Annotated in this window: 54 protein-coding genes and 1 pseudogene; 12 read left to right on the forward strand and 43 right to left on the reverse strand. The window is 57.8% G+C overall.

What is annotated here, in order from left to right; translation table 11 throughout:
• Positions 1 to 125 precede the first annotated feature (125 nt).
• On the forward strand, positions 126 to 1658 hold the full coding sequence (locus AC2LD7_RS18260; RefSeq protein ID WP_484599132.1) for a hypothetical protein: 1533 nt from the start codon (positions 126 to 128) through the stop codon (positions 1656 to 1658).
• 278 nt (positions 1659 to 1936) lie between these two features.
• On the opposite strand, the gene AC2LD7_RS18265 is transcribed toward AC2LD7_RS18260, so the two are convergent.
• Positions 1937 to 3736 carry a hypothetical protein gene (locus AC2LD7_RS18265; protein WP_484599133.1) on the reverse strand — a complete coding sequence of 600 codons (1800 nt, stop codon included), beginning with the start codon at positions 3734 to 3736 and terminating at the stop codon, positions 1937 to 1939.
• 401 nt (positions 3737 to 4137) lie between these two features.
• Here AC2LD7_RS18265 and AC2LD7_RS18270 point away from each other — a divergent pair, with 401 nt between their 5' ends.
• The 3 genes from AC2LD7_RS18270 to AC2LD7_RS18280 are packed head-to-tail and all read left to right on the forward strand — an operon-like array spanning position 4138 to position 6174.
• A complete protein-coding gene (locus AC2LD7_RS18270) occupies positions 4138 to 4926 on the forward strand; it encodes a hypothetical protein (RefSeq protein ID WP_484599134.1) in 789 nt (262 codons plus the stop codon).
• Positions 4923 to 5846, forward strand: coding sequence for a hypothetical protein (locus AC2LD7_RS18275; RefSeq protein ID WP_484599135.1), 924 nt, complete (start codon positions 4923 to 4925; stop codon positions 5844 to 5846). The genes AC2LD7_RS18270 and AC2LD7_RS18275 overlap by 4 nt, the downstream gene beginning before the upstream one ends.
• 28 nt (positions 5847 to 5874) lie before the next feature.
• On the forward strand, positions 5875 to 6174 hold the full coding sequence (locus AC2LD7_RS18280) for a hypothetical protein (protein ID WP_484599136.1): 300 nt from the start codon (positions 5875 to 5877) through the stop codon (positions 6172 to 6174).
• A gap of 715 nt (positions 6175 to 6889) precedes the next feature.
• Here the strand turns inward: AC2LD7_RS18280 and rhlE1 are convergent.
• Positions 6890 to 8218, reverse strand: a complete 1329-nt coding sequence (rhlE1, locus tag AC2LD7_RS18285; protein WP_484599137.1) for an RNA helicase RhlE1 — start codon at positions 8216 to 8218, stop codon at positions 6890 to 6892.
• A 425-nt stretch (positions 8219 to 8643) separates the two neighbouring features.
• Positions 8644 to 9120, reverse strand: a complete 477-nt coding sequence (locus tag AC2LD7_RS18290; protein ID WP_484599138.1) for an NYN domain-containing protein — start codon at positions 9118 to 9120, stop codon at positions 8644 to 8646.
• A 312-nt stretch (positions 9121 to 9432) separates the two neighbouring features.
• Between AC2LD7_RS18290 and AC2LD7_RS18295 the strand changes: the two genes are divergently transcribed.
• Together AC2LD7_RS18295 and AC2LD7_RS18300 are read left to right on the forward strand one after the other, a co-directional pair.
• On the forward strand, positions 9433 to 10113 hold the full coding sequence (locus tag AC2LD7_RS18295) for a YciC family protein (RefSeq protein WP_484599139.1): 681 nt from the start codon (positions 9433 to 9435) through the stop codon (positions 10111 to 10113).
• Between the two features lie 123 nt (positions 10114 to 10236).
• Positions 10237 to 10634 (forward strand): annotated as a pseudogene (locus AC2LD7_RS18300) (neutral zinc metallopeptidase); the annotation flags it as partial.
• 6 nt (positions 10635 to 10640) lie between these two features.
• Here the strand turns inward: AC2LD7_RS18300 and AC2LD7_RS18305 are convergent.
• Complete coding sequence (locus AC2LD7_RS18305; protein WP_484599140.1) at positions 10641 to 10988, reverse strand: hypothetical protein; 348 nt, start codon at positions 10986 to 10988, stop codon at positions 10641 to 10643.
• A 107-nt stretch (positions 10989 to 11095) separates the two neighbouring features.
• Here AC2LD7_RS18305 and AC2LD7_RS18310 point away from each other — a divergent pair, with 107 nt between their 5' ends.
• The 4 genes from AC2LD7_RS18310 (at position 11096) to AC2LD7_RS18325 (ending at position 14242) form a co-directional block, all read left to right on the forward strand.
• Positions 11096 to 11674, forward strand: a complete 579-nt coding sequence (locus AC2LD7_RS18310) for a DUF2796 domain-containing protein (protein WP_484599141.1) — start codon at positions 11096 to 11098, stop codon at positions 11672 to 11674.
• A gap of 70 nt (positions 11675 to 11744) precedes the next feature.
• Entirely contained in the window at positions 11745 to 12452 is a 708-nt protein-coding gene (locus AC2LD7_RS18315) for an ABC transporter ATP-binding protein (RefSeq protein ID WP_484599142.1), read from the forward strand.
• A gap of 3 nt (positions 12453 to 12455) precedes the next feature.
• Positions 12456 to 13721 (forward strand): ABC transporter permease, encoded by a 1266-nt coding sequence (locus tag AC2LD7_RS18320; protein ID WP_484599143.1) that lies wholly within the window; start codon positions 12456 to 12458, stop codon positions 13719 to 13721.
• Positions 13722 to 13729: 8 nt separating this feature from the next.
• Entirely contained in the window at positions 13730 to 14242 is a 513-nt protein-coding gene (locus AC2LD7_RS18325; RefSeq protein WP_484599144.1) for a DUF3299 domain-containing protein, read from the forward strand.
• An 87-nt stretch (positions 14243 to 14329) separates the two neighbouring features.
• On the opposite strand, the gene AC2LD7_RS18330 is transcribed toward AC2LD7_RS18325, so the two are convergent.
• From AC2LD7_RS18330 to AC2LD7_RS18355, 6 genes are read right to left on the reverse strand one after another with little or no spacing between them, the layout of a single operon-like run.
• The gene (locus tag AC2LD7_RS18330; RefSeq protein WP_484599145.1) at positions 14330 to 15421 is read right to left on the reverse strand and encodes a tetratricopeptide repeat protein; all 1092 of its coding nucleotides are present in this window, start codon (positions 15419 to 15421) and stop codon (positions 14330 to 14332) included.
• 1 nt (position 15422) lies between these two features.
• Positions 15423 to 16130 (reverse strand): energy transducer TonB, encoded by a 708-nt coding sequence (locus tag AC2LD7_RS18335; RefSeq protein WP_484599146.1) that lies wholly within the window; start codon positions 16128 to 16130, stop codon positions 15423 to 15425.
• Positions 16130 to 16543 carry an ExbD/TolR family protein gene (locus AC2LD7_RS18340; protein ID WP_222910674.1) on the reverse strand — a complete coding sequence of 138 codons (414 nt, stop codon included), beginning with the start codon at positions 16541 to 16543 and terminating at the stop codon, positions 16130 to 16132. The genes AC2LD7_RS18335 and AC2LD7_RS18340 overlap by 1 nt, the downstream gene beginning before the upstream one ends.
• 10 nt (positions 16544 to 16553) lie before the next feature.
• Complete coding sequence (locus AC2LD7_RS18345; protein ID WP_484599147.1) at positions 16554 to 17099, reverse strand: MotA/TolQ/ExbB proton channel family protein; 546 nt, start codon at positions 17097 to 17099, stop codon at positions 16554 to 16556.
• Complete coding sequence (locus AC2LD7_RS18350) at positions 17092 to 18438, reverse strand: MotA/TolQ/ExbB proton channel family protein (RefSeq protein ID WP_484599148.1); 1347 nt, start codon at positions 18436 to 18438, stop codon at positions 17092 to 17094. The genes AC2LD7_RS18345 and AC2LD7_RS18350 overlap by 8 nt, the downstream gene beginning before the upstream one ends.
• Positions 18435 to 19205, reverse strand: a complete 771-nt coding sequence (locus AC2LD7_RS18355) for a DUF3450 domain-containing protein (protein ID WP_484599149.1) — start codon at positions 19203 to 19205, stop codon at positions 18435 to 18437. Before AC2LD7_RS18355 ends, AC2LD7_RS18350 begins: the two co-directional genes overlap by 4 nt.
• Positions 19206 to 19316: 111 nt before the next feature.
• Here AC2LD7_RS18355 and AC2LD7_RS18360 point away from each other — a divergent pair, with 111 nt between their 5' ends.
• Positions 19317 to 19571: an OmpW family outer membrane protein gene (locus AC2LD7_RS18360; RefSeq protein ID WP_484599150.1), complete on the forward strand. Its 255-nt coding sequence runs from the start codon at positions 19317 to 19319 to the stop codon at positions 19569 to 19571.
• A gap of 74 nt (positions 19572 to 19645) precedes the next feature.
• Here the strand turns inward: AC2LD7_RS18360 and AC2LD7_RS18365 are convergent, their stop codons facing one another.
• The 4 genes from AC2LD7_RS18365 to AC2LD7_RS18380 all read right to left on the reverse strand — a co-directional run bounded on the left by AC2LD7_RS18365 (position 19646) and on the right by AC2LD7_RS18380 (position 23507).
• Positions 19646 to 20575, reverse strand: a complete 930-nt coding sequence (locus AC2LD7_RS18365; protein WP_484599151.1) for an NAD-dependent epimerase/dehydratase family protein — start codon at positions 20573 to 20575, stop codon at positions 19646 to 19648.
• A complete protein-coding gene (locus AC2LD7_RS18370; protein ID WP_484599152.1) occupies positions 20568 to 21452 on the reverse strand; it encodes a sugar nucleotide-binding protein in 885 nt (294 codons plus the stop codon). The genes AC2LD7_RS18365 and AC2LD7_RS18370 overlap by 8 nt, the downstream gene beginning before the upstream one ends.
• 10 nt (positions 21453 to 21462) lie before the next feature.
• Entirely contained in the window at positions 21463 to 21957 is a 495-nt protein-coding gene (locus AC2LD7_RS18375) for a single-stranded DNA-binding protein (RefSeq protein WP_484599153.1), read from the reverse strand.
• A 182-nt stretch (positions 21958 to 22139) separates the two neighbouring features.
• The gene (locus AC2LD7_RS18380) at positions 22140 to 23507 is read right to left on the reverse strand and encodes an MFS transporter (RefSeq protein ID WP_484599154.1); all 1368 of its coding nucleotides are present in this window, start codon (positions 23505 to 23507) and stop codon (positions 22140 to 22142) included.
• Positions 23508 to 23637: 130 nt separating this feature from the next.
• On the opposite strand from AC2LD7_RS18380, the gene uvrA reads away from it, so the two are divergent.
• On the forward strand, positions 23638 to 26475 hold the full coding sequence (gene uvrA, locus AC2LD7_RS18385) for an excinuclease ABC subunit UvrA (RefSeq protein WP_484599155.1): 2838 nt from the start codon (positions 23638 to 23640) through the stop codon (positions 26473 to 26475).
• A gap of 175 nt (positions 26476 to 26650) precedes the next feature.
• On the opposite strand, the gene AC2LD7_RS18390 is transcribed toward uvrA, so the two are convergent.
• From AC2LD7_RS18390 to rpsJ, 29 genes are all read right to left on the reverse strand, one after another.
• A complete protein-coding gene (locus tag AC2LD7_RS18390; protein ID WP_484599156.1) occupies positions 26651 to 28111 on the reverse strand; it encodes a catalase in 1461 nt (486 codons plus the stop codon).
• A 184-nt stretch (positions 28112 to 28295) separates the two neighbouring features.
• Positions 28296 to 28682 (reverse strand): 50S ribosomal protein L17, encoded by a 387-nt coding sequence (gene rplQ, locus AC2LD7_RS18395; RefSeq protein WP_014854204.1) that lies wholly within the window; start codon positions 28680 to 28682, stop codon positions 28296 to 28298.
• 45 nt (positions 28683 to 28727) lie between these two features.
• Positions 28728 to 29729, reverse strand: coding sequence for a DNA-directed RNA polymerase subunit alpha (locus AC2LD7_RS18400; RefSeq protein ID WP_003289187.1), 1002 nt, complete (start codon positions 29727 to 29729; stop codon positions 28728 to 28730).
• A 22-nt stretch (positions 29730 to 29751) separates the two neighbouring features.
• Positions 29752 to 30372, reverse strand: coding sequence for a 30S ribosomal protein S4 (gene rpsD / locus AC2LD7_RS18405; protein ID WP_484599157.1), 621 nt, complete (start codon positions 30370 to 30372; stop codon positions 29752 to 29754).
• 17 nt (positions 30373 to 30389) lie between these two features.
• On the reverse strand, positions 30390 to 30779 hold the full coding sequence (rpsK, locus tag AC2LD7_RS18410) for a 30S ribosomal protein S11 (RefSeq protein WP_014854207.1): 390 nt from the start codon (positions 30777 to 30779) through the stop codon (positions 30390 to 30392).
• A 30-nt stretch (positions 30780 to 30809) separates the two neighbouring features.
• The gene (rpsM, locus tag AC2LD7_RS18415) at positions 30810 to 31166 is read right to left on the reverse strand and encodes a 30S ribosomal protein S13 (protein ID WP_484599158.1); all 357 of its coding nucleotides are present in this window, start codon (positions 31164 to 31166) and stop codon (positions 30810 to 30812) included.
• Between the two features lie 132 nt (positions 31167 to 31298).
• On the reverse strand, positions 31299 to 31415 hold the full coding sequence (gene rpmJ, locus AC2LD7_RS18420) for a 50S ribosomal protein L36 (RefSeq protein ID WP_014854209.1): 117 nt from the start codon (positions 31413 to 31415) through the stop codon (positions 31299 to 31301).
• 29 nt (positions 31416 to 31444) lie between these two features.
• Entirely contained in the window at positions 31445 to 32773 is a 1329-nt protein-coding gene (secY, locus tag AC2LD7_RS18425) for a preprotein translocase subunit SecY (protein WP_484599159.1), read from the reverse strand.
• Complete coding sequence (rplO, locus tag AC2LD7_RS18430; protein ID WP_484599160.1) at positions 32774 to 33208, reverse strand: 50S ribosomal protein L15; 435 nt, start codon at positions 33206 to 33208, stop codon at positions 32774 to 32776.
• Between the two features lie 3 nt (positions 33209 to 33211).
• Positions 33212 to 33391 carry a 50S ribosomal protein L30 gene (rpmD, locus tag AC2LD7_RS18435; RefSeq protein ID WP_003281818.1) on the reverse strand — a complete coding sequence of 60 codons (180 nt, stop codon included), beginning with the start codon at positions 33389 to 33391 and terminating at the stop codon, positions 33212 to 33214.
• Positions 33392 to 33393: 2 nt separating this feature from the next.
• Positions 33394 to 33894 (reverse strand): 30S ribosomal protein S5, encoded by a 501-nt coding sequence (rpsE, locus tag AC2LD7_RS18440; protein WP_019339966.1) that lies wholly within the window; start codon positions 33892 to 33894, stop codon positions 33394 to 33396.
• 3 nt (positions 33895 to 33897) lie between these two features.
• Positions 33898 to 34248 carry a 50S ribosomal protein L18 gene (rplR, locus tag AC2LD7_RS18445; RefSeq protein WP_025240351.1) on the reverse strand — a complete coding sequence of 117 codons (351 nt, stop codon included), beginning with the start codon at positions 34246 to 34248 and terminating at the stop codon, positions 33898 to 33900.
• A gap of 10 nt (positions 34249 to 34258) precedes the next feature.
• Positions 34259 to 34792 (reverse strand): 50S ribosomal protein L6, encoded by a 534-nt coding sequence (gene rplF, locus AC2LD7_RS18450; RefSeq protein ID WP_025240350.1) that lies wholly within the window; start codon positions 34790 to 34792, stop codon positions 34259 to 34261.
• Positions 34793 to 34804: 12 nt separating this feature from the next.
• Complete coding sequence (gene rpsH, locus AC2LD7_RS18455) at positions 34805 to 35197, reverse strand: 30S ribosomal protein S8 (RefSeq protein WP_003281824.1); 393 nt, start codon at positions 35195 to 35197, stop codon at positions 34805 to 34807.
• A gap of 187 nt (positions 35198 to 35384) precedes the next feature.
• Positions 35385 to 35690 carry a 30S ribosomal protein S14 gene (gene rpsN, locus AC2LD7_RS18460; RefSeq protein ID WP_484599161.1) on the reverse strand — a complete coding sequence of 102 codons (306 nt, stop codon included), beginning with the start codon at positions 35688 to 35690 and terminating at the stop codon, positions 35385 to 35387.
• 12 nt (positions 35691 to 35702) lie between these two features.
• Complete coding sequence (gene rplE / locus AC2LD7_RS18465) at positions 35703 to 36242, reverse strand: 50S ribosomal protein L5 (RefSeq protein ID WP_019339970.1); 540 nt, start codon at positions 36240 to 36242, stop codon at positions 35703 to 35705.
• A gap of 19 nt (positions 36243 to 36261) precedes the next feature.
• Positions 36262 to 36576, reverse strand: a complete 315-nt coding sequence (rplX, locus tag AC2LD7_RS18470; RefSeq protein WP_484599162.1) for a 50S ribosomal protein L24 — start codon at positions 36574 to 36576, stop codon at positions 36262 to 36264.
• 11 nt (positions 36577 to 36587) lie between these two features.
• Positions 36588 to 36956, reverse strand: coding sequence for a 50S ribosomal protein L14 (gene rplN / locus AC2LD7_RS18475; RefSeq protein ID WP_003289207.1), 369 nt, complete (start codon positions 36954 to 36956; stop codon positions 36588 to 36590).
• Positions 36957 to 36979: 23 nt separating this feature from the next.
• Complete coding sequence (gene rpsQ / locus AC2LD7_RS18480; protein WP_484599163.1) at positions 36980 to 37246, reverse strand: 30S ribosomal protein S17; 267 nt, start codon at positions 37244 to 37246, stop codon at positions 36980 to 36982.
• Positions 37247 to 37248: 2 nt separating this feature from the next.
• Complete coding sequence (gene rpmC / locus AC2LD7_RS18485; protein WP_003289209.1) at positions 37249 to 37440, reverse strand: 50S ribosomal protein L29; 192 nt, start codon at positions 37438 to 37440, stop codon at positions 37249 to 37251.
• On the reverse strand, positions 37440 to 37853 hold the full coding sequence (gene rplP / locus AC2LD7_RS18490; RefSeq protein WP_021209374.1) for a 50S ribosomal protein L16: 414 nt from the start codon (positions 37851 to 37853) through the stop codon (positions 37440 to 37442). Before rplP ends, rpmC begins: the two co-directional genes overlap by 1 nt.
• A 12-nt stretch (positions 37854 to 37865) precedes the next feature.
• On the reverse strand, positions 37866 to 38552 hold the full coding sequence (gene rpsC, locus AC2LD7_RS18495; RefSeq protein ID WP_021209375.1) for a 30S ribosomal protein S3: 687 nt from the start codon (positions 38550 to 38552) through the stop codon (positions 37866 to 37868).
• A 13-nt stretch (positions 38553 to 38565) separates the two neighbouring features.
• Entirely contained in the window at positions 38566 to 38898 is a 333-nt protein-coding gene (gene rplV / locus AC2LD7_RS18500) for a 50S ribosomal protein L22 (protein ID WP_007924194.1), read from the reverse strand.
• A gap of 13 nt (positions 38899 to 38911) precedes the next feature.
• Positions 38912 to 39187, reverse strand: coding sequence for a 30S ribosomal protein S19 (gene rpsS, locus AC2LD7_RS18505; RefSeq protein WP_021209376.1), 276 nt, complete (start codon positions 39185 to 39187; stop codon positions 38912 to 38914).
• A 16-nt stretch (positions 39188 to 39203) separates the two neighbouring features.
• Positions 39204 to 40025, reverse strand: coding sequence for a 50S ribosomal protein L2 (rplB, locus tag AC2LD7_RS18510; protein ID WP_484599164.1), 822 nt, complete (start codon positions 40023 to 40025; stop codon positions 39204 to 39206).
• Positions 40026 to 40039: 14 nt separating this feature from the next.
• Positions 40040 to 40339: a 50S ribosomal protein L23 gene (rplW, locus tag AC2LD7_RS18515; protein ID WP_021209378.1), complete on the reverse strand. Its 300-nt coding sequence runs from the start codon at positions 40337 to 40339 to the stop codon at positions 40040 to 40042.
• The gene (rplD, locus tag AC2LD7_RS18520) at positions 40336 to 40938 is read right to left on the reverse strand and encodes a 50S ribosomal protein L4 (protein ID WP_255982612.1); all 603 of its coding nucleotides are present in this window, start codon (positions 40936 to 40938) and stop codon (positions 40336 to 40338) included. The genes rplW and rplD overlap by 4 nt, the downstream gene beginning before the upstream one ends.
• Positions 40939 to 40950: 12 nt before the next feature.
• Positions 40951 to 41586, reverse strand: coding sequence for a 50S ribosomal protein L3 (gene rplC, locus AC2LD7_RS18525; RefSeq protein WP_255982614.1), 636 nt, complete (start codon positions 41584 to 41586; stop codon positions 40951 to 40953).
• An 81-nt stretch (positions 41587 to 41667) separates the two neighbouring features.
• Entirely contained in the window at positions 41668 to 41979 is a 312-nt protein-coding gene (rpsJ, locus tag AC2LD7_RS18530) for a 30S ribosomal protein S10 (RefSeq protein WP_003186070.1), read from the reverse strand.
• Positions 41980 to 42182: the final 203 nt, after the last annotated feature.

A 42182-nucleotide genomic window follows, 5' to 3' on the forward strand; every position in this document is an offset into this window, starting at 1 on the left:
GAGCAATGGGCTGAAGCACGCAAGATAAGAAAGTGTTTTTACACACTCTGGGCCAGGAGCGGACCTCTAATGCCTGTGAGAGAATCCGGACCAGACTACCTAAGCTAGAACGGACTCTCCCTTTCATGGAATTGAATCGCCCTTCACTCTATGACATCGCATGTCACTTCTGCGTCAGTCGCATTATCGGCGCGGCAATTCCCTACACTCGCCTGAGTAACATCCTCGAAAGCATGTTTCACGGGCGACCGCTCACTGCATTGTCGCTGAGCTACCTGAAGCAGCAAAAACTCAACGAATTGCATCAGCTGGCGATCGGCCAGATCACATATGAAGCCTTCATCGCAGCTTTAGACCCCGCATTAGTAGCGCGCGAGCAGGCTGCCAGAATTGAGCACCAAGCTAAGGAAGCAGAGCTCCTGGCCCAACAGGCCGAACGGGCGGTAAAGCGCAAACGCGAGGGCGAAGCAGCAGAAGCTGCCCGTATTGCTCGCACGGCGCAGTCCAATCGTGAGCGCGAAGCTGCTGAGGCAGCTCGCATCGTCCGCGAAGCCGAGTGGGCGGCGCAGTGCAAGCGTAATTGTGAGGCTGCTGAAGCCATGTACAACGCTCGCATGAGTGAACCCGGTTACATCGCTCCGACTCCATACGACATTGCCCGGCACTACCGGGTGAGCCACCTTCAAGGTGCGGTTACCTCGCCACTGAGCAATATCCTGGGGGCTCTCTATCAAGGCCGTCCGCTTTCAGCAGCCTATCTTAACTACCTCAAGATCAAGGGGTTCCCCGGACTGTATGCACTGGCTATTGGTCATGTTACCTACGAGTCGTATATTTCAGACCTCAACGCAGCCGAGGTCGCACGGACAACGACCAAAGTAGCTCGCCTCGAACTGGCCGAAGCACAAAGACGCCGGCGTGAGGCTGCCGAGGCCGCCCTCATTGCCCGCGAAAGCGATCCCGCATACATCCTGCGCAAGAAATACGGAATTCTCACCACCGCTCAGCCTTTGTTGCCGCGGTTGATGTGTATCCTTCAGAACATCGGCGTCGGCAACCGACTGGCCGATGACGATTTCGTTTGGCTCAATACTGAGGGTCTCGAGCATTTCACTGAGAAGCTGCGGAAGACCCACCACCTACGCGAAGCCGAATTCTGCGGCAACGAGTACCGTCGCACCCAGGATCCGTGGAACGCAATCAACGCCAGTGGCCACTATCGAAAGTGCGATCAGCCAGAGTCGGCACTTGAACTACTCGCGGGTGTACCGACCAATAAACTCAAAAATCCCAAGATCCACTCAGCCATGTGCACCACCCACGGTGGTGTCATGCGCGATCTGGGGCGGCGTAAAGAAGCTCTTCAGCTCGGCAAGCAGGGCCATGAGTTACAGCCGAGGAACTTCCGTCCGTGCACTCTGCTAGGTGCTGTGTGCATGGAGCTAGGCGACTATGTGGAGGGGCATGACTGGTACGCCAAGGCTGAGGAGCGCGGTGCCAGCAAACAGAGCATCGACACCGAACTGCGGGGCATCTTCGTCCGGGCGGACAACTCCCAGCGTGAAACAATGCGAGCGTCCTTGTTGACAAAAGATCCGGACCGTTACCACTGGGTGAATGACAAGAAATATCGCAGCGAATCGACGCCAATTTTGTAGACGAAGCCAAGCGTCCGTTGAGGCTTTGCAGCAGCCCATGAATGGGCCGGAAGCCTTGCGCTGACAGTGTCGTCTAGCGGTCCAGAGTGTGTAAAAACGCTTCGTCAAAATTGAAGTGTGCGCGTCTACGTGAAATCTGAAATTTATCGGTACGTCAGCAGATGCGGATTTCGCCCAGATGCGCGATTTTCAGTTCGGTTTTGAGTACTTGTCGCACTCGAAAACGTTTTTACACAGCCTCGGCCAGAAGCGGACTTCAGCCCCAAACAAATCAATCTTTATCCACGTTTTCGCATGCGGCTAATAAATACCGCTTCACTATTGGTAAAGGTGTTCTTCGCGTTCAGCCAGTCGGTGACCGGATTTCCCTCTCTATCTTCATTGCCAATTATTCTTTGTGCGACATAGGCTCCGAATGGAATCCAGGCAGCGATAGCCCCAAGACCACCAGTGCTTCCTGCAAGTGCGGCGGGAATTATTGCCCCGGCCAAGCCCAGCAAATCCCGCTTCTTTGCTCCTTTCTGGATGCGTTCAAATTGATTAACCCTCTCATTGATGTCAGATATGTATTTATTGATTGCATTGGAGTCAAAATTACAATCTCTTAATATCTTATTAAGCCTTGCTATATCTTCAGATTGAAATGCATCGAGCACGTCGATAATCGGCGCAGCGTTATCCAAGACCAGTAGGTCGTTGATTATGGTGTCTAGCTTTGTAATTGGGTCTATGAATTTTTTGTTTGGAATTCCAGTTACAAAGCTGGCTGCAGCAGTTGCCATTGCCTCCATGTTCACGCCACCGGTATCTGTAGGGCAAAAATTAGAATTCAACGCTGCTGCCCACTCAACAGAGAGCGTGCTGTACATCAACAGTGGATTAAGATCATGGCCAGTTGCGGCAGATACGATTTCCGCAAGAAGCCTTGCTGATCCGTGCTGCAGACCTGCAATCGCTCCCTGCGTTGAATAGTCTTCCTCTAGGGAGGACCAGCTAGCACCCAAATGGTCACGGGTGATCCTGAAGATTTTTCGATCAAGATCTTCAGCGTTACCAATTATTAGGCCCAATAGTTTTCTTCTGGACTCATTGTCAACTGGTGGATACAGTAAGGGGTTTCTTCTCCTCGACTCCTGTATTGTTGCTATCGCGAGTTGCCTATGCATCACGGAATTACTGGAACTTGGCTCTAAGTGCTCTGCCAGTCCTTTTGGGGAATATTTATGTAGATCATACGGGAGTACAAACTTTACTCGTCGCCTTTCGATTAAAGTTTTCAAATCACTGCCGGTGATTTTGAGATGCATTAAAAATGTCTCAAAGTCCCCTAGCGGTGGAGCAATGTATATTTCGCTATAGGTTGTTATGTAGTTACGAATATTGCCCGGTGTCCCTAGCGAGCAGTCTATGAAGCATGCAGACCCAGAGTCTCTACGGATGTCAGCTTCAGTAGGGGTGTCGGTAAAAAGTGATATACGGGAATCAAACCACTCCTGCTCACTTTCATCATGCATATCTAGTACTGCAGTTGGCCAAGCTGTTTGCTTGCGATGTGTAGAGAATTGAGCGGCGTTGACCAAGGGAGGTATTTCGGCAGTCTTAAATTCGGTATCAATGTTAAGTCCGAGATTGGCAACCGCTATTTCTACATCCGTAATCTGGTCAGGATTTAAACGTTTGAGTGACGTAAAAATTAGCTTGCCAGGAAAATCTTGAATACTGAATTCCGGAAAATTCTTCGGTAGTTGCCGTTTAATCTCTAGGTGGAATTGAAAAATATTAAGTGGGGCACCGTGCAGCTGCGACAACTGTTCTACTGTGCGGGCGGGTAGTCGAGTTGCATTCGGCGGCGGCGTCGTTACCAGATCTACTTGATAGGCAATTACTCTACAGCACTCATCAAACCATTTTTTTAGAGGCGTTCCACCTGAGGTTATAGCGGTCTCGATATCGCTACAGGCTATATAGTATCTTCCATCTTTCTCCCATAATCCTTGAAATTCAAAGTCAGGCTGAGTGAGTAAAAGTCTTTCATACGAAACTTGGGCATATCCTTTTGCAAATCCGAATTTCGTCACGTGATTCTCCACACCTGAAGCTAAGAAAAAGAGGCTGACTTATTTTTACCACTGACCGCTCATGGCCGTTCTCTGCCTATCGTGACTGGCAGAGGTCGACCTAGGCTGTGTGAATGGTATAGCGATAAAGTCAATTTGACATTGCCACTTTTATTTGCCATACCCAGATGGCAGCGCGCTCTAGGTGTGGAGGGCTAGGAAGGATTCAGCCAGCAATTGGTTGGACACCTGCTGTTCAAGCGCAATCACCTTACAGAATAACTGCCGGTGGCCCTGCTTATCACGCTGGGAAGCTTATACAGAAGGTGACTATGAGAGGACTATGCACTTGGCTCTATGTTGGTGCCATGGTGAGTCTGGGGCTGACAGGGTGCGGCGACACTGCTGACCAGATTTCTGTCATGGATCAAGACCTCGCTCAACGCCGAACCGAAGCGGCGGCCGTACTGGCCGATCGACTGATCAAAGATCCCAATCTGCAACAGGCAGGCGACGTGCAGCTGTACCTCTCTTCGAACTTGGTTTCACAGGCGCTTACCCTGTTCGATAAACTTTCAGTCACCGATCCGGACATGCCTAACGTCACCTTCACCGTGAACTCAATACGGCCAGCGTTCACTGAAGGCATCGCCAGTCTTGAGTTAGACCTTAGCGCCAAAAAAGGGGACCTCACCATCCAGGTGAAAGGCACTGCGACCCTGCTACCCGAGTCATTACCAGACGCGAAGGTGGAAAAGCGGATAGTTGCTAAGGTATCGCCGATTCCCGACGAGATTAGTAGATTCTTGGGCATAAATCCCATTCAAATATCAGTACCGCTGTATTCACAAGTCTATAAACAAAGGCAGCCCCTTCGATTTAGAATTGTGGTTGATCAACTTATTCCGAGAGCGTCGTGGGGGCCATTCTCCAGCGATATAAAAGGGTTTGTTGCTGACTTGGCCAGGTTGAAGTTAAACGCTTTAATCACCGCTAAATTGCCTGCAATCGAAGTGCCATTACAGAACGTCATTTCTATTAAGCAGGATCGAGAGGTCAAGCCAGTCGACTTAATGGATGGAAAGCTAAAGGCGGAACTAATCACCCCTCCCGCGGCATGGTCTACGAGCTTTTCGCTGACTGAGGTTGTTGTTTTAAAGCGCGGTATCCATTTGATTGGAGCCCTTAGCAAGCCAGGAGCCGTCGAATGAAGATTGCAATAGCAATGTCAGCTATCACAATTGGAATTCTCTGTGGCTGCGACAAAGAATCAAAGGAGACCACCTCTGATTTGAGCAAACTAAGCCCTGAGCAGCACGCTGCGTTGATAACGGCCAATGACGACTCACTGTTCGCCGAGACTGATATGGGAATTTGGGTACGTGGCCAGTCCATTTCCAATATCATCAATTCGATAAACACCATCCCCGCAGCTAATCGAGCAGTCTCTGTTCAGGTTACGCAGCAGTTGGATAAGCTGACCGACGAAACTGATTACTACGTTGAGTTGTACGATCTACCTAGCAATAACGCGGTTGGCTTAATTGAAAGTATTGAATCCGCATGGCAAGAAGATGGGCGACTTACGTTTAATGCTGATCTAAAAGTACACGGCGATGCGCGTATCCATGCGCATTCCAATTCCTTAAATGTTGGTGGTCATATGGGGTTTGGCTTGGATGCCATGACCAAAGTTAGCGGGCAGGTGATATTTGTACAAAGCGCCGACACAAAGCGATTATTTGAGGCGAATTTCGAATTGTTCCCAGCATTATTGCGGCTGGATCTTCATACAGCCATATCTGACAAGAAGGAATGGTGCTGGCAAATCGATCTTCCATTTGGAGGCGAAGCCAAAGACTGTAAAATTCTCTGGCAATACGAAATCCCAATAAACATAAGTTATGCCCACAACATAAAGACTGACAAAGTAATATCACTGCCGATTGAGATCAACCTCCCTAAAGTGATCCGTCTGCAACGTGACGTCGACGGTATCAGTTTCGATAAATCCATTGCCGTGGCCATCGAGCCAAAGGGCTTTAAAACCGATGCCGTTGGACTACTGATGCGAGTAGGAGTGGAGGTTACGGAGACGCAAGCGCCAGTCACTACTGCGGCAGAACAATAACGGTTAGGGGCTTCTCAGGAGGTGATCTATGAGTCAGATTACGTACATTCAGGTCCTGGGTAGTGATTGGACCTTTGGCGAGCGATACATCTATGCATACGCCACGTACCTGGTTGCGTGCCCTCCCGACCGCACCTGCCAAGTTGGTATGGGACCAAACTGGTTCGGCGGACCGCTCGGCGAGAAGATTAGATTCTCTGGTGAGAAAGAGATATTTGTGCTCGGTGCCGGCGAGCTTCATTTCCGAGTCGATGATGGCCAAGGTGGGTGCAAAGTTGGGTTTATCCAGAAATCACAGGGGTTGATCAAAGCCTCTTGGGATTTTTGATTCCGTAGGAATTGACTTGGCACTAATCTCCTAAACCTTGAATGACTGCTTTTGGTCCAGAGTGTGTAAAAACGCTTCGTCAAAATTGAAGTGTGCGCGTCTACGTGAAATCTGAAATTTATCGGTACGTCAGCAGATGCGGATTTCGCCCAGATGCGCGATTTTCAGTTCGGTTTTGAGTACTTGTCGCACTCGAAAACGTTTTTACACAACCTGGGCCGGTAGCAGCCGGCCGGGGGCCGCCTTTGGGCCAATCCACGCTCGTCGCTCCTGTCTGCTTTCAACCCGGCGCTACAGCGAACAGGCGGCTTTTGCACCAGGCTCACGGTAGCAACTTCAACAGCGCCCCGATTACACCCCAGCGGCGCGATACATAGGCATCCCTGGATCGGTTCCGCATTGTTCTATTGATGATGTTTGCCGCTTTGGCCGGCAATGAAACCCGGAACGGTTTCTCGGCTTTCATCATGGCGGTATCCACCAAACCAGCGCATATCCCGGTTACGCTGATGTGGGCTCGACGAGTGCGGGCGAGAACTCTCAGACCGTCCAGGTATGAGGATACAAGCGCCTTGGATGCGCAGTGTGACGCCGCCCCTCCGCTGGCGCGCAGCATCAATATGCTCGCGATGAAGGAGCATCCTGGTTGTCGGGGCGAGCTTCGTCGTAGTGGGTCAATGGCGCGCAGGGCATGTTGTCGACGCAGCGGAGGCGCTTACTGCTTTTTCTTGCCCGGCTTCGCCCCGCCCAGACTCGGCACCTTGCGGATCGCTTTGGCGTTGGGCTTCTCGCTTTCATCGAACCAATTGCCCAGATGGATACGGCCTTTGCCAGCGGCTTCCTTGGGCTTCTTCGGTTTTTTTGGCTTCTTGACGATATGACCGCCGGGCTGTGTCGTGGGTACTCGATGATCCGGAACGAAGCCCAGTTCGTCGTGACGCGGCAGAATCTGCTGGATCAAAGTCTCGATGGCTGCGAGCTGATCGACTTCGTCAGCGGCGACCAGCGACACCGCTTCACCTGTAGCGCCGGCACGGCCGGTGCGGCCAATCCGGTGTACGTAATCCTCAGCGACGATGGGCAGGTCGAAGTTGACTACGTGCGGCAGGTCATGAATGTCCAGGCCACGCGCGGCCACATCGGTCGCGACCAATACCTGAACCTCACCTGCCTTGAAACGCTCCAGCGCGCGCAGCCGTGAAGCCTGCGGTTTGTCGCCGTGGATCGCGTCGCTGGAGATGCCCTGCGCCTGCAGCTCGTTCACCAGTTGATCGACGCCCTTGCGCGTTTTGACGAAGACCAGCACCTGCCCCCAGCGGCGCTCTGCCAGCAAATGCAGGAACAATTCCGACTTGCGCTTCTTGTCCACCGTTACCAGCCATTGCTTGACCGTCTTTGCGGCGGCATTGCGTGGGCTGACCTCAATCGATAACGGGTCGCGCAACAGCTCACCGGCCATCTGCCGGATGGCATCGGAGAAGGTCGCGGAGAACAGCAATGTCTGGCGCTTTTTCGGCAGCGCGCTAAACAGCTCGTCCAGTTCTTGTGAGAAGCCGAGATCGAGCATGCGGTCGGCCTCGTCCAGCACCAAGGCTTGCACCTGAGCAAGCTTAACGGCGTTCTGCCGATACAGATCCAACAACCGGCCGGGCGTCGCCACCAGCACGTCGATGCCCTTGCGCAGCGCCATCATCTGCGGGTTGATGCTGACACCGCCATACACGGCATAGGTGCGCAGCGGCAGGTTCTGGCCGTAAATGCGGAAGCTCTCGTGTACCTGTTCGGCGAGCTCGCGGGTCGGCACCAATACCAGGGCGCGGATCGAGTTGCTGGTCACTTGCGCGCCTTGTTGCGTCAGCCGCTGCAACAGCGGCAGGGCAAAACCGGCAGTCTTGCCGGTACCGGTCTGCGCGGCGGCCATCAGGTCGCGGCCTTTGAGCACGGCCGGGATCGCCTTGGCCTGAACCGGCGTCGGCTGGGTGTAATCGAGGGATTCGAGGGTGCGCAGCAGCGGATCGATCAGGCCCAGGGAGGCGAAGGTCATGGCAAGAACCGGACGATAAAAACGAGGTGGGCAGTTTACTCGGAAAGCAGGCTGGAGACTGCTTCCCCTCACCCCAACCCTCTCCCCGCTCCGCAGCGTATTTCATCTGGAACATGGCGCCGGGGAGAGGGAGTTGCTCCAGTGCGGAACCGAACGAAAGCTATAACTTCACGCCGAAAGCCCGCCAAGCTTTTCTTCTGCTTCCGATCCGCTCGTCGGGTCGGTAAAGCGTGGCCGACTGCAAATCTGAACAGCACCCGGCCCATCACCGTGCCGGCCACGCTTTTTCTTCAAGCTTCAAGCTTCAAGCTTCAAGCTTCAAGCTTCAAGCTGAGGCTTCAGGCTTCAGGCTTCAGGCTTCAGGCTTCAGGCTGAGAACCGCTCTTCGCATCAAGCTTTCCAGCCTTCAGCGCTTTCGGCGGCTTCTACTGCTTTAACAACAGCTTGCCTTCAATCGGCACATAACGCGTGGCGGCGCGAATCAGCGATTGCGCGGTCAGGCCCGGCACGCCATAGGCGGTGGCCTCGGCGCCACCGGCGCGCACGCGGTCGAGCAGCAGATCGAAGTCACCATCGCCCGAAGCCAGTACCACTTCGTCGACACGCCCGGCGGCATCCAGCACATCGATGGTTATACCGACGTCCCAGTCGCCCTTGGCCGAGCCATCGCTGCGCTGGATGTAGGGTTTTAGCTTTACCGTGAAGCCGAGGTTGCGCAGGATTTGCTGAAATTGCTGCTGCTTGGCGTCGCCGCGATCGATGGCGTAGGCATAGGCCTCGACAATCTCACCGTGCGCGCTGACCTCGGCCCACAACGCGGCGTAGTTGAAATGGCAGCCGTGGGCCTGACGCACCGTGTAATAGAGGTTCTGCACATCGGCAAACAAGGCGATCTTCTTCACGCGGCAGCCTGAATGGTTGGGAGGTCGGCCAGTATGGGCGGCAAAAACGCTCCTGTCGCCGGTAATCCCCTCGCGATCTTGCAGGTGGATGACTGTTGCAGCAGTGCACGCAATTGTTGCATGAGCGCCCGAGACGAGGCGCTTTCGAACAAGCGGCCACGCAGGCGTAGGACCATGATCACATGGGTTATTGAAAGCAGCGCGCAGCTACCTTTCAAAAAGAGCAATTGACACGCGCATAGCCCAGCGCAGTCGCTCTCAACGACCTGCTAAAGTGCGCGCCTGGATTTTTCCGAGATTGTTCCGACTGCAATGAATGTCCTATCGATCCTCCGCGACGCCTGGTTCTTTTATTCCCGCAACTTGGCCTCCATCGCCCGTCTCTGCCTGCCGCTGATCGCCCTGGAGAGTTGCGCCAGGCTTGTTGTCGAGCACTGGTTCGGCAAGGGCGCAATGCCGGCGCAGGAGTTATTGGTCGGCATGGTGTTCTATCCGCTGTATATCGGCGCGCTGATTTTGTTTCTCGACGCCCGTAGTCGCGGCCATGCGCCACCGCTGCGCGAAGTGCTGCTTCGTGCGCTGCCGCTCTGGCCGTCCTTGGCAGTGCTGGCCGGGCTGGGCACGCTGCTGATCATGCTCGGTGCTTCGCTGTTCGTACTGCCTGGGCTGTGGATCATGGTCAAGATCGCCTTTGCCGAGTACTTACTGGTGCTACGCGGTTTGGGTCCGCTGGCCGCGCTTAAGGAGAGTTTTCTGCAGACTCGCGGGCATTTTCTGCTGGTGCTCGGCTGCATTCTCGCCGTGCTGCTACCGCTGTGGATCCTCGAAGCCTGGCTCGCCGCGCACTTCTGGGCTGGCGAGACGCCGCCTGGATTGCTTGCCGTGCTGGTCGATAGCGCCGTCGGGCTGGTGCAATTGCTGGCCACGGTGGTGCTGTTTCGCTGCTTCATGCTGTGCAACGATCCGACCGTCCGCCTCGAGGAAAAAAACTAGCGGCTGGGCGGCAAGCGGCGATTCGCCGAGCTAGGCTTGGCTGTCCATCTCCGGAGGACCCGCCATGGCCGAACAGAACCCAAGCATCCTTTCCCACGTCTCCCTCGGCAGCAACAGCTTCGAGCAGGCGATTTCGCCCAGGCCTATGTGATCGCTCATGAGGTCGACCATCATGTCCAGACTCTTCTCGGCGTGTCGCAGCAGATGCAGGCCGCACGCCAGCGCGGCGCCCAAATGGAGGGCGACAATGGCTTGCTGGTTCGCCAGGAATTACAGGCGGACTGCTTCGCTGGTGTCTGGGCCTACCATGCCCAGCAACGTCATGATTGGCTTGAGGAAGGTGACCTGGAGCAGGCGCTGAACGCCGCCAATGCCATCGTCTTCAGCAGCAGAGCCAGAGTCGCGTGGTCCCGGATGCCTTCACCCACGGCACCTCGGCGCAGCGGGTGAAGTGGTTTCGCGCCGGCTTCGACAGCGGTGCGCCCGAGCGCTGCAATACCTTTCAGGCGCAGCGCTTGTAACGTCTTTCAGTCTGCCTCGCTGATCCAGCTGTAGATTGGCGAGTCGGCGCCGCTCTGCACTTTTACCTGAGCACTGTGGCGCAGACGCACCAGCAGACGCTTGCCAGCCTGCGCGCTACCGCTCAGGGCTTGCAGTTCGGCTAGTAGCTGCGGTCCCTCCATCCGCCCCGCTTCGCGCAGTAGCTGTTGGGCACCGAGCCAGAGGTGATCGGAACCAGTCTCAACGGGTACCTGCGCCGCTTGTGCGTTGGCGCTCAGCGGCAACTGCCGCGCCAGCTGCGCCCAGTCCTGCTCGTCCAGCTCCACACTGAGATCTACCGGCAGCTCGCCGATGTGGCCACGAATTCGAATCATCTTCGCCTCCAGAAAACTCGCACCATGCTCCCACGGCTCGCGCCGGGCTGGCCAGTACCGCCATTCTTTTGTTATAACGTAACCATTACATCATTCAGGAGATCGTCATGCGCCATCTGTTGCTCGCCCTGCCCTTTGTCCTTCTACCCGGCCTCGCTCAGGCTGCCCAGCATCACGAGCATGAGCATGACGATCAGCACGCCAGTCTCGGCGCCCATGAGCACGGTGCCGCGGAACTGGACGTCGTGCTGGATGGTTCGACATTGGAAATCGAGCTTCGGAGCCCGGCGATGAACCTGGTGGGCTTCGAACATGCACCAAGCAGCGAAGCGGACAAACGTAAAATCGTCAACGCACGCAAGCAGCTTGAACAGCCAGATACACTGTTCGGCCTGCCAGCGGCAGCGGGCTGCACCCTGGCTGAAACCGAGCTGGAAAGCCCGCTGTTCGAAGACGCCGCTCATGACGGCGAGCACGAGCATGATAGTGATCACAACGGCCAACACAGCGAGATCCATGCCCACTATCACTACGATTGCGCCACCCCTCATGCGTTGCACGCACTCGATTTGCAGGCGCTGTTCAAGGCATTCCCCAGCACCGAGAAAATCCAGGCACAACTGATCGGCCCGAACGGCCAACGTGGCGCACAACTCGACCCTGGCCAGCCACGCGTTGAGTTCTGAACACCCGCTGTCTGCCGCCGCCTGGCCCGACGCAGTAAACTCCCCGGCTCGCCTGACACGGATCATCTCGATGACCGCACCGTTGCTTGAACTCCACCAACTGGGTTTTGCCTGGCCCGGCCAGGCGGAGCTGCTCGACATTCCCAGCTTCAAGCTGGAACGCAACCAAAGCCTGTTCCTCAAGGGCCCGTCGGGCAGCGGCAAGACCACACTGCTCGGGCTAATCGGCGGTGTGCAGAAGGCCAAGCGCGGAACGGTTCGGTTGCTCGGCAACGATCTTGGTACGCTCTCGGCCGGAGCGCGCGATCGTTTCCGTGTCGATCACACCGGCTATATCTTTCAGCAGTTCAATCTGCTGCCTTTTCTTTCGGTGGCCGAAAACGTCAGCCTGCCTTGTCATTTCTCGACGTTACGCGCCGAGCGCGCACGGCAGCGACACGGTAGCGTCGCACGGGCGGCAGCGAGCCTACTGACGCATCTCGGTCTGCCGGCAGAACTGCTTGGGCGCCGCGCCGAAGCGCTTTCCATCGGCCAGCAGCAACGTGTCGCCGCGGCCCGCGCGCTGATCGGTCAGCCGGAACTGGTCATCGCCGACGAACCCACCTCAGCGCTCGATGCCGACAGTCGCGAAGCCTTTTTGCAATTGCTGTTCGCAGAGTGCCGCGATGCAGGCTCCAGCCTGCTGTTTGTCAGCCATGACCAAAGCCTGGCGCCGCTGTTCGACCGCAGCCTGTCGTTAGCCGAGCTCAACCGCGCCGTACGCGCAGCGGAGATCTGATCTGTGTATTTGTTGCGCCTGGCCTTGGCGAGCCTGAACAACCGCCGCTTCACTGCCCTTCTAACGGTGTTCGCCATTGCTCTGTCGGTGTGCCTGCTGCTTGCCGTCGAGCGGGTGCGCACCGAAGCCCGCGCCAGCTTCGCCAGCACCATCAGCGGTACCGACCTGATCGTTGGCGCACGCTCCGGCTCGGTGAACCTGCTGCTGTATTCGGTATTCCGTATCGGCAATGCCACCAACAACATTCGCTGGGACAGCTTCGAGCATTTTGCCGAACACCCGCGGGTGAGCTGGGCGATCCCCATATCGTTGGGCGACTCCCACCGCGGCTATCGCGTGATGGGCACCAGCAGTGCCTATTTCGAACATTACCGCTATGGCCGCAAGCAACCCTTACAACTCGCCGAAGGCCGAGCTTTCGCTGAAGATCCGTTCGAAGTGGTGCTCGGCGCCGAGGTGGCTCGGGCGTTGAATTACAAGCTGGACGACCAGTTGGTGTTGGCACATGGCGTCGCCACGGTCAGCCTGGTCAAACATGACGACAAGCCGTTCCGCGTGGTCGGCATTCTCCGACGTACCGGCACACCGGTCGACCGTACGCTGCATATCAACCTGGCCGGAATGGAGGCGCTGCATATCGACTGGCAGAACGGCATGCCCGCTCGCGGCGCGGCGCGCATCGATGCCGAACAGGCGCGCCAGCTGGATCTGCAACCCAAGCAAATCACCGCCTTTCTGCTCGGTCTGAACAGCAAGATCGCAACCTTCACTCTGCAACGCGAAATCAATCAATATCGTGGCGAGCCGCTGTTGGCGATCCTGCCCGGCGTCGCCCTGCAGGAGCTCTGGAGTCTGATGGGTACAGCGGAACAGGCGCTGTTCGTGGTTTCGCTGTTCGTCGTGCTCACCGGTTTGATCGGCATGCTCACGGCGATCCTGACCAGCCTCAACGAGCGTCGCCGGGAAATGGCCATCCTCCGCTCGGTGGGCGCCAGGCCCTGGCATATCGCCGGCCTGCTGATCGTCGAGGCGTTCAGCCTGGCTCTGGCCGGCGTGATACTCGGATTGCTGTTGTTGTACATCGCAATTGCCGCCGCCCAAGCGCCGCTGCAAAGCCACTATGGGCTTTACCTGCCGCTGGCCTGGCCGAGTGTTTATGAGTGGTCGCTGCTTGCCGGCATACTATTGGCCGGCCTGCTGATGGGCAGCGTGCCTGCCTGGCATGCGTACCGCCAATCACTGGCCGACGGCCTGTCGATCAAATTATGAGGACTGTCATGTCACGCCTGCTTTTCGCCACATTGCTCGCCCTTGCGGCTCCGTTCGCCGCCGCGGATGTGCGCGAACTGCAGTGGTCGGATCTGATCCCGCCAGACGCGCCGCCGCCACCGCCCCCCATGGCGATCCATGACATGTCGCAGCTGGCCGATGCGCTCACCGCCGAAGCCGGACCCGCCGCCGCACAGCAATCGCCTGCCGCACCGGTAGTCGAAGCGCTCAACGGTGCCCAGGTAAAATTGCCGGGGTATATCGTGCCGCTGGACATGAGTGAAGACGGGCGCGTCACAGAGTTCCTGCTAGTGCCCTACTTCGGTGCTTGCATTCACGTCCCGCCGCCACCGTCGAACCAGATCGTGCATGCCACCAGCGAGCTGGGGGTAAAGGTCGACGCGCTCTATCAGCCGTTCTGGATCGAGGGTCCGATGAGAGTCGAGCATGCCAGCAGCGAGTTGGCCGAGGCCGGCTATCGCATGGATGCGCAGAAGATTTACGTCTACGAACTGGAGTGATGAACGCCGCCGTAACGTTCATGTCACGGCGTTGGGAATATCCGGATCGATCAAATACTCGTCCGCGCTGAGTCGCCGAGGGCTGCGTCAGTGGGCACTCGCGATCTGCCGCTCACGCTCGAAACTCAGCTCACCTTCAGCCCATTCCCGCCAGGCGCGGACCTTGCGCCGCTCGGCGCCGGCCCGCTCGGCCTGTTTCAGCGCATCGAGTCCCGCCTGCCAGCGGGCCTGTTCCAACTCCAGCTGAGCGACATTCAGCCAGAATTTGGCGCTGCCGGACTGCACGGCCAGCTCGCGGTAGATTTTCGCGGCTGCGGAGCGCTCCCGCGCCTGCCACCAGAGCATGCCCAGCCGTTCACGGCGCTTGGCGTCACCGGGTAGCAGGCGCGACTCAAGCATGCCTTCTAGCAGCTTCGCCCCTTGCCATGGTTGACCGGCTGCGCCCGCCAGCAGCACCAGATTGTCCAGCTCCGACTCGCTGAAACGCAGCCCCTTGGCATGCGCCGCGCGCAGCGTCGCGAGCGCCTTGTCTTCAGCGCCCGTCATCTGCTGCAAGCCCGCCAACTGACGCCAGCTCTTGGCTTGATTCGGATGACGGGCAAGCAGCCGCCGCTGCCAGCGCTCGGCAGTGTCGTAACGCTTCAGTTCGGCATTGCCGGCCACTAGAAACTGCAGCCAGGTATCGGCCGCATCGGGGTTGGCCTGGACGTAACGTTCTGCCAGCGGTAGCGCCTTGGCGTGTTGGCCGAGCCCCTGATAGGCCTGCACCAACATCTGCAGTACCTCTTCGCTCGCCTGAGCGGGCGAGCCCAGCAGGCTGATCACCTTGGCATAGCGGCGCTCGATCAGATTGAGTTTGGCCAGGTTGAGCTGTTCGTTCGGCAGCAGCGTCTCGTCCAGCTTGCCGCTGGCGACCGCCTTTTCGAGTAATTTCAACGCTTGTCGGTTGTTGCCTTCCGCCCAGGCCAGATAAGCCTGACTGCGCCATAAAAGCGCTTCTTCAGCACTGCCTGACTTGGCCTCTGCCTGGCCAAGGGCCTTGCGCGCAGCGCTGTAGTCGCCCTTCTGCTGAGCGCTTTGCGCACGCTCCAACGCCTTGAATACGACCGGGTCGATGCTTTGAGCGGCGTGAGTCGAGGTAGCGAAAAACAACGAGATCAACAGCAGCAAACGTGGCATGTCAGCGTTCTCCTTGCAGGCGGAAGTGCAGAGTCTTGACTGCTTCGCGCGCTACCGCGGCGCCATTCTGGGTACGTGGTGCAAAGCGCCAGCGAGCGGCTGCACGGCGCGCTTCGCGATCGAACACATTGCGTGGCGAGGCTTCCAGCACCCGGATGTTCTCGACTTTGCCGGCAGGCGTAATGGTGAAGGCGAGCTTGATATGACCTTCGATGCCGCGCTGACGTGCCCGATAGGGATACTCGGGACGGACGTCGTTCAACGGCATGACTTCCTGCTCGGGACCACCTGACTGCGCCGCAGTATCAGCCGCCGACGGGGCCGGCGCTGGAGCTGCGGGCTGCGCAGCGGCAGTCAAACCGGACAAGCTGGGCGCCGGCGCGCTGGCAACCGACATTCCGCTGTCGATGTTCGGCATCTGCAGGTCCAGTTTCGGCAGGCTGGCATCTGGCGTGGCCATGCTCGGCGTGGGTGGTGTCGGCGGTTGTGGCGTCTTGGGTTGAGGCGGCTGGGGCGCCTGCTGCCGCGAACGCGTCGCGGTGCTTTCGTTGCGACTGTCCATGCGCACGAAGTTGGCAATCGCCACTGGCTCGTCCGTCACTTCGCTACGCGGCGGATTGACCATGCTCAGCATCAGCACGAACAACAGCAATGCCACCATGCAGGCCGCGACGAAGGACAACCCTACACGGGTCAGTCCGCGGGCCATCACTGCGCTCCCGAACTGGCGGCGAGCGCCACATCCTGGACCCCAGCCTGGCGCGCCTGGTCCATGACCTGAACCACCAGGCCGGTACGCGCATCCTGATCCGCCTGAACAACCACGGCGCCTTCGGGCTGGTCGACGCGCATGCGCTCGACATGGGCGCGCACGCTGCGCACGTCCACCGGCTGCTTGTCGATCCAGACCTGACCGTCCGCAGTCACCGCGATGAGAATGTTGCCCTTATCCTGCGCACTGGCGGTATCGGCCTGTGGGCGCTGGACTTCGACGCCGGACTCCTTGATGAAGGAGCTGGTGACGATGAAGAAGATCAGCATGATGAAGACCACGTCGAGCATCGGTGTCAAATCGATGCCGGTGTCCTCTTCCTGCTGGTAATGATGGCGACGCATACGCATCCGGTAATCCTCAATCGTGACGCAGCTGGTCGGCCAGCCGGTCGAGAGCCTGTCGCGAAATACGTTCGAGACGCGCCAGGCTGAACAGTCCAGTAATGGCCAGCACCATGCCGGCCATGGTCGGCAGGGTCGCCTGCCAGACCCCAGCGGCCATGCCGCGGGGGTTGCCGGTGCCGTTGAGCGCCAGCACATCGAATACCGCGATCATGCCGCTGACGGTGCCGAGCAGGCCCAGCAGCGGATACATCGCGACCAGCGTCTTGCTCATCCGCAGCGGGCCGACGAGTTGCTGCTGTGCCTGGGCCAGCCAGGCGCTACGCACGGCTCGCTGCCAATTCCCGGGCTCGTTGCCGAGCTGAGACCAGGCTTGCCGGCGCGCCTCGACCCAATGCGGGAACACTCGGCGCATGAACCACAGACGCTCGAACACCAACGTCCAATAGAGCACGCATAGCGCCGCCAGCGCCCACATCACGGCACCGCCCGCGGCCATGAAGTCGAGCAGCGAGTAAGCGCTGTCGACCAGGCTCAGCCAGCGCACATGCAGATCAGTCACGACGTGGCGTCCCCGACAGATGCAGCGCGATCAGACCGGCGCTCTGCTGTTCCAGCAGCTGAATCAATGCCTTGCTACGGCTGGCCAACAGGCTGTGCAGGAAAAGCAACGGAATCGCCACCACCAGGCCCAACACAGTGGTGACCAGTGCCTGGGAGATACCGTCGGCCATCAGCCGCGAATCGCCACCACCGCTCTGAGTGATCGCCTGGAAGGTCACGATCATGCCAGTTACGGTGCCCAGCAGACCGAGCAACGGTGCCACCGCACTGAGCAGTTTGAGTAACGGCTGGCCGCGTTCCAGCGGCGGTGTTTCCTGGAGAATCGCTTCGTCGAGTTTCAGCTCCAGGGTATCCAGATCCGACAACTGCGGCTTGGGCCCGAGCACACCGATAATCCGACCCAGCGGGTTGTCGTCACGCGGGTGATTGAGTTCATGCATTTGCCGCCCGACAGCGCGCCCGACGCCGGTCAGGTAGACCATGCGCCAGAGGGCGAGCAACAGGCCGACGGCCCCCAGCACCAGGATCACCCAACCGACCAAACCGCCCTGCTGAACGCGATCCCAAAGCTGCGGTTGACGCTGCAGCTGGGCCAACAGCGAACCGCGGCTCGGGTCGATCGGCAAGGTAGCCAGTGCGTCATTGCTGCTCAGATAGTCGTCGATCATACCCATGCCATCCGGTTGACGACTCGGCATCAGCAGCTCGCCCGCATCCCTGTCATAGCGCAGAAAACTGTCATCGGTGAACGCAGAGAAATTGCCGACACGTAGCACAGGTTGCACGTTGCGCTGACCATCCGCACCCACTACGGGCAGCTCGACCCGCTCGACCCGGCCGCTGGCGGCAAGGTCTTCGAGCAAGGTCATCCAGAAGCTATCGAGGTCTTCTGCCGATGGCAGAGCACGGCTTTCGGCCAGCGCCTCGAGGCGTTCGAGCCGCTCCGGATACTGTGCGTTGAGTAGGCTGTCCTGCCACTGTCCGGCAATATCACCCGCGCTTTGACGGACCACGCCGAACAGCTCGCCGAGATGGCCGACCCGCTGTGCCAGGAGCTTCTCCTGCTCAGCCAGTTCGGCTTCCTGACGGTCGAATTCCGCTTTCAGCCGCTCAGCTTCGGCTTTCTGCTTTTCAAGCGCGGCGTTGGCGCGCGCTAGCAGCTGCGCCTGTTCGCTACGATTTTGAATGAAGGATTGTTCGCGCGCCTGCATGGCATCGACTTCCGCGGCGCGCTCGCTGCGAATGCGTTGCAACAGCTGATCCGGGCTCAAGGGCTCGGCCGCCTGCGCCAAGACTGGCAACAAGCCGATGAGGAACAACGTCAGCAAACGGCTCATTGCGCAGCCTCCTTGGCCAGGGTTTTCACGGGCAATTCGAGCCAGGTGGGCGCCTGCTGCTGACGAGCAATGGCGATGGCCTTGGTGATCGGCCGGCGCGCACTGCCGTCGAGCACTTCCCAGGTGCGGGTCTGCGGATTCCACCAGCCGCTCTCGTGGGCATCGAGCGTCTGGTAATAAAGCATTGTCCGCCCCAATCGCAGAAACTCGACGCTGCGAGTTCCGCCCTCGACGGGCAGCTCGCCTCGCCAAGCTTCCAGGGTTCTGCCGTAGTCACTCTCGATCTGATAGGCCTCAAGGATGCGGCGATATTTCTCGGCCAGGCTGACGTCAGCGCGCACCTGCATGTCTTGCAGACTGGCCAAACGGTCGGCGCGCTCGTCGGGAAGAAACGGCAGATCCGCCGCGATGAACTCTTCGAGCACATCGATCATCCGCCCCATCTGCGGCGCGACGGCCTCCTGAGTGCGTTCGATGCTATCCAGCTGGCGCTGGAACCCTTCGAGCTCCTTGCGCTGCGCCGCGGTGAGCTCGGTCAGCTGCGCGTTGTAGGCCTTCAGAGCCTCGGCCTGCTGCACTGCATTGCGGTAATCGTTGAGCATCTGCCGCGTGGCATCGTCGAGCTGCTCGATGCGCGCTTGCGACGCCTTGGCTTCAACGGCCAGGCGCTGACTTTCCTCCAGCGCTGCATCCAGCGGAGCAGCATGGATCTGCACGCAGCATGGCAGCACGGCGACCGCCAAGAGGCGGGGAATAAGGGCTTGCATTGACGGATCCTTGCAGACGAGGGTCAAACTCGAAAGAGAAACATTATCATCTAGAAGCCCAAAGGAAGGCAACGGGCAATAGGTCGCAGCACGGGCGAAGCGGCGCACTCATTGAGCTGCGTCAAAAGACCTGGTTCTTTTACCGAGCTGAGCGGCAGCGCCAAGAGCAAGGGATTCAGCGGCCTGGACATGAAAGATTCGGGGCCTGGCTGCCCAGTGAGCATGGATTACATGCTGACCGAGAGCGCGACGCTGAACGTCTATGTCGATACCGCGGGCACGACCTACCTGGCCGGCGACAAAGTTAAAGTCGATGTAGACGTGGATCCCTTCGTCTATGTGGTCGGCCTCGGCTACACATTCTGACGAAACCGGTATCCGCCAAATCGCGGATAAGCAAAAGGCGCCAGCCGGCGCCTTTTCTTTTCTCCAGGTCCCGCTTACAAGCCCAGCAGCTTCATCAACCCATCGCGCATACTGGTTGGCGGTTCCGGCAGAGTGTAACGCTGAAGCAGACGCGTATTGTTCGCTCGCGAATGACGAATGTCGCCGGGACGCGCACCCTCGTGAACCAGCGACGGCAAACCACCGAGCACATCACCGATCGCCTCGATTAGCTGATTCAGCGTCGTGGCGCGGCTCAGGCCGACGTTGACCGCCCCCTCTTCAACCTTCGGCAGTTCCAGCGCCTGCACCAGCACCTCGACGAGATCGCCGACATAGACGAAGTCGCGAGTCTGCTCACCATCACCAAACACAGTGATCGGCAGTCCTTGCTGTGCACGCTCGGTGAAGATGCTGATTACCCCCGAGTACGGCGAGGACGGATCCTGACGCGGTCCGTAGATGTTGAAGAAGCGAAACACCACAGGTTCCAAACCATGCTGTCGACGATAAAAGTCGAGGTAGTGCTCACTGGCGAGCTTGTCCGCCGCGTAGGGGGTCAGCGGTGCTTTCGGCGTTTGTTCGTCGATGGGCTGCCCCTCACCATTATTGCCGTAGACAGCCGCACTCGAGGCGAAGACGACTCGCCTTACGCCCTCCTCGCGCATCGCTTCACACAGATTCAGGGTGCCGACCAGATTGCTCTGGTGCGTGCCGACCGGGTCATCGACCGATGCTTGTACCGATGCCACGGCAGCCAGATGCACCACGGCTTGGCACCCTTGAATCGCACGCCGAACGATCTGCGCATCGGCCACGTCGCCCTCGATCAGCTCGACACGGTTATCGTCCGGCAGATTGCTGCGCTTGCCAGTAGAAAGATTGTCCAGCACCCGCACCGAATAGCCGCGCGCGACAAGTACATCAACCAGATTCGAACCGATGAAGCCGGCCCCGCCTGTAATCAGAATGGGTGATTCAGCCATGGCGGTAATAACGCTCCAGGAGGCTCGGCAGTCCGGCACGCCAAGCGCGCGGCTTGATGCCGAAGGTATTGAAGATTTTCTTGCAGGCCAGCACGCCATGCTGCGGCTCGTCCGCGGCATCGGGGCAGGCGGCGTGAGCGATGGGGGTCAAGCTGCTGTTTTTCAGCTGGCGGTATTGAGCGGCCTCCGCGAGCAGCGCCTGACCGACTACCAGCGGGGTCGATGCCTCATGCCCACCGTAGTGATAGGTTCCCCACAGCGGCGCCTGACAATCCAACTGCTTCAATACGGCCAGGATGACCCGTGCCGCGTCTTCGACAGGCGTTGGGTTGCCACGACGATCATCAGCCAGATATAGCTCATCGCTCTGCTCGAGACGTTGGAGAAAACGTCCCAGCAAGCCGTCCTGACTGTCATCCAGCAACCAGCCGAACCGCAGCAGGACGTGTCGCGGACAGAGCGCACGAACACTCTGTTCGACACGCCAAAGTGCGCGGCTTCGTGCATCCAGGGGCGCGACCTCGTCCTTCTCGCCGTAAGCGGTAGTCCGAGCCCCGTCAAATACACGGTAGCTGGACGGCTGCATCAACACGAACTGATGGTGCTGGCACAGCTCTGCCAACCGTTCCACGGCTCGCTCCTGACTGGCAAGCACGGCGTCATCGACATGACCGCTCTGAAACCAGTCGAAGTAGTAGGCAAGGTTGATCACGACATCCGGACGGTTGTCGTCGAGCAATTCGGTCAGACTAGGGGCGTCCCACCCCTGATCGGGCGGGCGCGGTGCGAGGAAGCCGATGTCTTCCTCGGCACCGAGGCGGATAAGCGCCTGACCCAGGGCATTGCCGCCGCCCAACAGCATCAGGCGCATTCGCATTGAATAGACTCTAGAACGGAATGTCGTCGTCGAAGCTGTCGTAATCCGGCGCCGGCTGCTGTGCCGGTTGCGGCTGGGACTGCGGGCGCGACTGCTGTTGCGGCTGTGATTCGCGCTGCGGACGCGGCTGAGACTGGCGAGGAGCATCGTCGGAACTGCCGCCACGACCTCCAAGCAACTGCATGGTGCCGCCCATGTCTACAACCACCTCAGTGGTGTAACGCTTGACGCCGTCCTTTTCCCACTCACGGGTCTGCAGACGGCCTTCGATGTAGCACTGCGAGCCTTTGCGCAGATACTCGCCGGCGATCTCGGCAACCTTGCCGAACAGTACGACACGGTGCCACTCGGTGCGATCCTGTTGTTGGCCGGTCTGCTTGTCTTTCCAGCTGTCGGTGGTGGCCAGGGTGATGTTGGTCACCGCATTGCCATTGGGCATGTAGCGGGTTTCCGGGTCGCCGCCGACATTGCCGATCAAGATGACTTTATTCACCCCTCTGGCCATGGGTAACTCCTTTGTTGAAACATGAATTAGGTGGCTCACTGGAGAGAATTCCCACAGACGGGAAAAAGCCAATGACCGTGAATCTTACCTCACCGCCCCATGCCGGCCAACCGGCGCGACTTCACGATATGGGAATGTGGACAGCTCTATGATGGCCGATGCTCACAATGGATCAGGCTAAATCAGGCAACCAGACGGTCAAGCGCAGCCCGATCCAGCGCCTGCATGTCGACCTTGACGTAGGCAGCCCCTTCCTCGGCAATCACCACGGCATCCGACACGCCTGGAACCGTCAGCATTTGCTCGGCGAGAGCAGGATTAAGCGCGGCACCAGCCGACAATGGCAAGCGCAGACCGGTCACATAAGGTGGTTCGCGCATGCTCCAGACAACCATCAACCACAGCACGCAAAGCCCCGCACAACCGGCGAAGACCAGCCCTAGACCACCCTGCTGGTAGAACCAACCACCGAGAATGCCGCCGATGCCAGCACCCAGAAACTGACTGGTGGAATACACGCCCATCGCCGTGCCCTTGCCGCCAGCTGGCGCGACCTTACTGATTAACGAGGGCAATGATGCCTCTAGCAGGTTGAACGCGATAAAGAACACGATCATGCCGGCGACCAGCGACCAGAGACGATGACCGAACCACCAGAAGAACACCTCGGCCAACAGCAGTACGCTAACGGCTCCCAACACGACACGCTTCATCTGACGCTTCTTCTCGCCGTAAATGATGAAGGGCACCATGCCGAAGAAACCAACTACCAGTGCCGTCAGATAGACCCACCAGTGTTCATCCTTGGGTAACGCCGCTTCCTCCACCAGTGCCAACGGCAGTGCAACGAAACTGGCCATGAGGATTGCGTGCAAGGCGAGGATGCTGAAATCCAGCCGCAACAGATCTGGATGACGCAGCGTGGCACCGAGCGCCTGCTTGGCGACACCTGATTCCCGATGGCGCAAATGCTGGTGAGCACGCGGCAATGTGGCGACAACCAGCGCGCCCATCAGCGCCATGCCGGCAGTCGTCCAGAATAATCCGGACAGACCGAAAGAACGGGTCAGCAGAGGGCCGACGACCATTGCCACCGCGAACGAAATGCCGATGCTCATGCCGATCATCGCCATCGCCTTGGTGCGATGCTGCTCGCGTGTGAGATCCGACAGCAGCGCCATAACCGCGGCCGAGATTGCCCCAGCACCCTGCAGGACGCGGCCTGCAATCACGCCCCAGATAGAATCGGCCGTCGCCGCCAATACCGCCCCCGCTGCGAAGATCAGCAAGCCGAAATAGATCACCGGTAGGCGGCCGATTCGATCAGAGAGCATGCCGAACGGAATTTGCAGCACCGCCTGGGTCAAACCATAAGCACCGATAGCGAGACCAATCAGCGCCGGCGTTGCACCCTGCAGGTCCATGCCATAGGTTGCCAGCACTGGCAGCACCATGAACATGCCGAGCATGCGAAACGCGAAAACCAGGGCCAGCCCTGATGCTGCACGGGTTTCGCTGGCGCTCATGCGCTCGCTGTAGGGATCCTGCATGTGGGGTCTCGCTTGAATGAACCGGCGGCGATTCTAGCAGCCATCCCCTGCTTGGCACAGGCGCGCGCTTTTGCCGCGATGCCGCCCCAGCCGTATACTTCCGGGTTTTCGCCCGCCACGCGAGGCTGCTTTGGACAAGATTCTGATTCGTGGGGCTCGCACCCACAACCTGAAGAACATCGACCTGACTCTGCCGCGCGACAAGCTGATCGTGATTACGGGGCTGTCCGGTTCCGGCAAGTCCTCCCTGGCGTTCGATACGCTTTATGCCGAAGGGCAGCGCCGCTATGTCGAGTCGCTTTCGGCATACGCCCGGCAATTCCTCTCAATGATGGAAAAGCCCGACGTCGATACCATCGAAGGGCTGTCCCCTGCGATCTCCATCGAGCAGAAGTCCACCTCGCATAATCCGCGGTCGACGGTCGGCACCATCACCGAGATCTACGATTACTTGAGGCTGCTCTATGCACGTGTAGGCACTCCGCGCTGCCCTGACCACGACGCCCCGCTGGAGGCTCAGACCGTCAGCCAGATGGTCGACCAGGTGCTGGCGTTGCCGGAAGGCCGCAAGCTGATGTTGCTGGCTCCGGTGATTCGTGAGCGCAAGGGCGAGCACCTGGCTGTATTCGATGAGCTGCGAGCGCAGGGCTTTGTCCGCGCGCGGGTGAACGGCAGGCTGTATGAACTGGACGAGTTGCCGAAGCTGGACAAGCAGAAGAAGCATTCCATCGACGTGGTGGTGGATCGCTTTAAAGTGCGTAGTGACCTGCAACAGCGTCTTGCCGAGTCCTTCGAAACCGCGCTGAAGCTGGCCGATGGCATCGCCCTGGTCGCCTCGATGGAAGAGGAAGACGACAGCGAGGAAATAATCTTCTCCGCACGCTTCGCCTGCCCGATCTGCGGGCACTCGATCAGCGAACTCGAACCCAAGCTGTTCTCGTTCAACAACCCAGCGGGGGCCTGCCCGACCTGCGACGGCCTCGGGGTCAAACAGTTCTTCGACGCCAAGCGCCTGGTCAATGGCGAGCTAACCCTGGCCGAAGGCGCAATTCGCGGCTGGGATCGGCGCAACGTCTATTATTTCCAGATGCTCGACTCACTCGCCTCGCACTATGGTTTCAGTCTGGACGAGCCATTCGACTCCCTGCCGGCGGAGCAGCAGAAAGTGGTCCTGCGTGGCAGTGGAAAGGAGAACGTGGACTTCCGCTACTTGAACGATCGTGGCGATATCGTCAAACGTTCACATCCCTTCGAGGGCATCATCCCCAACCTTGAGCGCCGTTACCGCGAAACGGAGTCCAACTCGGTGCGTGAAGAGCTGGCCAAGTACCTCAGCACCCAGCCTTGTCCAGAATGCCGAGGCACCCGCCTGCGCCGCGAAGCCCGCCATGTCTGGGTAGGCGACAAGACTTTGCCCGCGGTAACCGGACTGCCGATTGGCGATGCTACCGAATACTTTGGCGGACTCTCTCTGTCGGGTCGTCGCGGCGAAATTGCCGACAAGATTCTCAAGGAAATCTGCGAGCGCCTGCAATTCCTGGTCAACGTCGGTCTCGATTACCTAACTCTGGACCGCAGCGCCGATACCTTGTCCGGTGGCGAGGCTCAGCGTATTCGCCTGGCCAGCCAGATTGGTGCAGGCCTGGTCGGGGTGATGTATATCCTCGACGAACCCTCAATCGGCCTGCATCAGCGCGATAACGAACGCCTGCTCGGCACGCTGCGCCACCTGCGCGACATCGGCAATACAGTGATTGTCGTCGAGCACGACGAAGACGCCATACGGCTCGCCGACTATGTCGTGGACATTGGCCCTGGTGCCGGAATACACGGTGGCCAAATCGTCGCCGAAGGAACGCCGGATGAGGTAATGGCCAACCCCGCCTCGTTGACTGGCGGTTATCTTTCTGGTCGCGTGAAAATCAATTATCCCGCCAAGCGCACCCCGCGCGACGCCAGCAAGCTGTTGAAGCTCAAGGGCGCGCGCGGCAACAACCTGCGTAACGTCGACCTGGAGATACCCGTAGGGTTGCTTACCTGTATCACCGGCGTATCCGGCTCGGGCAAATCGACGCTGATTAACAACACATTGTTCCCGATTACGGCCACAGCGTTGAATGGCGCCACCACGCTCGAGGTCGCACCTCATGATTCTTTCGACGGCCTGCAGCATTTGGACAAGGTCGTGGACATCGATCAGAGCCCGATCGGCCGTACACCGCGATCCAACCCCGCCACCTATACCGGCTTGTTCACGCCCATACGGGAACTGTTTGCGGGCGTCCCGGAAGCGCGATCAAGAGGATACGGGCCCGGCCGCTTCTCGTTCAACGTCAAGGGCGGCCGCTGCGAGGCGTGCCAGGGTGATGGCGTGATCAAGGTGGAGATGCATTTTCTGCCGGACATCTATGTGCCCTGCGATGTGTGCAAGGGCAAGCGTTACAACCGCGAAACCCTCGAGGTGAAGTACAAGGGCAAAAGCATCACCGAAGTGCTCGGCATGACCATTGAGGAGGCACGGGAATTTTTCGACCCGGTGCCGGCGGTGGCGCGCAAACTTCAGACGCTGATGGACGTGGGGCTGTCCTATATCAAACTGGGGCAGAGCGCGACCACGCTATCCGGCGGCGAGGCGCAACGGGTCAAGCTGTCACGCGAACTATCCAAACGGGATACCGGCAAGACCCTGTATATCCTCGACGAGCCCACCACGGGACTGCACTTCGCCGATATCCAGCAGCTTCTGGACGTGCTGCATCGGCTGCGCGATCACGGTAATACGGTAGTGGTCATCGAGCACAACCTGGACGTAATCAAGACCGCGGATTGGCTGGTCGACCTGGGCCCGGAAGGCGGCTCGAAGGGAGGCCAGATCATCGCCACGGGCACGCCCGAGGATGTCGCCGACATGCCGCAATCGCACACCGGCCATTTCCTTAAGCCGTTGCTGGAGCGAGATAAGGTTTAGGATCTGCAGCCGCTTCGTTGCACACCGCGACGAAGCAGTTATAGACCTGATACGGACGCAAGAGTCGCTGGACAGGTATCGCCAGATAAACTTCCTTGGTCGTCTCCAACCAACCATTTTTAAATTAAGAAGCCCGTAGCGGATGCTTCGGGCTTCTTTCACTACGGCGTGCCGGTTAAGCCAGCGCTTCCTCGACCGGAAGGTCCAAAGCCTGTGCGATACCGGCACCGTAAGCCGGATCAGCCAAGTAACAATGCCTGATATGGCGCAGCTTGATATGGCGCGCCGCATCACCCATGGCCCGCGCCGTGTTATCGAATAGACGCTGTTGCTCGTCCGCCTTCATCAGCCGGAACAGATCACCCGGTTGAGTGAAGTAATCCGCGTCGTCCAATCGGTAATCGTAACGGGCGCCGGCACCTTCGAGCGCCAGCGGCGGCTCGCTGAAGTCAGGCTGCTCCCGCCATTCGCCGTATGTATTCGGCTCGTAGTGCAAGCGACCACCGTGGTTGCCATCGACGCGCATCGCACCATCGCGATGATAGCTATGAGCCGGGCAACGCGGCGCATTAACCGGAATCTGGTGATGGTTCACACCCAGCCTGTAGCGTTGCGCATCGCCATAGGAGAACAGACGCCCCTGCAGCATGCGGTCCGGCGAGAAACTGATACCCGGCACGACATTCGCAGGCGTGAATGCCGCCTGCTCGACATCCTGAAAATAGTTATCGGCATTGCGATTCAGCTCGTAGTAACCCACTTCGATCAGAGGATAGTCCTTCTTCGACCAAACCTTGGTCAGATCGAACGGATGGAAGCGATAGCTCGCGGCCTCGGTTTCGGGCATTACCTGCACATACATGGTCCAACGAGGGAAATCGCCACACTCGATAGCCTCGAACAGGTCGCGCTGAGAGCTTTCCCGATCACCAGCAACGATGGCTGCCGCCTCGGCGTCGGTCAGGTTCTTAATGCCCTGCTGCGTCTTGAAATGGAATTTGACCCAGTAGCGCTGATTGTCAGCGCTGATGAAGCTATAGGTGTGCGAGCCGAAACCGTGCATGTGTCGGTAGGAGGCTGGAATGCCCCGGTCACCCATCACATAGGTAATTTGATGCAGCGCTTCGGGCAGGCCGGTCCAGAAATCCCAGTTGTTGTTGGCGCTGCGCATGTTGGTACGCGGGTCGCGTTTGACGGCATGGTTAAGATCGGGGAATTTCAGCGGATCGCGGAAGAAGAACACGGGCGTGTTGTTGCCGACCATGTCCCAATTGCCCTGCTCGGTGTAGAACTTCAAGGCATAGCCACGGATATCACGCTCAGCATCGGCCGCACCGCGTTCACCAGCCACGGTAGAAAACCGGGCGAACATCGGGGTTCTCTTGCCAACGTCGGAAAAGATCGCCGCTTTGGTGTAGCGGGTAATGTCATGAGTGACAACGAACTCACCAAAGGCACCGGAGCCTTTGGCGTGCATACGCCGCTCAGGGATAACCTCACGATCAAAATGTGCAAGCTTCTCAAGAAACCACACGTCCTGTAGCAACATCGGGCCGCGCGGGCCGGCGGTCATGGAATTCTGATTTTCGGCTACCGGCGCACCAGCGACGGTGGTGAGTTTGGGCAGATCGGTCATGATTACTACTCCGTGGCAATTCGAGAACTATCCAGTGTCAGTCACGTCACCGGCTGGTTGAGTGCCATCATATGAATCCCAACCGATGCGCTCTAATGATCAAGGTCAACGCAGCCGATAGCCAAAATCTTCAGGCGAAAAAAAACCGAGCCTGAAGGCTCGGTTTTTCTTTTCTCAGGCCAGCTTATTCAGCTGCTTCGACTTCACCGGTAACCGGACGGTCAACCAGCTCGACGTAGGCCATGGGAGCGTTGTCCCCGGCACGGAAGCCGCACTTGAGAATGCGCAGGTAACCGCCCTGACGGGTGGCATAACGCGGACCCAGATCGCTGAACAACTTACCGACAATAGCCTTCGAACGAGTACGGTCGAAAGCCAGACGACGATTGGCAACACTGTCTTCCTTGGCCAGAGTGATCAGCGGTTCCGCAACGCGGCGCAATTCTTTAGCTTTGGGCAGAGTAGTCTTGATCAGTTCGTGCTCGAACAGCGACACCGCCATGTTCTGAAACATAGCCTTGCGATGTGCGCTTGTGCGGCTGAGATGACGGCCACTTTTACGATGACGCATGATTGAAATTCCTTACCAAACGATCAGTTCGGTGACTAGGGGCGATCAGGCCGTAGCCTTATCGTCCTTCTTGAGACTTGCCGGCGGCCAATTGTCGAGGCGCATACCGAGGGACAGACCGCGGGAAGCCAGAACGTCTTTGATTTCGGTCAGAGACTTCTTCCCCAGATTCGGCGTTTTCAACAGTTCTACTTCGGTACGCTGAATCAGGTCACCAATGTAGTAGATGTTTTCTGCCTTGAGGCAGTTTGCCGAACGCACGGTCAATTCCAAGTCATCAACTGGACGCAACAGGATCGGATCGATCTCGTCTTCCTGCTCGACCACGACCGGCTCGCTGTCACCCTTGAGGTCGACGAATGCGGCCAACTGCTGCTGCAGAATGGTCGCGGCACGACGGATCGCCTCTTCAGGATCCAGGGTTCCGTTGGTTTCCAGGTCAATGACCAGCTTGTCCAAGTTGGTACGCTGCTCAACACGAGCATTTTCGACAACATACGCTACGCGACGAACCGGGCTGAAGGTTGCGTCGAGCTGAAGACGGCCAATGCTGCGGCTTTCATCTTCATCGCTCTGACGTGCATCAGCCGGCTCGTAGCCACGGCCGCGAGCGACCTTGAGCTTCATGTTGATCGAGCCATTAGCCGCCAGATTGGCGATCAAATGATCGCCATTGACGATTTCGACATCGTGATCCAGCTGGATATCGGCAGCAGTAACAGCGCCCGCGCCCTTCTTCACCAGGCTCAAGGTCACTTCATCACGGCCGTGCAGCTTGATAGCGATACCTTTGAGGTTGAGCAGGATTTCGATTACATCTTCCTGCACGCCCTCGATTGCGCTGTACTCGTGGAGCACACCGTCGATCTCAGCCTCGACCACAGCGCAGCCTGGCATGGAGGACAACAGAATGCGACGCAGCGCGTTGCCCAGGGTATGGCCGAAACCACGCTCGAGAGGCTCGAGTGTGATCTTGGCACGGGTCGGACTAACCACCTGCACATCGATATGGCGGGGGGTCAGGAACTCATTTACCGAACTCTGCATGGATACACCTATTTTCTAGCCCTTACTTGGAGTAGAGCTCGACAATCAGGTTTTCGTTGATGTCGGCGGACAGATCACTGCGAGCCGGAACATTCTTGAAAACACCGGATTTCTTGTCGGTATCTACTTCGACCCATTCAACGCGACCGCGCTGTACGCACAGTTCCAGGGCTTGGGCGATACGCAACTGATTACGGCACTTCTCACGAACGGCAACCACGTCACCAGCTTTTACTTGGTAAGACGGAACGTTCACGGTCTTGCCGTTTACGCTGATCGCCTTATGCGAAACTAGCTGGCGCGACTCGGCGCGAGTGGAGCCGAAGCCCATGCGGTATACGACATTGTCGAGACGGCATTCGAGCAGCTGCAGCAGGTTCTCACCGGTAGCGCCCTTACGGCTGGCCGCTTCCTTGTAGTAACCGCTGAACTGGCGTTCAAGCACGCCGTAGATACGACGAACTTTTTGCTTCTCACGCAGCTGCGTGCCGTAGTCGGACAAACGACCACGACGCTGACCATGAACACCCGGAGGGGTTTCGATGTTGCACTTCGATTCGAGCGCGCGCGCACCACTCTTCAGAAAGAGATCGGTGCCTTCACGACGAGACAGTTTGCACTTGGGACCAATATAACGAGCCATTTCTCACTGTCTCCTGATTACACGCGGCGCTTCTTCGGCGGACGGCACCCGTTGTGCGGGATCGGCGTCACGTCGGTGATGCTGGCGATTTTATAACCACAGCCATTCAATGCACGAACGGCAGATTCACGACCCGGACCAGGACCCTTGACGTTTACGTCGAGGTTCTTAAGGCCGTATTCCAGTGCCGCTTGACCAGCGCGTTCAGCGGCCACCTGGGCAGCGAACGGGGTGCTCTTACGCGAGCCACGGAAACCGGAACCACCGGAGGTTGCCCAGGACAATGCGTTACCCTGGCGATCGGTGATAGTGATGATGGTGTTGTTAAAAGATGCATGGATGTGGGCGATGCCATCAACCACCGTCTTTTTGACTTTCTTGCGAGGACGAGCAGCAGGTTTTGCCATGATTAGATTCCTGTCGATGCGCTAATGCGATTACTTGCGGATCGGCTTACGCGGACCCTTACGGGTGCGAGCGTTGGTCTTGGTACGCTGACCGCGGACCGGCAGACCACGACGATGACGCAGGCCGCGATAGCAACCCAGGTCCATCAAGCGCTTGATCTTCATGTTGACTTCGCGACGCAGGTCACCTTCAACGATGAACTTGCCTACTTCGCCACGAAGCAGTTCTACCTGCTCGTCAGTGAGATCCTTGATTTTTGCCGCCGGATTGACGCCGGTAGCTGCACAGATGCTCTGTGCACGAGTGCGACCAACACCATAGATGTAGGTCAGCGAGATAACAGTGTGCTTGTTATCCGGAATGTTTACGCCTGCAATACGGGCCATTCAGTGAAACTCCAATTGACAGCTACCCAACGCCCCGGAAGCCAAGAAAAGGGCGCGAGATACTAACGCTGTAATAACAAATAATCAACCCGGCAGCGCACTAGCTGCCGGGCTCGAGCCTTAAGCTCACAATCAGCCTTGGCGCTGCTTGTGACGCGGTTCTGCGCTGCAGATCACCCGAACGACGCCTTCGCGACGGACGATTTTGCAGTTGCGGCACAGTTTTTTGACCGATGCACGAACTTTCATGACCAACTCCTAGAACCTTACGGACTGTCTTAGCGGAGCATTCCGCTGCCATAGCCCTTCAGGTTGGCTTTTTTCATCAGGGAATCGTACTGGTGAGACATGAGGTGCGATTGAACTTGGGACATGAAGTCCATTACAACCACAACCACGATCAGCAACGATGTCCCGCCAAGGTAGAACGGTACGTTTGCTGCCACTACAAGGAACTGAGGTAGCAGACATACGGCCGTCATGTACAGGGCACCGAACATGGTCAAGCGAGTCAGTACGCCATCAATATAGCGTGCCGACTGCTCACCAGGCCGAATCCCCGGGATAAACGCACCGGACTTCTTCAGATTCTCCGCAACGTCTTTAGGATTGAACATCAATGCCGTGTAGAAGAAGCAGAAAAAGATGATACCGGCGCTGAACAGCAATATATTCAGCGGCTGTCCAGGAGCGATCGACTGAGATACATCAGCCAACCAACCCATGTTTTCCGACTGACCAAACCACTGTCCCAGCGACGCGGGGAACAACAGAATGCTGCTGGCGAAGATCGCCGGAATGACACCAGCCATGTTCACTTTCAGTGGCAAGTGGCTTGTTTGCGCAGCAAAAACCTTACGACCTTGCTGACGCTTGGCGTAGTGCACAGCGATACGCCGCTGACCACGCTCAATGAACACCACGAAACCGATGATGGCAACGGCCAGAAGCCCGACAGCCAGCAGCGCGATGATATTGACATCACCTTGCCGCGCAGACTCGAACGACTGCCCTAAAGCACCAGGCAGACCAGCGACGATACCAGCAAAAATCAGCATCGAGATACCGTTACCAACACCCCGCTCAGTGATCTGTTCACCCAGCCACATCATGAACATCGCACCAGCCACGAAGGTGGTGATAGCCACAAAGTAGAAGCCGAAGTCATTACTGAAAGCGACACCCTGACCAGCCAGACCTACCGACATACCGATAGCCTGCACGATAGCCAGCACCAGCGTACCGTAACGCGTGTACTGGCTTATCTTGCGACGGCCCGCCTCGCCTTCTTTCTTCAACTGTTCCAACTGAGGACTGACAGCGGTCATGAGCTGCATGATGATCGACGCCGAAATGTACGGCATGATCCCCAAGGCAAAAATACTCATGCGCTCCAGCGCACCACCGGAAAACATGTTGAACAAGCTAAGGATGGTCCCTTCGTTCTGACGGAACAGCTCGGCCAACCTGTCGGGATTGATTCCCGGCACCGGGATGTGCGCGCCGACTCGATAGACGATGATCGCCATCAGCAGAAAACGCAGACGAGCCCAGAGTTCAGAAAGCCCGCCATTACTCAGCGCGGAGAGAGCACCTTGCTTAGCCATTTATTCCTCGAACTTGCCGCCAGCTGCTTCGATAGCCGCACGCGCACCTTTGGTGACGGCGATGCCCTTCAGAGTTACCGCACGACCAACCTCGCCGGACAGCATGATCTTCACACGCTGTACATTCTGGTTGATGACGTTGGCATCTTTGAGGCTCTGCACAGTTACGACATCGCCCTGCACCTTGGCCAGCTCGGATGTGCGCACTTCAGCACGATCCATGGCCTTCAGGGAGACGAAGCCGAACTTCGGCAGACGGCGATGCAAAGGCTGTTGGCCGCCTTCGAAACCGGGAGCGATCTTACCGCCGGAGCGGGAAGTCTGACCCTTGTGACCACGACCACCAGTCTTGCCGAGGCCGCTGCCAATACCACGGCCCGGACGCAGCTTTTCGCGACGGGCACCTGGCGCAGAACGCAGATCGTTCAGTTGCATGGCTTAGCCCTCCACTCGGAGCATGTAATAAGCCTTGTTGATCATGCCGCGATTTTCAGGGGTGTCCTGAACTTCGACGGTATGACCGATGCGACGCAGGCCAAGGCCCTTGACGCAAAGCTTGTGATTGGGGATACGACCGCTGACGCTTTTGATCAGCGTGACCTTGACGGTGTTAGCCATGATCAGGAAATCTCCTCAACGCTCTTGCCACGCTTTGCTGCGATCGACTCAGGCGACTGCATGGCCTTCAAACCTTTGAAGGTGGCATGAACCACGTTCACCGGATTGGTAGAGCCGTAGCACTTGGCCAGGACGTTCTGCACACCAGCAACTTCCAGAATGGCACGCATCGCACCACCGGCGATGACACCGGTACCTTCCGAAGCAGGCTGCATGTAGACCTTGGATGCGCCATGCGCAGCTTTGGTGGCGTACTGCAGCGTCGTGCCATTCAGATCAACTTGGATCATGTTGCGGCGAGCCGCCTCCATGGCCTTCTGAATGGCAGCTGGCACTTCGCGGGACTTGCCACGGCCGAAACCTACACGGCCCTTACCATCACCCACCACGGTCAACGCAGTGAAAGTGAAGATACGACCACCTTTTACAGTCTTGGCGACGCGGTTAACTTGAACCAGCTTCTCAATGTAGCCTTCGTCGCGCTTTTGCTCGTTATATGCCATAACTTAGAACTCCAGCCCGCCTTCACGAGCAGCATCAGCCAGTGCCTTGACACGACCGTGGTACTTGAAGCCAGAACGGTCGAACGCCACCTGGGTGACACCTGCGGCCTTAGCACGCTCAGCGACCAGCTGACCAACTTTCTTGGCAGCGTCGACGTTGCCAGTGGCCCCGTCGCGCAGTTCTTTGTCGAGAGTCGAGGCACTGGCCAGGACCTTGCCGCCGTCGGCCGAAAGGACCTGGGCGTAGATGTGCTGGGAAGAGCGGTACACACAAAGGCGTACGGTTTCCAGCTCGCGCATCTTCAGGCGTGCCTTGCGAGCGCGACGCAGACGAGTAACTTTCTTTACGCTCATTTGCTATGCCCTACTTCTTCTTAGCTTCTTTACGACGGACCACTTCGTCCGAGTAACGCACGCCTTTGCCCTTGTAAGGCTCAGGGCGACGGAAGTCACGGATTTCAGCAGCCACCTGACCGACCAGTTGCTTATCGACACCCTTGATCAGAATATCGGTCTGGCTGGGGGTCTCAGCGGTAACGCCTTGCGGCAGTTCATATTCCACCGGGTGCGAGAAGCCGAGAGCCAGGGACAGCACTTGACCTTTGGCTTGCGCCTTGTAACCAACACCAACCAGCTGGAGCTTGCGCTCGAAGCCCTGGCTGACGCCGATCACCATGTTGTTAACCAGCGCACGGGTGGTACCGGCCATGGCACGGTTCTGCTGATCGCCATTACGCGCAGCAAAACGGAGCTCACCGGCCTCGTGGATCACTTCCACAGACGAGTGCACGTTCAGTTCGAGAGTACCCTTGGCACCCTTCACCGAAAGCTGCTGGCCGGCCATGTTGAATTCAACACCAGCGGGCAGCTTGACGGGGTTCTTAGCAACGCGAGACATGCTTATCCCCCCTTAGAACACTGTGCAGAGCACTTCGCCGCCAACGCCAGCAGCGCGAGCAGCCCGATCAGTCATCACACCTTTGTTGGTGGATACGATCGAAACACCCAGACCGCCGCGAACTTTCGGCAACTGATCAACGGATTTGTACTGGCGAAGGCCAGGACGGCTTACGCGCTTCAACTCTTCGATAACCGGACGGCCTTCGAAGTACTTGAGCTCGATGGACAGCTGCGGCTTGGCGTCGCTGCTGACGTTGTATCCTGCGATATAGCCTTCACCCTGAAGAACGTTGGCTACAGCCACCTTCAAAGTGGAAGACGGCATGCTTACGACGGACTTTTCGGCCATCTGGGCATTACGGATACGAGTTAGCATGTCCGCTAACGGGTCCTGCATACTCATGGGCGCTTGGCTCCTAATTCAAAAAAATAAGCCCGCTAGGGCTTGTGTCGCCAACAGAATGAGCGGACGCCTGGACGGCGTGGCTCGGGCGAGCCGGACATTCTAGAGACAGTTCAGAAACGAATCAAGCCCCATACGGGGCTTGATTCGACAACTGCAGTTCCGACAGTAACTGCCGGACCGCTTGTTACCAGCTGGCTTTCACCAAGCCCGGCACATCGCCACGCATTGCAGCCTGACGCAGCATGTTGCGTGCAAGACCGAACTTGCGATACACACCATGCGGACGCCCGGTCAGACGGCAACGGTTACGCAGGCGCGAAGCGCTGGCATCACGCGGCTGCTTTTGCAGCGCAACCTGAGCTTCCCAGCGCGCCTCAGCAGACGACTCGGGATTAGCGATGACAGCTTTCAGCGCAGCACGCTTCTGGGCGTACTTGGCAACCGTCTGCTGACGCTTCAGCTCGCGGTTCTTCATGCTTTGCTTAGCCATTTCCTACTCCAATTAGTTACGGAACGGGAAGTTGAAGGCACGCAGCAGCGCGCGACCCTCTTCATCCGTTCGAGCAGTAGTGGTCAGCGTGATGTCCAGACCACGCAGAGCATCGATCTTGTCGTAATCGATTTCCGGGAAAATGATCTGCTCTTTCACGCCCATGCTGTAGTTGCCGCGTCCGTCGAAGGACTTGGCATTCAGGCCACGGAAGTCGCGCACCCGAGGCAGGGAGATCGACAGCAGACGATCCAAGAATTCGTACATACGATCACTGCGCAGAGTTACCTTGACACCGATCGGCCAGCCTTCGCGGACTTTAAAGCCAGCGATGGATTTACGAGCGTGAGTCACGACGACCTTCTGGCCGGTGATCTTTTCCAGATCGGCAACTGCGTTATCGATGATTTTCTTGTCACCGATCGCTTCGCCGATACCCATGTTCAGGGTGATCTTGGTGATGCGCGGAACTTCCATCACGTTGCCAAGCTGAAGCTCTTCCTTCAGCTTGGGAGCGATTTGCTTCCGATAAACTTCTTTTAGTCGTGCCATGGTTATCTACCTAGCAGTCTCAAGCTTCAACCGGCTTTTGGGTCGACTTGAAGACACGAATTTTCTTGCCGTCTTCAGCTTTAAAACCAACGCGATCAGCTTTGTTGGTTTCGCCGTTGAAGATAGCGACGTTAGAGGCGTGCAGAGGCGCCTCTTTTTCGACGATACCGCCCTGAACGCCCGACATCGGGTTCGGCTTGGTATGGCGCTTGACCAGATTGATGCCACCAACAACCAGACGGTTGTCAGCGAGAACCCGGAGCACCTTACCGCGCTTGCCCTTGTCTTTGCCGGCGATGACGATGATCTCGTCGTTGCGACGAATCTTTTGCATGCGGCTTCTCCTTACAGCACTTCAGGCGCGAGCGAGACGATCTTCATGAACTTCTCAGAACGAAGTTCACGCGTCACGGGCCCGAAAATACGGGTACCAATAGGCTCCTGCTTGTTGTTCAACAGAACAGCAGCGTTGCCATCGAAGCGAATAATGGAGCCGTCTGGACGACGAACACCGTGACGGGTACGGACCACGACAGCGGTCATCACCTGGCCCTTCTTGACCTTGCCACGCGGGATCGCTTCCTTGACGGTAACCTTGATGATGTCGCCGATGCCGGCGTAACGGCGGTGCGAACCGCCGAGGACCTTGATACACATGACGCGACGAGCGCCACTGTTGTCCGCCACATCGAGCATTGATTGAGTCTGAATCATATAATTTCTCCGACCCCTAGCCCTTAGACTTCGACGGCACGTTCGACGACATCAACCAACATCCAGCACTTGGTCTTCGCCAGCGGACGAATCTCGCGGATAGTGACCTTATCGCCAATACGGCACTGGTTGGTTTCGTCGTGGGCGTGCAGTTTGGTCGAACGCTTCACGTATTTACCGTAGATCGGGTGCTTAACACGACGCTCGATCAGAACGGTGATGCTTTTGTCCATCTTGTCGCTGACGACGCGGCCAGTCAGCGTACGGACAGTTTTTTCAACTTCAGCCATGATCACTTACCTGCCTGCTGGTTGAGCACAGTCTTGACACGAGCGATGTCGCGCTTGACTTGCGAGAGCAGGTGAGACTGCCCCAACTGGCCAGTTGCTTTCTGCATACGCAGATTGAACTGGTCGCGCAGCAGCTCGAGCAGTTGCTCGTTCAGCTGCTGAGCGGATTTTTCACGAAGTTCATTCGCTTTCATCACATCACCGTCCGCTTAACAAAGGAGGTGGCGAGCGGCAGCTTTGCAGCAGCCAGGGCGAATGCCTCACGCGCCAGCTCTTCGGAAACACCCTCGATCTCGTAGAGCACCTTGCCCGGTTGAATCTGGGCCACCCAGTACTCGACGTTACCCTTACCTTTACCCATCCGGACTTCCAGAGGCTTCTTGGTGACAGGCTTGTCGGGGAATACGCGGATCCAGATTTTGCCGCCACGCTTTACGTGACGGGTCAACGCACGACGTGCGGACTCGATCTGGCGCGCAGTGAGACGACCACGAGCAACAGACTTCAGAGCGAACTCGCCGAAGCTGACTTTGCTACCGCGCTGAGCCAGGCCACGGTTGTGACCAGTCATCTGCTTGCGGAATTTTGTACGCTTTGGTTGCAACATTTGGCGTACTCCTTACTTGGCAGCTTTTTTACGAGGCGCAGGCGCTTGCGGCTTGAGCTCTTCATGGCGACCACCAATCACTTCGCCTTTGAAGATCCAGACCTTGACGCCGATCACACCGTAAGTGGTGTGTGCTTCGTAGGTGTTGTAGTCGATATCGGCACGCAGGGTGTGCAGCGGCACACGACCTTCCCGATACCATTCCGTACGGGCGATTTCAGCCCCACCCAGACGACCGCTCACCTGGATTTTGATGCCTTTGGCACCAATGCGGATCGCGTTCTGTACGGCGCGCTTCATGGCGCGACGGAACATCACGCGACGCTCCAGCTGCTGAGCGACGTTCTGTGCTACCAGCATTGCATCGAGTTCCGGCTTGCGGATTTCTTCGATGTTGATGTGCACAGGCACACCCATTTTCTTGGTCAGGTCCTGACGCAGCTTCTCAACATCCTCACCTTTCTTGCCGATCACGATGCCGGGACGAGCGGTATGGATGGTGATACGTGCTGTCTGAGCCGGACGATGGATATCGATACGGCTTACGGACGCGCTTTTTAATTTGTCTTGGAGGTACTCACGTACGTTCAGATCTGCAAGCAGATAATCGGCGTACGTACGACCGTCTGCATACCAGACGGAAGTGTGCTCCTTGACGATTCCCAGGCGAATGCCAGTGGGATGTACTTTCTGACCCATCTGATCGACTCCGTTACTTGTCCGCAACCTTGACAGTGATATGGCAAGACCGCTTGACGATGCGATCAGCGCGGCCTTTGGCACGCGGCATGATGCGCTTAAGCGAACGCCCTTCGTTGACGAAGACAGTGGAAACCTTCAGGTCGTCCACGTCAGCGCCTTCGTTGTGCTCGGCGTTGGCTACAGCCGACTCCAGCACTTTCTTCATGATCTCGGCGGCTTTCTTACTGCTGAAAGCCAGCAGGTTGAGCGCTTCGCCCACCCTCTTCCCGCGGATCTGGTCGGCGACCAGGCGGGCTTTCTGGGCGGAGATGCGAGCGCCCGACAACTTAGCGGCTACTTCCATCTTTCCTTACCCCTTAGCGCTTGCCTTTCTTGTCCGCTACGTGCCCGCGATAAGTGCGGGTACCAGCGAACTCGCCGAGTTTGTGACCGACCATGTCTTCGCTCACAAGAACGGGAACATGTTGACGGCCGTTATGCACAGCGATGGTCAGACCGACCATTTGCGGCAGGATCATCGAACGACGCGACCAGGTTTTAACCGGCTTGCGATCGTTCTTTTCCATCGCCACTTCGACCTTCTTCAATAGGTGAAGATCGATAAAAGGACCTTTTTTCAGAGAACGCGGCACTGTCGTATCCCTCTAGTTACTTGCGACGACGGACGATCATGTTATCGGTGCGCTTGTTAGAGCGAGTCTTCGCGCCCTTGGTCGGGAAGCCCCATGGCGACACCGGATGACGACCACCGGAGGTACGACCCTCACCACCACCGTGGGGGTGATCGACCGGGTTCATTGCCACACCGCGAACGGTCGGGCGAACACCACGCCAGCGCTTGGCACCAGCTTTACCCAGCGAACGCAGGCTATGCTCGGAGTTCGAGACTTCGCCCAGGGTCGCACGGCATTCAGCCAGAACCTTACGCATCTCGCCGGAGCGAAGACGCAGAGTCACGTAGGCACCTTCACGAGCGACCAGCTGAGCTGAAGCACCAGCGGAGCGAGCGATCTGAGCACCCTTGCCCGGCTTGAGCTCAACACCGTGAACGGTAGAACCCAGCGGAATGTTACGCAGCGGCAGACTGTTGCCAGCCCTGATTGGCGCATTAACGCCAGAGAGCAGCTGATCGCCAGCCGTTACGCCCTTAGGCGCAATGATGTAGCGACGCTCACCGTCCGCGTACTTCAGCAGCGCGATGTGCGCAGTACGGTTCGGGTCATATTCGACGCGTTCTACGACGGCAGGAATGCCATCCTTGTTGCGACGAAAATCGACCAGACGGTAATGCTGCTTGTGACCACCACCAATATGACGAGTGGTGATACGGCCGTTATTGTTACGACCGCCAGACTTCGACTTCTTCTCGAGCAGCGGAGCATAAGGAGCGCCTTTATGCAGCTCCTGATTGACCACCTTGACCACGAAACGGCGGCCCGCGGAAGTCGGTTTGCATTTAACGATTGCCATGATGCACCCCTTCCTTACTCAGCGTTGCCGGAGAAATCGAGATCCTGGCCCGGCTGAAGCGCGATATACGCTTTCTTCCAGTCGTTACGCTTGCCCAGACCGCGAGCGGTGCGCTTGGTCTTGCCCTGAACATTCAGGGTGCTGACTTTGGCGACCTTCACGTTGAACAGGCTTTCGACGGCCTTCTTGATTTCCAGCTTGGTTGCATCAGTAGCAACCTTGAAAACGAACTGGCTCTTGCTGTCGGCCAGCATGGTTGCCTTCTCGGAGACGTGCGGACCAAGCAGGACTTTGAATACGCGTTCCTGGTTCATCCCAGCAGCTCCTCGAATTTCTTCACAGCCGACACGGTGATCAACACCTTGTCATAGGCGATCAGGCTGACAGGATCTGAACCCTGCACATCGCGTACATCGACGTGCGGCAGGTTGCGAGCTGCCAGATAAAGATTCTGATCAACAGCATCGGAAACGATCAACACATCGTTCAGACCCATGTCAGTCAGCTTGTTAGCAAGCAGCTTGGTCTTGGGACTGTCGACAGCGAAGTCTTCCACAACAACCAGACGCTCGGAACGCACTAGCTCGGAGAGGATGGAGCGCAACGCTGCGCGATACATCTTCTTGTTGAGTTTCTGATCATGGTTCTGTGGACGAGCCGCGAAAGTCACACCACCGCCACGCCAGATTGGACCACGCGAAGTACCGGCACGCGCACGACCAGTACCCTTCTGTCGCCAGGGACGCTTGCCGCCACCGGACACATCGGAGCGAGTCTTCTGCTGCTTGCTACCCTGACGACCGCCAGCCATGTAGGCGACGACTGCCTGGTGCACCAGCGTTTCATTGAACTCACCACCAAAGGTTTGCTCGGAGACTTCGATGGCTTGTGCGCCATTAACATTCAATTGCATGTGAACTCCCCCTTACCCGCGAGCCTTGGCAGCCGGACGCACAACTACGTCACCACCAGTGGCGCCGGGCACTGCACCCTTGACCAACAGCAGATTACGCTCGGCATCGACGCGCACGATTTCCAGGGACTGCACGGTTACGCGCTCGGCGCCCATGTGCCCGGACATCTTCTTGCCCTTGAAAACACGGCCTGGCGTTTGGCATTGGCCAATCGAACCCGGGACGCGGTGGGATACGGAGTTACCGTGAGTGTTGTCTTGACCACGGAAATTCCAGCGCTTGATGGTACCGGCAAAGCCTTTACCCTTGGACTGACCGGTGACATCCACCATCTGCCCAGCCTGGAAAATTTCAGCGTTGATCTGGTCACCAGCCTGGAACTCCTCGCCATCAAGACGGAATTCCCAGACGCCACGACCAGCTGCTACGTTCGCCTTAGCGAAGTGACCGGCCTGGGCTTTGGTAACACGGGACGCGCGACGCTCACCGACAGTGACCTGCACGGCGCGATAGCCATCGCTTTCTTCATTCTTGAATTGAGTGACGCGATTCGGCTCGATCTCAATGACCGTGACCGGAATAGAGACACCATCTTCGGTGAAAACGCGGGTCATGCCGCATTTACGACCGACTACACCAATAGTCATGTTGTAACCTCTTGAGTGTACGGGGCTTTCACCCGCTATGGCCGCCCATTTCAGAGCGTTACACGACTAAAACTCTAGGTTTTAGCCGAGGCTGATCTGCACTTCCACGCCAGCCGCAAGATCAAGCTTCATCAGCGCATCGACCGTTTTATCAGTCGGCTGGACGATATCCAGCACACGCTTATGAGTACGGATCTCGTACTGGTCGCGCGCATCTTTGTTGACGTGCGGAGAAACCAGAACAGTGAACCGTTCTTTGCGGGTCGGCAGTGGAATCGGACCACGCACCTGAGCACCAGTACGTTTCGCGGTTTCCACGATTTCCTGGGTTGATTGATCGATCAGGCGATGGTCAAAAGCCTTCAACCGAATACGGATTTGTTGGTTTTGCATTTTGACCTCAGACTCGAATTAGCCATCCCTACCAAACGCAATACGCCTGGTAAAAGGAGGCGCAATTGTACGGATGCGTCCAGGGGGTGTCAATAAATGATCAACAATAGAAAAAGGGCCCCGAAGGGCCCCTTCCGACACCGAAAGTATTATTCGATGATCTTGGCAACCACGCCGGCACCAACGGTACGACCACCTTCGCG

This window comes from Stutzerimonas sp. (assembly GCF_982611455.1).

Excerpts from the sequence above, each read along its gene's own strand:
- AC2LD7_RS18260 (WP_484599132.1), top strand. The coding sequence starts at position 126 with ATGGAATTGAATCGCCCTTCACTCTATGACATCGCATGTCACTTCTGC.
- AC2LD7_RS18270 (WP_484599134.1), top strand. The coding sequence starts at position 4,138 with ATGGATCAAGACCTCGCTCAACGCCGAACCGAAGCGGCGGCCGTACTG.
- AC2LD7_RS18275 (WP_484599135.1), top strand. The coding sequence starts at position 4,923 with ATGAAGATTGCAATAGCAATGTCAGCTATCACAATTGGAATTCTCTGT.
- AC2LD7_RS18280 (WP_484599136.1), top strand. The coding sequence starts at position 5,875 with ATGAGTCAGATTACGTACATTCAGGTCCTGGGTAGTGATTGGACCTTT.
- rhlE1 (WP_484599137.1), bottom strand. The coding sequence starts at position 8,218 with ATGACCTTCGCCTCCCTGGGCCTGATCGATCCGCTGCTGCGCACCCTC.
- AC2LD7_RS18295 (WP_484599139.1), top strand. The coding sequence starts at position 9,433 with ATGAATGTCCTATCGATCCTCCGCGACGCCTGGTTCTTTTATTCCCGC.
- AC2LD7_RS18305 (WP_484599140.1), bottom strand. The coding sequence starts at position 10,988 with ATGATTCGAATTCGTGGCCACATCGGCGAGCTGCCGGTAGATCTCAGT.
- AC2LD7_RS18310 (WP_484599141.1), top strand. The coding sequence starts at position 11,096 with ATGCGCCATCTGTTGCTCGCCCTGCCCTTTGTCCTTCTACCCGGCCTC.
- AC2LD7_RS18315 (WP_484599142.1), top strand. The coding sequence starts at position 11,745 with ATGACCGCACCGTTGCTTGAACTCCACCAACTGGGTTTTGCCTGGCCC.
- AC2LD7_RS18325 (WP_484599144.1), top strand. The coding sequence starts at position 13,730 with ATGTCACGCCTGCTTTTCGCCACATTGCTCGCCCTTGCGGCTCCGTTC.
- AC2LD7_RS18330 (WP_484599145.1), bottom strand. The coding sequence starts at position 15,421 with ATGCCACGTTTGCTGCTGTTGATCTCGTTGTTTTTCGCTACCTCGACT.
- AC2LD7_RS18335 (WP_484599146.1), bottom strand. The coding sequence starts at position 16,130 with ATGGCCCGCGGACTGACCCGTGTAGGGTTGTCCTTCGTCGCGGCCTGC.
- AC2LD7_RS18340 (WP_222910674.1), bottom strand. The coding sequence starts at position 16,543 with ATGCGTATGCGTCGCCATCATTACCAGCAGGAAGAGGACACCGGCATC.
- AC2LD7_RS18350 (WP_484599148.1), bottom strand. The coding sequence starts at position 18,438 with ATGAGCCGTTTGCTGACGTTGTTCCTCATCGGCTTGTTGCCAGTCTTG.
- AC2LD7_RS18355 (WP_484599149.1), bottom strand. The coding sequence starts at position 19,205 with ATGCAAGCCCTTATTCCCCGCCTCTTGGCGGTCGCCGTGCTGCCATGC.
- AC2LD7_RS18365 (WP_484599151.1), bottom strand. The coding sequence starts at position 20,575 with ATGGCTGAATCACCCATTCTGATTACAGGCGGGGCCGGCTTCATCGGT.
- AC2LD7_RS18370 (WP_484599152.1), bottom strand. The coding sequence starts at position 21,452 with ATGCGAATGCGCCTGATGCTGTTGGGCGGCGGCAATGCCCTGGGTCAG.
- AC2LD7_RS18375 (WP_484599153.1), bottom strand. The coding sequence starts at position 21,957 with ATGGCCAGAGGGGTGAATAAAGTCATCTTGATCGGCAATGTCGGCGGC.
- AC2LD7_RS18380 (WP_484599154.1), bottom strand. The coding sequence starts at position 23,507 with ATGCAGGATCCCTACAGCGAGCGCATGAGCGCCAGCGAAACCCGTGCA.
- AC2LD7_RS18390 (WP_484599156.1), bottom strand. The coding sequence starts at position 28,111 with ATGACCGATCTGCCCAAACTCACCACCGTCGCTGGTGCGCCGGTAGCC.
- rplQ (WP_014854204.1), bottom strand. The coding sequence starts at position 28,682 with ATGCGTCATCGTAAAAGTGGCCGTCATCTCAGCCGCACAAGCGCACAT.
- AC2LD7_RS18400 (WP_003289187.1), bottom strand. The coding sequence starts at position 29,729 with ATGCAGAGTTCGGTAAATGAGTTCCTGACCCCCCGCCATATCGATGTG.
- rpsD (WP_484599157.1), bottom strand. The coding sequence starts at position 30,372 with ATGGCTCGTTATATTGGTCCCAAGTGCAAACTGTCTCGTCGTGAAGGC.
- rpsK (WP_014854207.1), bottom strand. The coding sequence starts at position 30,779 with ATGGCAAAACCTGCTGCTCGTCCTCGCAAGAAAGTCAAAAAGACGGTG.
- rpsM (WP_484599158.1), bottom strand. The coding sequence starts at position 31,166 with ATGGCCCGTATTGCAGGCGTAAACATTCCGGATAACAAGCACACTGTT.
- rpmJ (WP_014854209.1), bottom strand. The coding sequence starts at position 31,415 with ATGAAAGTTCGTGCATCGGTCAAAAAACTGTGCCGCAACTGCAAAATC.
- secY (WP_484599159.1), bottom strand. The coding sequence starts at position 32,773 with ATGGCTAAGCAAGGTGCTCTCTCCGCGCTGAGTAATGGCGGGCTTTCT.
- rplO (WP_484599160.1), bottom strand. The coding sequence starts at position 33,208 with ATGCAACTGAACGATCTGCGTTCTGCGCCAGGTGCCCGTCGCGAAAAG.
- rpmD (WP_003281818.1), bottom strand. The coding sequence starts at position 33,391 with ATGGCTAACACCGTCAAGGTCACGCTGATCAAAAGCGTCAGCGGTCGT.
- rpsE (WP_019339966.1), bottom strand. The coding sequence starts at position 33,894 with ATGGCATATAACGAGCAAAAGCGCGACGAAGGCTACATTGAGAAGCTG.
- rplR (WP_025240351.1), bottom strand. The coding sequence starts at position 34,248 with ATGAGCGTAAAGAAAGTTACTCGTCTGCGTCGCGCTCGCAAGGCACGC.
- rplF (WP_025240350.1), bottom strand. The coding sequence starts at position 34,792 with ATGTCTCGCGTTGCTAAGAACCCCGTCAAGCTGCCCGCTGGTGTTGAA.
- rpsH (WP_003281824.1), bottom strand. The coding sequence starts at position 35,197 with ATGAGTATGCAGGACCCGTTAGCGGACATGCTAACTCGTATCCGTAAT.
- rpsN (WP_484599161.1), bottom strand. The coding sequence starts at position 35,690 with ATGGCTAAGCAAAGCATGAAGAACCGCGAGCTGAAGCGTCAGCAGACG.
- rplE (WP_019339970.1), bottom strand. The coding sequence starts at position 36,242 with ATGGCACGACTAAAAGAAGTTTATCGGAAGCAAATCGCTCCCAAGCTG.
- rplX (WP_484599162.1), bottom strand. The coding sequence starts at position 36,576 with ATGCAAAAGATTCGTCGCAACGACGAGATCATCGTCATCGCCGGCAAA.
- rplN (WP_003289207.1), bottom strand. The coding sequence starts at position 36,956 with ATGATTCAGACTCAATCAATGCTCGATGTGGCGGACAACAGTGGCGCT.
- rpsQ (WP_484599163.1), bottom strand. The coding sequence starts at position 37,246 with ATGGCTGAAGTTGAAAAAACTGTCCGTACGCTGACTGGCCGCGTCGTC.
- rpmC (WP_003289209.1), bottom strand. The coding sequence starts at position 37,440 with ATGAAAGCGAATGAACTTCGTGAAAAATCCGCTCAGCAGCTGAACGAG.
- rplP (WP_021209374.1), bottom strand. The coding sequence starts at position 37,853 with ATGTTGCAACCAAAGCGTACAAAATTCCGCAAGCAGATGACTGGTCAC.
- rpsC (WP_021209375.1), bottom strand. The coding sequence starts at position 38,552 with ATGGGTCAGAAAGTACATCCCACTGGCATTCGCCTGGGAATCGTCAAG.
- rplV (WP_007924194.1), bottom strand. The coding sequence starts at position 38,898 with ATGGAAGTAGCCGCTAAGTTGTCGGGCGCTCGCATCTCCGCCCAGAAA.
- rplB (WP_484599164.1), bottom strand. The coding sequence starts at position 40,025 with ATGGCAATCGTTAAATGCAAACCGACTTCCGCGGGCCGCCGTTTCGTG.
- rplW (WP_021209378.1), bottom strand. The coding sequence starts at position 40,339 with ATGAACCAGGAACGCGTATTCAAAGTCCTGCTTGGTCCGCACGTCTCC.
- rplD (WP_255982612.1), bottom strand. The coding sequence starts at position 40,938 with ATGCAATTGAATGTTAATGGCGCACAAGCCATCGAAGTCTCCGAGCAA.
- rplC (WP_255982614.1), bottom strand. The coding sequence starts at position 41,586 with ATGACTATTGGTGTAGTCGGTCGTAAATGCGGCATGACCCGCGTTTTC.
- rpsJ (WP_003186070.1), bottom strand. The coding sequence starts at position 41,979 with ATGCAAAACCAACAAATCCGTATTCGGTTGAAGGCTTTTGACCATCGC.